Annotated in this window: 60 protein-coding genes and 2 pseudogenes (1 of these 62 running past the window's edge); 33 read left to right on the forward strand and 29 right to left on the reverse strand. The window is 68.1% G+C overall.

The genetic code is table 11. The features are described from left to right. Positions 1–37 precede the first annotated feature (37 nt). Together LCL61_RS29555 and LCL61_RS29560 are read right to left on the reverse strand one after the other, a co-directional pair. A complete protein-coding gene (locus LCL61_RS29555) occupies positions 38–271 on the reverse strand; it encodes a CDGSH iron-sulfur domain-containing protein (RefSeq protein WP_340682788.1) in 234 nt (77 codons plus the stop codon). A gap of 5 nt (positions 272–276) precedes the next feature. Next, complete coding sequence (locus LCL61_RS29560) at positions 277–483, reverse strand: heavy-metal-associated domain-containing protein (protein ID WP_125690215.1); 207 nt, start codon at positions 481–483, stop codon at positions 277–279. A gap of 455 nt (positions 484–938) precedes the next feature. Here LCL61_RS29560 and LCL61_RS29565 point away from each other — a divergent pair, with 455 nt between their 5' ends. The 15 genes and pseudogenes from LCL61_RS29565 (at position 939) to LCL61_RS29630 (ending at position 20893) form a co-directional block, all read left to right on the forward strand. Continuing rightward, on the forward strand, positions 939–1334 hold the full coding sequence (locus LCL61_RS29565; RefSeq protein ID WP_340682789.1) for a hypothetical protein: 396 nt from the start codon (positions 939–941) through the stop codon (positions 1332–1334). Positions 1335–3129: 1795 nt separating this feature from the next. Beyond that, positions 3130–9669, forward strand: coding sequence for a LamG domain-containing protein (locus LCL61_RS29570; RefSeq protein ID WP_340682790.1), 6540 nt, complete (start codon positions 3130–3132; stop codon positions 9667–9669). Next, positions 9666–9746 (forward strand): annotated as a pseudogene (locus LCL61_RS42710) (AMP-binding protein); the annotation flags it as partial. The gene LCL61_RS29570 and the pseudogene LCL61_RS42710, both read left to right, overlap by 4 nt. A 112-nt stretch (positions 9747–9858) precedes the next feature. Next, a complete protein-coding gene (locus tag LCL61_RS42715) occupies positions 9859–10161 on the forward strand; it encodes an AMP-binding protein (protein WP_425342069.1) in 303 nt (100 codons plus the stop codon). Further along, positions 10092–10391: a hypothetical protein gene (locus LCL61_RS29580; RefSeq protein ID WP_340682792.1), complete on the forward strand. Its 300-nt coding sequence runs from the start codon at positions 10092–10094 to the stop codon at positions 10389–10391. Before LCL61_RS42715 ends, LCL61_RS29580 begins: the two co-directional genes overlap by 70 nt. A gap of 66 nt (positions 10392–10457) precedes the next feature. Next, entirely contained in the window at positions 10458–10937 is a 480-nt protein-coding gene (locus LCL61_RS29585) for an N-acetyltransferase (RefSeq protein ID WP_340682793.1), read from the forward strand. A gap of 849 nt (positions 10938–11786) precedes the next feature. Further along, entirely contained in the window at positions 11787–11957 is a 171-nt protein-coding gene (locus LCL61_RS29590; RefSeq protein WP_340682794.1) for a hypothetical protein, read from the forward strand. 142 nt (positions 11958–12099) lie between these two features. Continuing rightward, the gene (locus LCL61_RS29595) at positions 12100–13215 is read left to right on the forward strand and encodes an iron ABC transporter permease (RefSeq protein ID WP_340682795.1); all 1116 of its coding nucleotides are present in this window, start codon (positions 12100–12102) and stop codon (positions 13213–13215) included. Continuing rightward, entirely contained in the window at positions 13212–14024 is an 813-nt protein-coding gene (locus LCL61_RS29600; protein ID WP_340682796.1) for an ABC transporter ATP-binding protein, read from the forward strand. Before LCL61_RS29595 ends, LCL61_RS29600 begins: the two co-directional genes overlap by 4 nt. Continuing rightward, a complete protein-coding gene (locus LCL61_RS29605; protein ID WP_340682797.1) occupies positions 14017–15015 on the forward strand; it encodes an ABC transporter substrate-binding protein in 999 nt (332 codons plus the stop codon). Before LCL61_RS29600 ends, LCL61_RS29605 begins: the two co-directional genes overlap by 8 nt. Next, entirely contained in the window at positions 15012–16670 is a 1659-nt protein-coding gene (locus tag LCL61_RS29610; protein WP_340682798.1) for an ABC transporter ATP-binding protein/permease, read from the forward strand. The genes LCL61_RS29605 and LCL61_RS29610 overlap by 4 nt, the downstream gene beginning before the upstream one ends. After that, the gene (locus LCL61_RS29615; RefSeq protein WP_340682799.1) at positions 16667–18325 is read left to right on the forward strand and encodes an ABC transporter ATP-binding protein; all 1659 of its coding nucleotides are present in this window, start codon (positions 16667–16669) and stop codon (positions 18323–18325) included. The genes LCL61_RS29610 and LCL61_RS29615 overlap by 4 nt, the downstream gene beginning before the upstream one ends. Before the next feature lie 82 nt (positions 18326–18407). After that, the gene (locus tag LCL61_RS29620) at positions 18408–19271 is read left to right on the forward strand and encodes a hypothetical protein (protein WP_340682800.1); all 864 of its coding nucleotides are present in this window, start codon (positions 18408–18410) and stop codon (positions 19269–19271) included. Beyond that, positions 19268–19795 (forward strand): NUDIX hydrolase, encoded by a 528-nt coding sequence (locus tag LCL61_RS29625; protein ID WP_340682801.1) that lies wholly within the window; start codon positions 19268–19270, stop codon positions 19793–19795. The genes LCL61_RS29620 and LCL61_RS29625 overlap by 4 nt, the downstream gene beginning before the upstream one ends. Positions 19796–19927: 132 nt before the next feature. Beyond that, complete coding sequence (locus LCL61_RS29630; RefSeq protein WP_340682802.1) at positions 19928–20893, forward strand: NAD-dependent epimerase/dehydratase family protein; 966 nt, start codon at positions 19928–19930, stop codon at positions 20891–20893. A gap of 149 nt (positions 20894–21042) precedes the next feature. On the opposite strand, the gene LCL61_RS29635 is transcribed toward LCL61_RS29630, so the two are convergent. The 3 genes from LCL61_RS29635 to LCL61_RS29645 all read right to left on the reverse strand — a co-directional run bounded on the left by LCL61_RS29635 (position 21043) and on the right by LCL61_RS29645 (position 22516). Beyond that, positions 21043–21258, reverse strand: coding sequence for a hypothetical protein (locus LCL61_RS29635; protein ID WP_340682803.1), 216 nt, complete (start codon positions 21256–21258; stop codon positions 21043–21045). A gap of 87 nt (positions 21259–21345) precedes the next feature. Further along, positions 21346–21555, reverse strand: a complete 210-nt coding sequence (locus LCL61_RS29640) for a hypothetical protein (RefSeq protein ID WP_340682804.1) — start codon at positions 21553–21555, stop codon at positions 21346–21348. A gap of 175 nt (positions 21556–21730) precedes the next feature. Continuing rightward, positions 21731–22516 carry a serine protease gene (locus LCL61_RS29645; RefSeq protein WP_340682805.1) on the reverse strand — a complete coding sequence of 262 codons (786 nt, stop codon included), beginning with the start codon at positions 22514–22516 and terminating at the stop codon, positions 21731–21733. Positions 22517–22543: 27 nt separating this feature from the next. Between LCL61_RS29645 and LCL61_RS29650 the strand changes: the two genes are divergently transcribed. After that, positions 22544–22999, forward strand: a complete 456-nt coding sequence (locus LCL61_RS29650) for a hypothetical protein (RefSeq protein WP_340682806.1) — start codon at positions 22544–22546, stop codon at positions 22997–22999. A 61-nt stretch (positions 23000–23060) separates the two neighbouring features. Here LCL61_RS29650 and LCL61_RS29655 read toward each other — a convergent pair whose 3' ends face one another. Further along, positions 23061–23618 carry an SMI1/KNR4 family protein gene (locus LCL61_RS29655; protein WP_340682807.1) on the reverse strand — a complete coding sequence of 186 codons (558 nt, stop codon included), beginning with the start codon at positions 23616–23618 and terminating at the stop codon, positions 23061–23063. Positions 23619–23731: 113 nt separating this feature from the next. Between LCL61_RS29655 and LCL61_RS29660 the strand changes: the two genes are divergently transcribed. Next, a complete protein-coding gene (locus LCL61_RS29660) occupies positions 23732–24514 on the forward strand; it encodes a hypothetical protein (protein ID WP_340682808.1) in 783 nt (260 codons plus the stop codon). Between the two features lie 16 nt (positions 24515–24530). Here LCL61_RS29660 and LCL61_RS29665 read toward each other — a convergent pair whose 3' ends face one another. Next, positions 24531–25052, reverse strand: a complete 522-nt coding sequence (locus LCL61_RS29665; protein WP_340682809.1) for a CGNR zinc finger domain-containing protein — start codon at positions 25050–25052, stop codon at positions 24531–24533. A gap of 104 nt (positions 25053–25156) precedes the next feature. On the opposite strand from LCL61_RS29665, the gene LCL61_RS29670 reads away from it, so the two are divergent. Together LCL61_RS29670 and LCL61_RS29675 are read left to right on the forward strand one after the other, a co-directional pair. Next, the gene (locus tag LCL61_RS29670; protein ID WP_340682810.1) at positions 25157–26044 is read left to right on the forward strand and encodes an alpha/beta hydrolase; all 888 of its coding nucleotides are present in this window, start codon (positions 25157–25159) and stop codon (positions 26042–26044) included. Positions 26045–26088: 44 nt separating this feature from the next. Continuing rightward, positions 26089–26319, forward strand: coding sequence for a hypothetical protein (locus LCL61_RS29675; protein WP_340682811.1), 231 nt, complete (start codon positions 26089–26091; stop codon positions 26317–26319). Positions 26320–26327: 8 nt separating this feature from the next. On the opposite strand, the gene LCL61_RS29680 is transcribed toward LCL61_RS29675, so the two are convergent. From LCL61_RS29680 to LCL61_RS29705, 6 genes are all read right to left on the reverse strand, one after another. After that, positions 26328–27089, reverse strand: a complete 762-nt coding sequence (locus tag LCL61_RS29680; protein ID WP_340682812.1) for an ABC transporter permease — start codon at positions 27087–27089, stop codon at positions 26328–26330. An 11-nt stretch (positions 27090–27100) separates the two neighbouring features. Continuing rightward, a complete protein-coding gene (locus LCL61_RS29685) occupies positions 27101–27865 on the reverse strand; it encodes an ABC transporter ATP-binding protein (protein WP_340688705.1) in 765 nt (254 codons plus the stop codon). A gap of 121 nt (positions 27866–27986) precedes the next feature. After that, positions 27987–28313, reverse strand: a complete 327-nt coding sequence (locus LCL61_RS29690; RefSeq protein ID WP_340682813.1) for a DUF1048 domain-containing protein — start codon at positions 28311–28313, stop codon at positions 27987–27989. Between the two features lies 1 nt (position 28314). After that, on the reverse strand, positions 28315–28671 hold the full coding sequence (locus LCL61_RS29695) for a DUF1048 domain-containing protein (protein ID WP_340682814.1): 357 nt from the start codon (positions 28669–28671) through the stop codon (positions 28315–28317). Next, entirely contained in the window at positions 28668–28994 is a 327-nt protein-coding gene (locus tag LCL61_RS29700; RefSeq protein WP_340682815.1) for a PadR family transcriptional regulator, read from the reverse strand. Before LCL61_RS29700 ends, LCL61_RS29695 begins: the two co-directional genes overlap by 4 nt. A gap of 54 nt (positions 28995–29048) precedes the next feature. After that, positions 29049–30020 carry a GlxA family transcriptional regulator gene (locus LCL61_RS29705; protein ID WP_340682816.1) on the reverse strand — a complete coding sequence of 324 codons (972 nt, stop codon included), beginning with the start codon at positions 30018–30020 and terminating at the stop codon, positions 29049–29051. Between the two features lie 72 nt (positions 30021–30092). Here LCL61_RS29705 and LCL61_RS29710 point away from each other — a divergent pair, with 72 nt between their 5' ends. Beyond that, the gene (locus LCL61_RS29710) at positions 30093–30905 is read left to right on the forward strand and encodes a dienelactone hydrolase family protein (RefSeq protein ID WP_340682817.1); all 813 of its coding nucleotides are present in this window, start codon (positions 30093–30095) and stop codon (positions 30903–30905) included. A gap of 38 nt (positions 30906–30943) precedes the next feature. After that, positions 30944–31441 (forward strand): GNAT family N-acetyltransferase, encoded by a 498-nt coding sequence (locus LCL61_RS29715; RefSeq protein WP_340682818.1) that lies wholly within the window; start codon positions 30944–30946, stop codon positions 31439–31441. Between the two features lie 21 nt (positions 31442–31462). Here the strand turns inward: LCL61_RS29715 and LCL61_RS29720 are convergent, their stop codons facing one another. Next, positions 31463–32239, reverse strand: a complete 777-nt coding sequence (locus tag LCL61_RS29720; protein WP_340682819.1) for an endonuclease I family protein — start codon at positions 32237–32239, stop codon at positions 31463–31465. A gap of 176 nt (positions 32240–32415) precedes the next feature. On the opposite strand from LCL61_RS29720, the gene LCL61_RS29725 reads away from it, so the two are divergent. From LCL61_RS29725 to LCL61_RS29735, 3 genes are all read left to right on the forward strand, one after another. After that, positions 32416–32847, forward strand: a complete 432-nt coding sequence (locus tag LCL61_RS29725; RefSeq protein WP_340682820.1) for a PPOX class F420-dependent oxidoreductase — start codon at positions 32416–32418, stop codon at positions 32845–32847. A 269-nt stretch (positions 32848–33116) separates the two neighbouring features. Continuing rightward, the gene (locus LCL61_RS29730) at positions 33117–33506 is read left to right on the forward strand and encodes a hypothetical protein (RefSeq protein ID WP_340682821.1); all 390 of its coding nucleotides are present in this window, start codon (positions 33117–33119) and stop codon (positions 33504–33506) included. A gap of 306 nt (positions 33507–33812) precedes the next feature. Next, positions 33813–34889, forward strand: coding sequence for a hypothetical protein (locus LCL61_RS29735; RefSeq protein WP_340682822.1), 1077 nt, complete (start codon positions 33813–33815; stop codon positions 34887–34889). 8 nt (positions 34890–34897) lie between these two features. On the opposite strand, the gene LCL61_RS29740 is transcribed toward LCL61_RS29735, so the two are convergent. The 3 genes from LCL61_RS29740 to LCL61_RS29750 all read right to left on the reverse strand — a co-directional run bounded on the left by LCL61_RS29740 (position 34898) and on the right by LCL61_RS29750 (position 36936). Continuing rightward, on the reverse strand, positions 34898–35332 hold the full coding sequence (locus tag LCL61_RS29740) for a VOC family protein (RefSeq protein WP_340682823.1): 435 nt from the start codon (positions 35330–35332) through the stop codon (positions 34898–34900). Next, positions 35332–36318 (reverse strand): aldo/keto reductase, encoded by a 987-nt coding sequence (locus LCL61_RS29745; RefSeq protein WP_340682824.1) that lies wholly within the window; start codon positions 36316–36318, stop codon positions 35332–35334. Before LCL61_RS29745 ends, LCL61_RS29740 begins: the two co-directional genes overlap by 1 nt. A 63-nt stretch (positions 36319–36381) precedes the next feature. Continuing rightward, on the reverse strand, positions 36382–36936 hold the full coding sequence (locus tag LCL61_RS29750; RefSeq protein ID WP_340682825.1) for an isochorismatase family cysteine hydrolase: 555 nt from the start codon (positions 36934–36936) through the stop codon (positions 36382–36384). Positions 36937–36997: 61 nt separating this feature from the next. Here LCL61_RS29750 and LCL61_RS29755 point away from each other — a divergent pair, with 61 nt between their 5' ends. Continuing rightward, positions 36998–38839: a glycoside hydrolase family 5 protein gene (locus LCL61_RS29755; protein ID WP_340682826.1), complete on the forward strand. Its 1842-nt coding sequence runs from the start codon at positions 36998–37000 to the stop codon at positions 38837–38839. Positions 38840–38844: 5 nt separating this feature from the next. Here the strand turns inward: LCL61_RS29755 and LCL61_RS29760 are convergent. Both LCL61_RS29760 and LCL61_RS29765 read right to left on the reverse strand, forming a co-directional pair. Further along, a pseudogene (locus LCL61_RS29760) lies at positions 38845–39248 on the reverse strand (VOC family protein). 5 nt (positions 39249–39253) lie between these two features. Further along, a complete protein-coding gene (locus tag LCL61_RS29765) occupies positions 39254–39823 on the reverse strand; it encodes a PadR family transcriptional regulator (RefSeq protein ID WP_340682827.1) in 570 nt (189 codons plus the stop codon). Positions 39824–39946: 123 nt separating this feature from the next. Here LCL61_RS29765 and LCL61_RS29770 point away from each other — a divergent pair, with 123 nt between their 5' ends. After that, positions 39947–40330 (forward strand): nuclear transport factor 2 family protein, encoded by a 384-nt coding sequence (locus LCL61_RS29770; RefSeq protein WP_340682828.1) that lies wholly within the window; start codon positions 39947–39949, stop codon positions 40328–40330. Between the two features lie 579 nt (positions 40331–40909). Here LCL61_RS29770 and LCL61_RS29775 read toward each other — a convergent pair. Further along, positions 40910–41566: a DNA alkylation repair protein gene (locus LCL61_RS29775; protein ID WP_340682829.1), complete on the reverse strand. Its 657-nt coding sequence runs from the start codon at positions 41564–41566 to the stop codon at positions 40910–40912. 227 nt (positions 41567–41793) lie between these two features. Between LCL61_RS29775 and LCL61_RS29780 the strand changes: the two genes are divergently transcribed. Beyond that, positions 41794–42195, forward strand: a complete 402-nt coding sequence (locus LCL61_RS29780; RefSeq protein WP_340682830.1) for an STAS domain-containing protein — start codon at positions 41794–41796, stop codon at positions 42193–42195. A 22-nt stretch (positions 42196–42217) separates the two neighbouring features. Then, positions 42218–43462, forward strand: coding sequence for a helix-turn-helix domain-containing protein (locus tag LCL61_RS29785; protein WP_340682831.1), 1245 nt, complete (start codon positions 42218–42220; stop codon positions 43460–43462). Positions 43463–43489: 27 nt separating this feature from the next. On the opposite strand, the gene LCL61_RS29790 is transcribed toward LCL61_RS29785, so the two are convergent. Further along, entirely contained in the window at positions 43490–43783 is a 294-nt protein-coding gene (locus LCL61_RS29790) for an STAS domain-containing protein (RefSeq protein ID WP_340682832.1), read from the reverse strand. 144 nt (positions 43784–43927) lie between these two features. Further along, a complete protein-coding gene (locus LCL61_RS29795; RefSeq protein ID WP_340682833.1) occupies positions 43928–44119 on the reverse strand; it encodes a DUF2795 domain-containing protein in 192 nt (63 codons plus the stop codon). A 118-nt stretch (positions 44120–44237) separates the two neighbouring features. Here LCL61_RS29795 and LCL61_RS29800 point away from each other — a divergent pair, with 118 nt between their 5' ends. Next, on the forward strand, positions 44238–45176 hold the full coding sequence (locus LCL61_RS29800; RefSeq protein ID WP_340682834.1) for a universal stress protein: 939 nt from the start codon (positions 44238–44240) through the stop codon (positions 45174–45176). A 10-nt stretch (positions 45177–45186) separates the two neighbouring features. Here LCL61_RS29800 and LCL61_RS29805 read toward each other — a convergent pair whose 3' ends face one another. After that, positions 45187–45546 (reverse strand): hypothetical protein, encoded by a 360-nt coding sequence (locus LCL61_RS29805; protein ID WP_340682835.1) that lies wholly within the window; start codon positions 45544–45546, stop codon positions 45187–45189. A 70-nt stretch (positions 45547–45616) separates the two neighbouring features. Here LCL61_RS29805 and LCL61_RS29810 point away from each other — a divergent pair, with 70 nt between their 5' ends. Beyond that, a complete protein-coding gene (locus tag LCL61_RS29810) occupies positions 45617–46705 on the forward strand; it encodes a glutamate--cysteine ligase (RefSeq protein ID WP_340682836.1) in 1089 nt (362 codons plus the stop codon). A 49-nt stretch (positions 46706–46754) separates the two neighbouring features. On the opposite strand, the gene LCL61_RS29815 is transcribed toward LCL61_RS29810, so the two are convergent. The 4 genes from LCL61_RS29815 to LCL61_RS29830 all read right to left on the reverse strand — a co-directional run bounded on the left by LCL61_RS29815 (position 46755) and on the right by LCL61_RS29830 (position 51589). Then, positions 46755–47201, reverse strand: coding sequence for a DUF6098 family protein (locus LCL61_RS29815; protein WP_340682837.1), 447 nt, complete (start codon positions 47199–47201; stop codon positions 46755–46757). A gap of 151 nt (positions 47202–47352) precedes the next feature. Next, complete coding sequence (locus LCL61_RS29820) at positions 47353–48276, reverse strand: alpha/beta hydrolase (RefSeq protein WP_340682838.1); 924 nt, start codon at positions 48274–48276, stop codon at positions 47353–47355. Beyond that, positions 48263–50287, reverse strand: coding sequence for a CocE/NonD family hydrolase (locus LCL61_RS29825; RefSeq protein ID WP_340682839.1), 2025 nt, complete (start codon positions 50285–50287; stop codon positions 48263–48265). The genes LCL61_RS29820 and LCL61_RS29825 overlap by 14 nt, the downstream gene beginning before the upstream one ends. A 3-nt stretch (positions 50288–50290) precedes the next feature. Beyond that, a complete protein-coding gene (locus tag LCL61_RS29830) occupies positions 50291–51589 on the reverse strand; it encodes an ATP-grasp domain-containing protein (protein WP_340682840.1) in 1299 nt (432 codons plus the stop codon). Between the two features lie 74 nt (positions 51590–51663). Between LCL61_RS29830 and LCL61_RS29835 the strand changes: the two genes are divergently transcribed. From LCL61_RS29835 to LCL61_RS29845, 3 genes are read left to right on the forward strand one after another with little or no spacing between them, the layout of a single operon-like run. Beyond that, entirely contained in the window at positions 51664–53178 is a 1515-nt protein-coding gene (locus tag LCL61_RS29835) for an FAD-dependent oxidoreductase (RefSeq protein WP_340682841.1), read from the forward strand. Next, positions 53178–54275, forward strand: coding sequence for a glutamate--cysteine ligase (locus LCL61_RS29840; protein ID WP_340682842.1), 1098 nt, complete (start codon positions 53178–53180; stop codon positions 54273–54275). The genes LCL61_RS29835 and LCL61_RS29840 overlap by 1 nt, the downstream gene beginning before the upstream one ends. A 17-nt stretch (positions 54276–54292) precedes the next feature. Next, positions 54293–55303 carry an iron-containing redox enzyme family protein gene (locus tag LCL61_RS29845; protein WP_340682843.1) on the forward strand — a complete coding sequence of 337 codons (1011 nt, stop codon included), beginning with the start codon at positions 54293–54295 and terminating at the stop codon, positions 55301–55303. On the opposite strand, the gene LCL61_RS29850 is transcribed toward LCL61_RS29845, so the two are convergent. Further along, complete coding sequence (locus tag LCL61_RS29850; protein WP_034322975.1) at positions 55271–55486, reverse strand: CDGSH iron-sulfur domain-containing protein; 216 nt, start codon at positions 55484–55486, stop codon at positions 55271–55273. The genes LCL61_RS29845 and LCL61_RS29850 overlap by 33 nt on opposite strands. Then, a protein-coding gene (locus LCL61_RS29855) for a methyltransferase (protein WP_340682844.1) crosses the window boundary here: on the reverse strand, positions 55470–55996 show its 3' portion. The gene runs 166 nt beyond the window's last position; 527 of the gene's 693 nt are visible here — the last part of the coding sequence; the start codon falls outside the window, past its right edge; the stop codon is at positions 55470–55472. Before LCL61_RS29855 ends, LCL61_RS29850 begins: the two co-directional genes overlap by 17 nt.

The following is a 55996-nucleotide window of genomic DNA, read 5'->3' on the forward strand; positions in this document are numbered from 1 at the left end:
TTCCGATCTGGGTGACCTTCACGTCACCCGCCCGCTTCTATTCCACCTCAACAACTGCCCTGGTCGCTGTGAATCCGGTCCGGACATGGGCGCCGTCGCAGAACGGCTTCTTCGCCGAATTCCCGCACCGGCACAGCAAGTAGGTGCGTCCGGTCAGTTCGTATTCCTCGCCGTCGTGGTCGACCAGCCGGACGGGCCCTTTCACCTGATACGGCCCGTTGTTCACAACCTTGATGACGACAGCTGGTTCAGTTCCGGTCTCCTCGGTCATCGACGTCAGCCGACCACCTCGTAGCCAGCCTCTTTGACCGCGGACCGCACCAGCTGCGCGTCGACCGGCCCCTCGCTCACGACGGTCACCTCGCCGGTCGCGATATCCGCGTCCACCTCGCTGACCCCGGCGACACCGTTCACCGCCGTCGTCACCTTGTTCATGCATCCCGAGCAGGTCATGCCCTTGACCGTGTACACGGTGGTGTCCATCAGCTCTCACCCTTCGGTTCGACAACTCGTTTCGCGGCGATCCCTTCGCCGTCACGCCACCACACTAACATTACCCCCGTAGGGTATGTAAAGAAGCTGTCGTCCCTGTCCCCCAACAAAGATCGGCCTCCCGAGCCGCGCGGGGGCGTACTACCTCCGCAGGCCCAGCAACAACAACCGCGGCCGCTCGGACAGGTTCACCGACCACGAGAACGCTCTCTACCTTCGAGAAGACGCCCTGCTCGACGCCGTCGCCAAGTTCTTCGCCGACCGCGTCTTCGGTCCTGACCGGCGCACGGTCCTCGAAGCCGACCTGGCAGGCCCCGACGATCGCGCCCAACCGAACGCAGGGAACGAGCGCGGATCCAGCGACAGCTCGCCGAGATCGCCAAGACGCAGGCATCGATCCTGAAGCAAGCACAACAAGGGGACCCGGACGACCCTTTACGGCCGCTTTGCGAGGCAGCTACAACGAACTGGCCAAGGACGAGAAACATCTCCAGGTGAAGATCGCCGCTCTCGACGAGGTGGATTCGGCAACGCCTCAGGGGATGACAGCCGATGAAGTGCCTCTGATCGACGCGCTTCCCTATCTCGCGACAAACCTCGCAAAGGCGCCAGAACCGTACCTGCGGGCGCTGTTCGAAGCCGTCCAGCTCGCCATCGTGGTCCACGACGACGGCGAACATGCGACGATCACGATCAAGCTCCCGGAGATCGCTCAGGTAGCGGAAAAGGATCACCGAACCCATGAACCCTCAGACCTCCCGGCGCAGCGCACCGGCTCGGCTTGTGAGGTTCCTGTTGGCGCCCCCGGACAGGCTCCTCCAGCCGGAAGGGCCTGCCGTTGAAGCTGGCTACGCCCCGACTTCTGCCGCTGCTCAGTTCAGCGGAGCGAGAAACGTACGCCTGCTAATGAATCCCGCCTTGACTGGTCACCGACGGATCGAACAGGAACGCCTGCCACTCGACCTCGCCGTTCACTCAATCGCGCACGGTGGTGGACAGTCCGATCGTCCAGCATCCGACGAGGGGTCGCATTCGGGTGCGAAGGTCACTCCCCCGCTGTCACAGACCACTATCGACCCGGTCGCCCGGAGTTCCGCGGCGACAAACACGGGCGCGTGCGTGGCTCCGGGCATCGTGATCGTCCAGGTCGCCGAAGTGCGCGGCGACGCGGTCGATCAGATGGTCTTCTCGACGGTAGATGATCGTCTTCGGACGTCCGGCGGTGGACTGTCGGGCGCTGGAGTGGCCGTGGCGGCAGCGAAAGCCGGGGCGGTCGTGCACCCAGTGCGAGTCCATCCGCCGCGTGCACACCCCACACCGCACCAACCCAGCGAGAGCGTAACTCCGGATCGCGCCGTCCTGCGCGGCCCGTGCTGAACGTATCTGCTGGGCAGCAAAAAAAGTCCTCCTCGCCGACCAACGCAGGATGTGCAGGTCTCGGGACACCGCGGGACCGTGCGCCGAGTCTGCGCCAGCCGGACGGCGACCCCACACCAGCCGGCCGGTGTAGCGAGGGTTGGCCAGAATCACAGCGACTGTCCGATGCCGGTTACGGCCAGGATCAACCCGCGACGGGCACGGCACACCCCTGACGGCGACACGTCCCCAGACGACCAGAAGGAGCATGGGGCGAGAAGAGCGACATCGATGCGCCCTGGGAGCGGATCACGACATAGCTGCGCATCCATACGCCCGTCACCACCGCCACACTCCGCCCCCGGCACCCGCCGAGGACATTCGCGTGCCCCAGATCGCGGTACGACAGGTACTCCAGGACGAACTGCGCAGTGGTGGAGCCAGATGGACGGGGTCGATGTCGACGCGACTACCGCACCGCTTTCACCTTTCCTGAGGCACATATGCCACTTCCGGAGGCACGTGTACGAGAGGAATGGGCCAGCCTGAACGCCCATACCGACGTGGGCTGCTGCCACCTCAACGGGAACCACCTACGCTCCGCAGGCGCCGCCACCGCCCGACGCCTCGATCAGCACAACACCGGACCGGAATACCGACCGGTGCCAGGAGAGACGTTGATCTGCGACAACGGCGCTCTAACCTGGTCATGACCCATATCACGACACAGGCCACACTGATTCACCGAGTTATCCGGTCAACGACATGTTCACCCTCGGCTGCGGCGGCCCCGAACTCGGCAGCCACCTTCCGGCGCCGGTGGCACTGCACCCGGGAACACCCGCGGTGAAACCGCTACTCCGCTGATCGGGAACACGTTCCTGAGCGGTGGCCTCCTTCGGTGGCGCCCGGGCCAACTGTGTCCTGGCCGTCGACCGGAACGATCTCGTCATCGGCGGCGGCCTCATCGGCTTGCCGGGTTCGACGGGAAGACCCCCGCACCGGAAGACATGGCCTGGCAGGCGGTCGCACCGCCCAGCGGCCATCGGCGCCGTCCTCGTCGTTCACGGCGGCACGGTCTACCGGCTTCAGGAGAACTCGACCTCCGCGCTGATACCCCGAGAAACACACTGTCGGAAAGCCATCGTCCCGAACAGGCTCACCAACCGCCGTCCGGAAAAACGGTGCGTCACCTTCTTTCACTATTCCAGGGGGCTGTCCGCGTGCTCCTGCCTCAATAACATGAAAGATCGCCGACATTTCCCCGAGTGAGGAATGGCTATGACGACCTCGGAACAGACCTGGCCCTCGACCGACTGCAACGGTATTACGCTGGTCGATCCCGTCGGTCTCACCCTCGCGGGAACAGTGGTGCTACTCGCCCGAAAAGCCGCCACGACGGTCAATTCGCTGTACTACAACGTACGTGTCTCCGGGACGGATCCCGGCGTTCCCCAGGAATGGGCGGGCTGGAACGAACTGCGGCTCACCGGGAGAACCGCCGGGTCGGCGGACGACCGTCCACTGTTGCGGATCGCCGGCATGGACCTGATCACCGTCGATTCGGCCGCCGCCGCTCCGAAGCCCGCGGACGCGCCTTTCCGGGCCGTCACCGACGGCAGGTACATCTCGTGCTTCCGCCAGTCCGCCACCGGCACTCTCTACGTGGATCGCTTCGCGCTCGTGCGGACTCCGCCACAGCACACCAGCGGCTCGCGTGACGGTGAGAACCAAGGCGACTGGCGGATGGAGCGGGTGTGGGAGGTGCGGTACCGGCGCAGTGAGCGCCGCGACGCGCCAGCGGGCCCCGGCGACGAACTCGGCTTCCGCAACATGATCGACGAGCCGTTCCCGGAGCCCACCATCGAACTGTCGGCGCTGTCCGGTATCACCGGCGGCCGTTTCGACGTCGTTCTCGCGCCCACTTCGGACGCCGATGTCCGCCGCTGGCACATCATCGCCGTCACCGGCGAAGTCCTCACCTTCGTCTCGTATCCGCAGAACAGCACGGGCGGCATCGAGGTCGATCCGGCGCTGGCACGTACCTTCACGATCACCCCCACGCTCTGGAATTCGGGAAAGAGCACCCCGTTGACCCCGACCGCCGGTGTCGGCGCGAGCCTGTACGCCGAGCAGGAAAGGACCGGCGCGGAGCCGAGTCTGCCGTCGAGCCTGCGCCGGGCCGTCCGGCTGGGCGTCACCGTCCCGGTCGCCAACGCCGGGGCCGGACTGCCGGGAGCGCTGGCCGTCTACGACTTCGGCGTGCTGCCGGACGGGACCATTCCGATGTTCCCGGCGGGGATCGGCTGTGTGCTGATCGACGGCACGCTGAACGGCGGCGGTTTCACCCCGGGCACCGGCGACCACCCCGTCCCCGCCAAGGCGGTGCGCTCGGCCGGTGCCGGCACGGTGAGCGCGGTCCTGCTGGGCACGCCGAGACCGGCCGCCGCACCCGCCGTCCTCGACAGTGCCGACGGCCTCGTGCACTGCTACTTCCCCCAGCCGTCCAGCCCGGCGGGCACCGAAGCGTTCGCGGTCGCCCAGTACGACCCCACGGTGACCAGGACCCGGCTCACGATGCCCTGGAACGCCGACGACCAGAGCGGCACGTTCACACTGATCGCCCGGCGCAGTGGCAGCACGTTCGACGACGTCGTGGCGACCGTGGCGCCCTGCGTCCGTGACGGCGTCACCGCGTCCGACCTCTGCGACGTGACGATCGACTACGGCACCGCCGCCGGCGTGCCGCACGAGAACTGGGGCGGTGTCCCGCGAGACGTCCGGACCATGGTCTCGGTCCTCAACGGAGCGTTCTCCGACGACCCCGCCGACAAGGCGGTCCTGTCCGGAGCCCGGCCGTTCTACGACTTCCTGGGCCACCAACCGTCAGTACGGTTGCCCCTGGCCTCCGCGGGCAGGCTCGTGCTGATCTCCCACCGTCCCGACATGCCGCTCTCCCGGGTCGAGGTCACCGCTGCCGCGAACGGGACCGTGGATCTGATCATGCGCTACACCTCCGACACCGGTGTCACCGCGGTGCAGACCTGGCAGGCGGTGCCGGCAGGCACCGTCAACGCGGCGCCGGTCCTCAACGGTGACGCGGATCCGGCGACCTACCCCTATCACCGGGCCGCGGCCGACACACCCGTCTACGCGTTGAGCACCGGCGGTGGCAGCATCCTGCTCTTCGGCAAGACGACCGGGAACCCGTCGCTGACGATCTCACCGGCGGACGGCGATCCGGCGCACTGCACCATTTCCCTCGTCACCGGCGGACGGCCCGCCGTGAAACTCGAGAACGTTCCCCGTGACCAGGCGGGTTTCGTCGCACGGTTGCGTGCCTGGAGCGCGGCCGACGCGGTGTTCAGCTACATCTCCGCCGATCCGAAACCCGGGCCTGTCGCCGACCAGACCTTCACCATTCCCCTGGATCTGCGCGGCGGCTCGGTGCTGTTCGACGTGCTCCAACCGGCCGACGTGGGAGACCTCACCGCCGGGCAGGTCGACGCGGCGAGCTGGCAAGGACGTTCGCTGACCCCGGCACCACCGGACGGCACCGTCGGCCGGGCGATGATCGCGATGACCGCGCTCGCGCCGGAAGGCCCGCTGTTCGGCCAGGCACCGCGGGCGGTGGACGGCACGAGTACCCGGACGGTGACCGGCGACAACGGCAAGTGGCTGGCCGCCCACCAGGCGAAAGCCCTCACGCTGAACGGCCGCCAGGCGATGAGCGTCGCGCTCACCAACACCCAGCTGGCGCCGCGACCGGCTTGGACCATGGAATCCTGGATCCGGCCGGAAGACAGCGACCCGGCCACGGTGATCACCTACGACAACGGGCCGGCGAAGGGGCTGGGCGAACTCACGCCGTCCTACTATCTCGGCGTCGCCGGCCTGCCCACGGTGCGCTTCGGTGCCTTCACCCAAAAGAACAACGCCAAAAGCTCCTACCTCGCGGTGCCGTCGAACTCGGCGTTCACGCCCGGCCCCACCGGGTTCACCTGGGAGGCGTGGATCAAACCGGACCAGAAGCCGTGTCCCAAGGCGAACCGGCTCGGCAGCGTCCTGCAGGTCTGCGACGCGAAGAGTAAAAGCAAGCCGCTGCTCAATCTCGGTCTCGACGTCGGGCGCCACCTGTCGCTGGGCTACCGGCCGCAAAGCCACGAGCCGAAGTCGAGCTACCTCACGGCCGGGAATCCCCTGCCCGCCGGTGTTTGGTCGCATGTCGCGGCGACGGGGGCATGGCAGAACGGGACCTGGACGCTGAAGATCTACGTCGGCGCCGTGCTGGTCAACACCGTGCGGAACGTCAAGCTGCAACCACCGTCGAAGTCGACCTCGCCGTCGCTGGCGATCGGCGCGGCGATCGGCCCGCACGTCAGCATGTTCGGCGCGCTGTCGGATGTGCGTCTCTGGTCCTTCGCCAGGACGGCCGCGGAACTGCGCCAGACGAACACCGCCGCGCTGACCGGAAACGAACCGGGGCTGGAGGGCGCCTGGTCCTTGGCCGAGGGGCACACCACCGCCAAGTCGGTCTTCGCCAACCACGCGACCGCGACCGGGTCCGCGCTCGACGCGCAACTGAAGCTCGCCAAAACCCAAACGGTCGGCTCCAGCGATGACGACCCGTTCCTCGGCATCGTCGCCGGCGTCGGCGGGACGGCGCCAGTGCGAGCCCGGGCACGCCTGCGTTCCGGCGAGTGGAACCATGTGGCTGTCAGCTATCAGGCGGCCGGTGCACTGAAACTGAACCTCGCGGGCGCGGCCTCGGCTCCGCCTGCCTACGGCGTCTGCCCCGAACCCGGCGACCTCGCGTTCGACGGCCAGTTCAGCATCGACTGCTGGGTGCAGGGGGCGGGCTCCATCGGTCTGCAACAGACGATCCTCGCGCAGTGGGGAGAATCCGGAAAGGACCAGTCGTTCCGGCTCGCGCTGGACTCCGACGGGAATCCGTTCTGCACGGCCGGATTCGCCGACCCGGCGAGTGGTGACCGGACCCGGCTGACCGTGCGGAGCAGCGCATCCGTCCTGACCGGCCCGGCCGTCCACATCGCCGTGACGCTGACTTCGGCTCAGGTCAAGGCGGGCCTGCGGTGCACGCTCACGATCTACGTCAACGGTTTCGAGAACGGAACGGCGCAGACGACACTGACTGGCGCGAAAACCGTGACGTCCGTCGATTCCTCGGCACCACTGACACTCGGCATCGGCACTCCGCCGTCGAAGGCGGGCCGGGTGGCCTTGGAAGCGCAAGCGCGCTTCACCGGTGCCTTGGGCGGGCTGCGATTCTGGTCGACAGGCTTGTCGGCGGCCCAGGTGCGGTCGGTGCTGCGGCGCAATCAAGCCGCCGACACCGACCACGGCGTGGTTTCGGCGTGGTGGTTCGCCGAAGGTTCCGGCAATGTCGCCGCGGATTCGGTGAACGACAACGACTTCCTGCTCACCGACACGGATCTGTGGGGTGTGCTCCAGAACATCGGCCGGTACCGGTGCTACCACGACGGCCTGCCGATCGGGTCTGTGCTGCCCGCGGGCGAAGTCGACGGCTATCTCGGGTACGACCAATGCACCTTCGGCGCCTACCAGCAGAGTGCGGGAAAGTTCCAGGACACCCTCACCGGTTCGCTGGCCGAGGTACGGATCTGGCGCTCCGCGCGCACCCGCTCCCAGATCACGTCCACCCTGTTCCGGAAGCTGAAGGGCGACGAGACCGACCTGGCGGGCTACTGGTCACTGGACAAGACCAGCGCGGACCTGACCGGCCGGGGCGCGAACGGGCGTCTCATCGGCGCACCCGGCTATGTCGCCTCCACCGCGCCTGTCGCGAACGAGGGTCCTCAGCTCACCAACGTCTACCAAGGTCCGCGAACCCGGTTCCAGCGCCCGCTTTCCGGCAGGGCCGCAGTCGTCGAATACCCGGAGATGGAGACCCACGGGGACGGCACGCCCTACGCGGTGATGCGTCGTGCCTATTTCTTCGAAGACACCGCGCTCACGTTGTCCACCGGCTACGGCATGGGCGAGACGGATCTGGTGTACCTGGGCCAGGTCCAGACCCGGCCCACGCTGATCGGGTACATCGAGGGCGCGCCGCCGGTGCCCAGCGAGAACCTGTCCCGCCCGCTCTACGACAGCCCGTTCGGCTACAACTCCTATCAGGACGCGTCCACGGTCACCGTCCGGTCCGAGGAGAGCACGTCGGTCAAGTTCACGTCGTCGGACTACAAAACCGCGTTGAAAATGGAGATCGACACGAAAGCCGGGGTCGCCGCGAAATGGGCGGACAGCGCGTCCGTGCCGGCATGGACGCATCTGCTCACCGCCGGTACCGGGAAGATCGGCGCCCGGCACAAGTCGAACCTGGAAATCGCCCGCCAGCGGGACGAAACGTACCTCTCCGCGTGGACCCGCACCACGACGGACACCTTGGGGCTGCGAGGAATGTGGGAACAGGCGCGGACGGACCGGTCGGACTACCTCAACCCGGTGGTCGGCCGCCGCTACCAGCCGCTGAACCTCGGGTACGCCCTCGTCGAGTCGATGACGGCCGATCTGTACGCGATGCGGCTGCGCTCCACCGGGGCGATGGTCGGCAAGATGGTGCTGCCCGATCTGGACATCCCGCCGGACCGCAATATCATCACCTTCCAGATCGACCCGCGCTATGTGAAGAACGGGACGCTGGACGGGAAGGTCGGCCTGGTCAACGACCCCGACTTCCCGCGCGCCGACGTCGCCAGAGGCAGCTACTTCAAACCGGACGAGGCCTACCGGCTGGCCGCGAGAATAGCGAAGTCCGACGCGGCCATGCGGAGCAGGTACAACCAGTTCAAGGCGGCGAGCCTCGGCGAGAAAGGCAGCGCCGATCTGGACGGGATCAAGGACGAGCAGTTCTACGACTTCGGCAGGGACGTCCCGACCCGCGGCATCGCCAACCGGTACGTCTGGACGGCGTCCGGCGGCCTGCACACCGAAACCGAGCAGTTCTCCGCCGCCCACGAACGCGTCTACACGGGATTCAGCGACTACACGCATCTGACCGGCCTCACCGGCGAGATCACCTTCACCGCCCAATACGGTCTGTACGGCGCGATCGACGCGTTGTTCGGCGGACACGTCAAAGTCCAGGTCGGCAAGTCGGAGAACGAGTCGCGAGGCTTCTCACTGGCGGTGACCTGCCCTGGCGATCCGATGCTGCAGGGCTACCACGCGGAGACCGGCTACACCCCGGATTACTGCCCCGGCAAGGTCGACGCCTACCGGTTCATGTCGATCTACCTGCCGCCTTCGGCGGACAATGGCGACACGTTCCACGATCAGGTGATCGACAAGGAATGGCTGAACTCCAGTAGCGACCCGGACGCGGTGGCCCTGCGCAACGTCCAGCTGACCGGGCAGGGCGCGTGGCGGCTGCTGCACCGGGTCACCTACGTCAGCCGGGTACCGCCGCAGTTCGACACCAATCCGGACCAGACGGTCTCCGACGAGCCCGCGCAGGTGATCGACCTGGCCGACAACCCGCTGCTGATCGAACTGGTCGAGGACGAGGTGCCGGCCGAGCACCCCTCCCCCGTAGACATCGGGAACGGGGTGGCGAACGTTCTGGCGCCGCTGGACGGCCACACCGCATCGAAACTCGGCGATCTCGTACCGTGGTGGGCGGCGTTCCTCGCCGCGACCCGGCTCGCGAAGCCGGATCCCGCGAAAGTGGCGCTGTTGAACCGGATCCTGACCGACACGGTGGCGTACTTCCAAGCCGGATACGCCTCCGGTCTGCTGCCGCGGCCGGAAAAGGGTGCCGCGGGCACCTCGTTCCGGTGACCGCGGACGATCAGGCCTACCTGATCTACACGTCGGGCTCGACCGGGCGTCCCAAGGGCACCCGGATCGACCACCGCGCGCTGGCGAACCTGATCACCCGCTTCGCCGAAGCACTCGACGCCCGCGAGAGGTCGATGCTGTGGGTGACGGCGTTCAGCACTGTTCCTGCCACTGGCCACCGGCGGCACGCTGGTCGTCGCACCGGACGAGGCGCGCACCCACGGCGCGACGCTCCGGCACGACGTTTCGATCCTTTCGGCGACGCCGACCACCTGGCGTCTCGTCCTCGACGAGGTGGCCGATCGGCTGACCGACCGCATGGTGATCATCGGCGACGAACCACTGCCCTCGCCGCTCGCCAGGAAGCTGACCGCTACCGGGTGCACGTTGCTCAACCTGTACGGACCGACCGAGGCCACCGTGTGGTCGAGCGGAGGCGTGATCAAGGCAGCGCCTGCCTGTCGTCCGGCTACCGCGGAAAGCCGGAGCTGACCGCGGAACGGTTCGGCGAGCATCCCGAGTTCGGCCGGTTCTACCGGACCGGCGACCTGGCCCGCTGGACGCACGACGGGCAACTGGAGATCTGCGGCCATCGCGAAGTGCGAACCGGGCGAATACGCGATCCGGAAGTCCGTGGCCGCATAGCCGCGCAGGGGGTGTTCGTCATCACGGACCTCGTCGAGGCGAACACCCTCCCAGACGCGCGGCGAACCCTGGCCTGATCGCCCGCGGAACCCTGTCCGGAAACTCAGGTGCAAGAAGGCCGGACGGCCGCTACGGTCCCGGCTATGATCTCGGAAGAGTTCGTGCCGGCAGGTTTCGTCCCTCCGACCTCACTCGTGACGGAACGGTTCCGCCTGGAACCGCTGGGACCGCAGCACAATTCGGCCGACCACACCGCATGGATGTCGAGTATCGAGCACATTCGCTCCACTCCCGGCTATCCCGACGGCGACTGGCCGCCTCGCTACGGCATGACTCCCGAAGAGAACCTCACCGATCTTCACCGCCACGCCTCGGACTTCGCGCGACGCACCGGGTTCACCTTCACCGTCCTCGGCCCGGCCGACGACGTCGTCATCGGTTGTGTGTACCTGTACCCCCCGGACTCCGAAGAGTGGGATGTCACGGTGCAATCCTGGGTACGGGCCGACAAAGCGGAACTCGACGCGGCACTCGCCGACGCCGTCGCGCGCTGGCTCGCCTCGGAATGGCCGTGGAAACGCGTGGACCGCTGCGGTCGCGAGACCGGCGATCACCGCTTCTGAGCTGGTACCCGTCTCGCTTCCATCGTGCCGCTGTTGCCGCGATGACTTCTCAGCTCCAGGCGAACAGGTCCGGCGCCTTGTCATCGACCGCCTCACGCCTGAAGAACTCGACCAGTTCGCCGACCTCGCCGCAAGATCCTCGAGAACCTGCAAGCGGACCAGCCGCCCGAGCGGGGCGCGAGGTGAGCGATGAACGACGACGATTCCCTCCGGCACCACCGGGAGCTGCTCGCCTCGCGCCCTCACTCGCGAACGCGCTCTGCGTGACCGCCGTGGCGGAGCCCGACACGGACGGCGTGACGGCGCGTTTCGGGGCCGAATCAGCGCCGGACGGATTCCACGGTTCCCTGCCGAAGGTTTCGCAAAGCCGTCAGCCGTGGTTCGAGGGCGTTCAGCGTCTATTGGAATGTCGATGACGACTCGTCTTTCGGCTTCGCCGAGGACGGCAGGCTGCTGGCGGGCTTCGCTCTGAACGAACCCTGGCGATCGCTTCGGTCAGGAGCCCACCTCCCTGGACACAAGACTCGGAGATCTGCCTTTCGGGGGTCCGATTGGAAAGCCGCCGGTCTCGCCGCGATGGAACTGCTCAGCGGGATATGGCTCGGCGAGCACTGGCTCACGGCGTCGCACCGGGTGCCTGAAAGTCAGGCCGATCGGCACGGAACTGGTGCCCGAGGATCTTGCCGGGGATCCAGCCCTGGCCGACCCGGAACTTCAAGGGATCCTCGCCGGCCCGCGGCCTGACAAGTCATCGCCGAGGCACTCTCCGCTCTGCGCGGACCGCGCGATGAGCGCGCCGCGCACGCCGCCCGTCTCGAGCGGGAATGGAACTCGGCGGGCCAGGACCCCGTGCGAGCCAACGTCTCGCGCGTCTTGCTCGGCGCGTTCGACGACGACCCCGTCGAAGCCGCGCGTAAAGCCCACTGGGCAGCGGGGTACGTCATCCGCCGCGACCGGGCCGCACAGCTCCGTCTCGAAGTGCTCGACCGTTGCCGGCGCGCGGCGTCTCTCGAGGGCTGAGAACGGAAAGCGACCGCACGATGTCGTGACCGACTCGACCCGCCAAGCTGTGATGATAATCATTACCGATTATCTGTTGATAACGATTATCGGGTGCGGTTAGGCTCCGGTGTCCTTCCACCACAGATCGATCGGCGTCCCCATGGTTGTTCGTTCGCGGCCGTCCGCGTCGCCCTCGGGCGTTCGCGACCGGCAGGCGGCACTTGCCCGGTCCCGGCTTCTGCACCGGGGGACGGTCACGGTCCTCGCTGTCGCGATCCTCGTGATGCTGGTCGTATCCGGTTCGGTGGGGACGGTCGAGGTCGGGCTCGCGGACGCGGCCCGGATCGTGGTCGGTCATCTGGTGCCGAACGTGCCGTGGATGTCGGACGGCAGCCTGACCGTGTTGCAGGACCAGGCGGTATGGCAGTTCCGGCTCCCTCGCGCGCTGCTGGCGGGGCTCGCCGGGGCGGGACTGGCGCTGGCCGGGGCGATCATGCAGGTGATCGTGCGCAACCCGCTCGCGGAGCCGTACCTGCTCGGTGTGTCGTCCGGCGCGGGTGTCGGCGCGGTTCTCGTGATCACCTTCGGTTCGGCCGCCGTGGGCGGGCTTCCCCTGGGCGCGGCGGCCTTCGCCGGGGCCTTGGTGGCCAGTGTGTGCGTCGCGCTGGTCGCCCGGCATCGCGGCATCCTGTCGCCGACCAGGATGATCCTTTCCGGTGTCGCCCTCGGTTCCCTGTTCAGCGCGATCACGAGCTATCTGACGCTGACCACTGAGGCGCAGAACGTCTTCAGCGTGCTGTTCTTCTTGCTCGGCAGCGTTTCCGCCGCCTCGATGGCTTCCTTGGCCGTGCCGGCGGTGGCGTTCACGGCCGCCTGTGTCGTCGTCGGACTGCGGACCAGGGCCATGAACGCGCTGCTGAGCGGCGACGAATCCGCGACCGCGCTGGGAGTCGACGTGAACCGGCTCCGTGCCGTGCTTCTCGTGACCGCCGCCCTCCTGACCGGGTCGATCGTGTCGGTCAGCGGCGGCATCGGTTTCGTCGGTCTCGTGATCCCGCATGTGGCGCGGATCCTCGTCGGCTCGGACCATCGCCGGATGCTGCCGGTCACGGTACTCGGCGGCGCCCTGTTCCTCATGGTCGCCGACCTGCTCTCGCGCACGGTCGCGGCGCCTGGCGAAATACCGATCGGGATCCTCACCGCGGTCGTGGGCGCGCCGTTCTTCCTGTGGCTGATGCGCCGGGACACGGCCGCGCGGGCGGGGTTCGGCCGGTGAAGGTCCATTTCCACGACGTCAGCGCCACGCTGGGCGGTAACCAGGTGCTGCGGAATGTGGACATCGAGGTCCGCTCCGGCCGTTTCCTCGGGCTCGTCGGCCCGAACGGCAGCGGCAAGTCGACCTTGCTGCGCACGCTTTACCGCGCCGTCGCGCCGTCATCGGGCCGCGTGCTGCTGGGCGAGCACGACGTGTGGCGCACCGACCGGCGGACCGTCGCCAGGGCGGTGGCGGTGATGACTCAGGAGACGTCGTCCGAGTTCGACCTGACGGTCCTCGACGTCGTGCTCCTGGGCCGGGTGCCCTTCCAGCGCGGATTCGGCCGCGACACCGAAGCCGACCTCGATCTCGCGTGGACCGCGCTCGACCGGGTCGGCGCCACCGACATCGCCGACCGGCCCATCGGACGGCTCTCGGGCGGGCAGCGGCAGCGGGTGATGCTGGCCCGCGCGCTGGCGGCGGACTCCCCCGTCCTCGTCCTCGACGAACCGACCAACCACCTCGACATCGCCTTTCAGCTGGAGCTCATGCGGATCGCGGCCGGGCTCGATCGCACCATCGTCGCCGCCCTGCACGACCTCAACCTCGCGGCCACCTACTGCGACGACATCGCGGTGCTCGACGCCGGCCGCGTCGTCGCCACCGGAACACCGGACGAAGCGCTCGCCCCACGCGTCGTGGAAGACGTGTTCGGAGTCGCCGTCGACCAGCTCACCCATCCACGCGACGGCAGGCCGGTGCTGGTCTTCGGCCGTCATGCGGAGCCCCGTTCACCTCTCAGCACACCCGGAAATGAGACCCATGCGTAAAACCCTGTCCTTTGCCGCGTTCGGTGTCAGCATGTCGCTGATGGCGGGTTGCGGCTCTTCGGTCACTCCGGCCGCGCCGTCGAACAACGCGAGCACGGCGGTCACCGTCTCCAACTGCGGCCGGGACGTCACCGTCAACGCCGTTCCCCGCGCCGCGGTCGGGCTCAGCCCGTCGCAGACGGAACTGTTGCTGCGGCTGGGTCTCGCGGGCTCGCTGGTCGGCCAAGCACAGACCGCCACCGCACCGCTCCCGGAAGACGTGGCCGGACAGGCCGCCGCCATCCCGGTGCTGAGCGAGTCGGGACCGCCGAGCCGGGAGAAGCTCCTGTCCGCGAAGCCGGACTTCGTCTTCTCCCCCACCACCTACGAGTTCACCGCCGAGAAGGGCTTCGCGAGCCTGGAGCAGCTGCGGCAAAGCGGCGTCGCCGCCTATGTCGCCGCGGGCGGATGCGCCGAACGCCGCATGAACGGCACGGTCGAGGATCTCTTCACCGATCTGGAGAACCTCGGCAGGATCTTCGCCGTGCCGGACAAGGCGAAGGCACTGGTCGACCAAGGCCGGGCGGATCTGGCCGCCGTGGACAAGGCCGTCACGGGCCGCCCCAAACCCACCGTCGCCCAGGTGTTCCTGGAAGGCGCCACCGTCACCGCGATCGGCGCGGGCATCGAGTACGACATCATCCGCAGGGCGGGCGGCGACAACGTGTTCTCACCGAAGGACCCGCAGTTCGCCAAGTTCTTCGCCGCGCAGATCACCCCCGAGGCGCTCGCCGAGAAGAATCCCGACGCGATCGTGTTCGCCGTCAACGGGGCCGCGCAGAAGCAGGCGAGCATCGATTACCTCACCCGTACTTTCCCCGCCATGACCGCCGTCCGCGAACAGCGCTTGATCGCGATCGACGCCGCCGACACCTATCCGGGCACCCTCGGGAACATCTCGGTGGTGCGGGAGATCGCGCAACGGCTCCACGCGGACGCGTTCACCCGGTGATCCATCGCAGGCTCCTGCGGCTGGCGGGTGTCGTCCTCGCTCCCGTCCTGCTGCTCGCGGTGCTGTCGATACTCGTGTCGGCCTGCTACGTCGGCGGAGCCGTCCTGACGGCGTCCGTCCTCACCGATCTCACTCGCGGCGGGGGCTTCGCGACCGTGACACCCGCGATCGCGGCGTTGACCGGCGTCGTCGTGGTGCGCGCGATCCTGCTGTGGGCACGGGAGGTCGCCGCGGCCCGGTTCGGCATCGCCATCCGCACCAGGCTGCGCGGCGAGCTTCTGCGCCGCATCACCCTGCTGGGACCGGCCTGGACGCGGGGAGAGCGCGCGGGGGCGATCACGCACACGGTCGTCGACGGGGTCGAAGCCCTCGACGCCTACTACAGCCGTTATCTGCCGCAGCTGCTCGTGACCTGTCTGGTTCCGGCCGCCGTCGCCGGGTGGCTGTTCACCGTGTCCGTCCCCGCCGCCGCGATCCTCGCGACAGCGGTCCTGTGCGCCGTGGCCGTCCCCCGCTTCTGGGATGCCCGGCTGCTCCGGACGGGACGAACCCGGTGGAGCGCCTACGAAAAGCTGGCGGCCGACTATCTGGAGGCGACCCAGTCGATCGCCGTCCTCCGGCTCTTCGGTGCGGGCCGCCGGGCGGGCGAGGCACTCTCCCACCGCGGCGACCGCCTGCACCGGGTCACGATGGCCCAGCTGCGTGTCTCGCTGGTGGAAGCGGGAGTCAGCGCCCTGGCACTGCACCTCGGCCTCGCGGCCACGGTCGTCGTCGCGTGCGCCGGGGTCGTCGGCGGTCAGGCGCCCGCGGCGTCGGTGTTCCTGTTCTTGTTGTGCGCCAGGGAATGCTTCCGCCCGGTGCTCGATCTGTCCGCCCACTGGCACGTCGGCTACCAAGGGCTGGGCGCGGTCGAGGGCATCGACGAGATCATGACGGCGCGTCCGCAGGTCGCCGACACCGGCACCCGCACCGAACCCGCTCGGCACGGGGCTCGGCTGCGGCTGCGGGACGTCGGATACCGCTACCCGAACGGCGCGGGCGTTTCCGGCATCAGCTTCGAATGCGCGCCGGGGAACACGACCGGGATCGTGGGCCCGTCGGGCGCCGGGAAGAGCACGATCGCCCGGCTTCTCGTCCGCGAGGCCGACCCGCAGCAGGGGACGATCGAACTCGACGGAACCCCGATCACCGGGTACACCCTCGCCGCTCTCCGCGCGAGCATCGGCGTCGTCGGCCAGCACACCTATCTTTTCCATGGCACCGTGGAAGAAAACCTCCGGCTCGCCCGGCCGGACGCCACGCACGACGAGATCCGCGCCGCCGCCCACGTCGCGGACGCGATCGAGTTCGTCGAAGCACTCCCCCGCGGCTTCGCGACGGTCCTCACCGAGAACGGGACCCAGTTGTCCGGCGGCCAGCGGCAACGCCTCGCCATCGCCAGGGCCGTGCTCGCCGCGCCTCCGGTGCTGCTGCTCGACGAAGCGACCTCGGCCTTGGACGTCGACACCGAGAAACGCGTCCTCACCCGGCTGGCGGAACACTGCGATGGCACCACCCGCGTCGTGATCGCCCACCGCGAGACCGCCCTGCGTGACGCCGGCGCGATCGTCACGATCGAGTCCGGCCGCGTCACCGGGCAGGCGGTCCACTCGTGAGCGGACCGCTCCGGCGGCTGCTGCCGGTCGTCGGCGAGCGGCGGGCCACCTTCGTCTGGACGGTCGCGAGCAACGCGGCCGTCCAGCTCGGTGCGCTGACGACGACCGTGCTCGGCACGTGGCTGGCCGGGCGGGCCGCGGCGACCAGTACCGCGCCACTGGCCATCGTCGCAACCGCCCTGTGCGGCCTGGCCGTGGTGACCGCGGCGATGACCTGGCGCGAGTCCTGGGTCTCCCACGATCTGGCCTACCGGCTGATCGGCACCTTGCGTGCCCGGGTGTTCGACCGGCTCCGCGTGAGCCTGCCCGACCGCCGGAAGCCACGCAGGAGCGGTGATCTCGTGTCCGTCGCCTTCGCCGACATCGACCGTCTCGAATGGCTCTACGCCCACACCGCGGCCCAAGCACTCACCTCGGCCATGATGGTCGCCGCCACCGCGACCCTGTCGCTCCTCGTCACGCCGTGGCTGCTGCTGGCGTGGGTACCGTTCGTCGTCGTGACCGCGGCGCTGCCGTGGCTGTCCGGCCGAGCGGGAACGCGGCAGGGCACCGAACTCACCGAGGCCGCCGCGACCCTCAACGCCGAACTCGTCGACACCGTCCGGGGACTCGGCGAACTCAGCAGTGCGGGAGCCCTGCACCGTCGCACCGCCGCCCTGGAGAAACGGACGAGTGCGCTGACCGCCGTGCAAACGAGGATCGGCTCCCGGGTCGGCTGGGAGCGCGCTGTCACGGACGCGGCTCTGGCGCTCAGCGCGATCGGCGCGCTCGCGGTCTGCGCGGCGAACCTCGACACGATCGACCGCGCGCTCGCACCGGTCGCCATGGTGCTGGCCACCGCGGCACTCGGCCCGATCGCGCAGATTTCGGATCTGCTGCGCAACGTCGGCACGTTGCGCGCCGCCGGTACCAGGATCACCGAAATCCTCGACCGGGCACCGGCGGTCCAGGAGCCCCGCGCGCCCCGGCCCCTGCCGTCCCGTGATCGCGCGACCGGGCTCGTCTTCGATCACGTGTCCTTCGGTTACCGCGACGACGCTCCGCCGGTCCTGCGCGACGTGTCGTTCACCGTCCGCCCGGGCGAAAGGGTCGCCCTCACCGGGCCGTCCGGGGCGGGCAAGACCACGTGCGCGCTGCTCGCGACCCGGATGTGGGACCCCGACGCCGGCCGCGTCACCCTGGACGGCGTCGACCTCACCGAGCTGACCGACGACGACCTCCGCCGCGCGATCAGCGCCGTTCCCCAGGAACCCGGCCTGCTCACCGGGACGATCGCCACCAACATCCGGCTCGGAAACCCGGATGCCGACGACATCGAAGTCGAACGAGCCGCGCGGCGGGCGGGGATCCTCGACCCGGGAGCCGGATTCCCCGCCGGACTCGCCACCGTCGTCGGCGAATCCGGTGACGGGCTGTCCGGTGGCCAGCGAGCACGAGTCGCCGTCGCAAGGGCGCTGCTGGTGAATCCCAGGATCCTCATCCTCGACGAGGCCACCGCCAACCTCGACCCCGAAGCCGACGAAGCCATCACCGCGGCCCTCGCGTCTGCCGGGAACGACATCGGTGTCCTCGTCATCGCCCACCGCCCCGCCACACTGGCCGGCTGCCACCGGGTAATCGCCTTGCGAGAAGGCGGACGTGCCGGCCGATCGTGAGACGTCACGCGGATCCCGCCTCCGGCCGTCGCGAGATCATGGCTAATCTCGTTCGCGATCGGTCAAAGGCGGAAGGCTTCCTGTGGCAGGTTCAGCTCGGCGCGGCACTGGCTGGCTCAGCGTCATCGCGATCGCGACCATCCTCCTCGTCGGGTTGATGCTGTTCTTCGGAGGTCCGGCGACCAGCGTCGCGGGGAAGGACGTCGGCTACATCTCCGGTGACGAGGCGAACGTCCGGCGATGCCCGTCAGTCGAATGCGAGTCGACCGCGACATACCACCGGGACCAGCAGCTGATCATCCTCAAGGCCGATGTCACCGGTGGCGAGTCGCATGGTTCGCGACGATGGCTGGAGATCCGATACGGCGACGAAGTCCGTTACGTGCACTCGTATTTCGTCACCGAAAAGTCGGACTCGCGGGCAGAGACGCTCGAACTCCTGGTTTCCGCGGCGGCCGTGCTGGTCGGTATCGCGATACTCGGTCTCACCGGCTGGCGACGAGGCCAGACCTGGGCGGCCATGAAAGAGAAAACGGCGAACTCCCTACTCGCGGCAGGAACTTTCGCGGCAGGGCTGGTCGTCGGGATCGTCGCCTTTCTCGTCGCCAGTGCCGACGGCCAGTCCAGGGCGGCCTTTCTGTCGAGCGCGCTCGCCAACGTCGGCGCCGGGCTGGTCGGTGCGGCGGTGACCTTCGTTCTTTTCCAGGTCTTTCTCAGCCGCCGAGCGCCTTCACGAGAACAGGTGGTGGAACTGCAGGCACAGTTCTCCGAACTGAGGCATACCCTCGAAGGAACCCGCGCGGCGGCCGCGCCACCTACCGTGCCCGCCCGGCCCGCCGAGGAACAGCTTGGCAGTTCCCGGATCTTGCGCTTGGCTCTCCTGGCGACCGCGGTCGCGTGGATCGTGCGGCAGGCGCGAACCTCCGGCAACTCCTTCCGCCGATGATCGGCTCACACCCAAGGGAGACGGCTGTACTGTCACTACCGAACTCCGGGACAGTTCTCCCGAACCCGAGAATCCGTGTCGCCGCCTACGTCATCCGCCCGAGACCACAGCCTGAACTCCTGATCTTCGAGCACATCGACGTCCCCGAAGCCGGGCAACAAGTCCCTGCCGGAGGAGTGAACTCCAACGAAGACCTCCCGAAGGCAGTGCTGCGGGAAGTCCTTGAGGAAACAGGGTTGGCCGGCGTCACTGTCGTCCAGGCGCTGACGACCGAGGACAGACCCCATCCAGAGACCGGACAACCCCGTCGCACCACGTACTTTCACCTGCTGGCGCCCACCGACACAGCCGATGACTGGATACACCGTGCCGGGGGAACCGGCAGCGACGCCGGAATGAGGTTCGCCTGCCGGTTCCAGCCGCTTCCCCTTCCGCGTCCGCTGACCGACGACCAGGACATCTGGCTCCGGCTGATCGATCCAGCACTGGCCACGCGGCCGCAATCAGGACTGCACCCAAGATGATCTACACCTGCCGGCTGGGCCGAAGCCTGCTGCGCCGGCGCCGACACGCCCAAAAGACTCGACGGCGCATTCAGTCAAGCGGTGCTCGGCAAGACGACAGGCACTTACAGCCCCCGATGAAAGGACAGGCCTGTGAAGGTCCTGGTAGTAGGCGGAACCGGGTTCATCGGACATCACATCGTGCGCGAACTACTGGCACGCGGGCACGACGTCACGGTCCTGGTCCGCACGCCACCCACGAATCTCCCCGCCGCGGTAACGGTCCGACTCGGCGACCTCACCGATCTGTCCGACGATCGACTCGACACGATCGTCGCCGGCCACACGGGCATCGTCATCGCATCGGCCGCCGCCGTCGCCGCACCGCGCGGCACCGACATCGCCGCGTTCTTCCACGACACCAACGTCGCCCCCGTCGTCAGATTGCTCGCCGCCGGATGCCGGGCACAATGCGACCGCGCTGTCATCCTCGGCAGTTTCTACGCCACCCTCCAGCGCGAACAGCCGGCACTCCGCCTGGCCGAACTCAACCCGTACATCGCCAGCAGAATCGAACAAGCCGAGCACGCACGCGCCGCGGTCAACACGGAAACCTCCGTGGCCGTTCTGGAACTCCCCTACGTCGCGGGCACGACCCCCGGCCGGCAATCACCTCTCGCGCCCATGCTGCACAGCCTGTCCATCGGTGACGCAGGCATCTTCGCCTACTCCGGCGCCACCGCCGTGGTCACCGTCACCCAAGTCGCGCGAGCCGCCGTCGCGGCACTGGACCGTCGCGCCAATGGCGACTATCCGATCGTCACCGCGAACCTCGCTTGGGCCGATCTCTTCACCCGCCTCGCAACCGCGAGCGGCCGCCCTCCCCAACGCGTCTGGAAGCTTCACTCACGCGCCATCGAACTCCTGATCCGCTTCGAAGGCGTCCGCCAGCGCCGCCAAGGATTGACCATCGGCTTCCATCCGGCACAGTGGAGCAAACTGCACGCCACCGCCATGATCCTCGACCCGGAAATCGCGCGAGCCGAACTCGGCGTCGAGCCCGACGACCTCCACAACGCGCTCCAAGACTCCGCTCCGGACACTTCACCACAAGGTTGACCGCGGGACATCAGCTCATGCCGACGTCAGGACGGCCGGACGCGTCACCCCTGCCGGCGAACCTCGGCCGTACCGCGGAGGGCGGATCAACTGGAAGTGCCGCTGCAACCGGCGGTCGAATGACCGGTGACCATGGCCTCCGGACAGCGTCAACCCGTCGCCAGCGCCCGCTGCGACACACTGCCGGCGTGCACCGGGGCGATGAACACGCTGCGAGGCGGCGCCGGTCTCTCGTCATCCGGCAGGTCAAGGGCTTCCAAGCCGTCCTGCCATCGCACCCAGTCCTGGACGCACAAGCCCAGCCAGAACTCCACATCGTCGCAGTCGCGGCGGCGGCAACGGTTTCTGCTGCTATCGATCGTCATAGCCCCAAGGAACCCTCCTCCCCCCATTCAGCTCCACACAGTACTGCGACGCCCTGGCCACCCGTTTCACGACATGCCAACGGGTTGCTATCGAACGACGTCGTCCGGCCGAGGTCCCGGAGTTCCCGAACGCGCGTCCAGGGGCACCGTGAGATAGGTGAGATCCGGTTCGACCTGCTCGGCTTGGGCGCCGGCTCGCCGCATCGCGCGAATCATCGCCGTATTCGCTTCCTGGGCGATCGCGACGAGTGCCACGCTGTCGTCGGCGCGCGCGAGGGTGATCAGCCGGTCGAGCAAAGCCGTGCCGATGCGGGTACGCCCGGCTGCCCCTACAGGCGACGCGCGACGCACCCGACGAGCTGACCGCTCGACGCCGTTCTTTGGAAGAGAAGACCACCGACATCGCTCGTCAGGTGTGTCGCGAAAGCCACTTCCGCGGTGCCGAAGGTGGCTTTCGCGACACGCCCCGACATCACGCCACGGTCTGCGTTCGGCTCGTTCGCTCGGCGATCCAGTCCCGGTACACGGTCACATCGGTCCAGATGCCCAGACCGCTGGCGCATTTCGGATCCGCGTCACCATCGCGGCTGGTGGCGCCGACCAGTTCCCACTCACCGGGCCTGCCCTTGATCTGCGGACCGCCGGAGTCGCCGTAGCAGCCCATCGCGTCCGGAGTGTCGGAACCGGTGCAGATCTCCTTGCCCGCGGCGATGGTGCGACAGTCCTCCGCCGGCCTGACCTTGGTGTCCAGTTCCTGGAGGATCTCCGGCGCGCCGCAGTTCTGGTCGGCGCAGTGCTCACCCCAGCCGAGGATCCGGGTCGCCGTTCCCGCGTCGCCCACGGCCTCGGCGATCTTGATCGGCTGCTCGGTCACCGGTTTGTCCAGCCGCACCAACGCGATGTCCTGGCCCAGCGGCTCCTTCCCGGTGAAGTCCGGATGCACGATGATCCGGCTGACCCCGGTCTCGGTGCCCCCGCTGGCGTGCTGCCGCGCCCCGATCCTGGTCCTGATCTGCCCTGGCTGCGCTCCCTGCACGCAGTGCGCCGCGGTCACCACCCAGTCCTCACTGATCAGCGAGCCGCCGCAGAAGTGCCTCCCACCCTGCTGCAACGACACCATGAAGGAGTAATCCTCGGTGGCGTCGTGCCCGCCGATGACGTAGGGCGTCGGCCCGTCAGCCGCCGCGGCGATCCCCGGTACCAGCACCGCTCCCGCCGCGGCCACCCCGATCATCAGTACGCCTGTTTTGCGAAGCATTATCGTGAACTCCCCGTAGACGACGAATTGCTGACAGTCGTCACGCTATGGGGTGATGATCACGGCTGGATCGGCTCATCGGCCGGGTGCACATCAGCCGAATGGCCGACCCAGCGTGACGCCGCATCCGAACAGCGACCCGATCAGCGGACACCTGTCGGCGAACTCGCCGATCGCCGCGGCGAGGCCGACGCACCGGCCGACCTCGGTCTTTTCCACGCGCGCCAGAGGACGACGGCGTGGAGTACGCCGTCTTCACCCTGTACCTCTTCTTCACTCTTCGGCTTGTCCTTCAGCTACGTGGCGGATCTGTACAGGATCACCTTGGCCGCGGGCGAATCGACCCGGGAACTGACGGCCGAAGAAGCGCATACTTGTTCCGAGTCCGCAGTCGCCGGTGCTGGCGTCGCGAAGATCGCCGTCGAGATCGCTGAGACCTCGCTCATCGACGAAATCGTCCAGCATCTCAGTGAACGAGGATGACGAACAGCGCCGAACTGGCTCCGACGACACCGAGGAGCACCTCGGCGCCCGGCTCACCCGTTCAGCAAAGATCGGGGATGACGAGCGTGCCCTCTTCGACCTTGACGTGCCCGGCTTCGACGAGGTCGGCGGCACGGGCGAGAAACGCGGTGAGCGACGGCGCTTTCGGCTCGTCGAGCTCAGGGACGTTGGGGCGGAAAACGACCTGACCGCGGGTGCCACGTTCGCCGGGATCGAGGTCCAGGAAGTGGCAATCGCCCTGGAACGCGAGGAACGGCGGCCAGGATTCCGACCACACCGTCCACCGGTAGCAGGAAGGTTGCTCGACGGGTGTGGCCATGTCGCCGACCACGTCGGTCAGCATCCGGTGCATCTCGACGATCTCGTCGATGGTCGGGAAATGCTCGAAGTTGAGCGGGCCGTTCAACTCGTCGGGGTCGTCCTGGCCCGCCGACACGCTCAGCAGGGCGCACAGATCGGGCGGCAGGTCAAGCCCGGTCTCGGTGGCGAGCCGGTCGAGGTCGCGTTCGGTCGCGCCGGGCAGGAACGGCGCGGCGCCGGGTAGTTCCCGCTCGATCAGACTTTGTAACCGTGCGAACTCGCGGGCGGTCTGGTTCATGACGGCCAGATATTACGCAAGCGCCGGTCTCTGCGGCCGCACGAAAACCCTGGATGACCTTGTTCGGGCCCGCCCAGTAGTCTCCAGCGGACAGTGCGACAGGGGGAGTTATCGTGGCCAGCCATTTCGAGGCGATCGGGATCGGCGTCACCAGTCAGGACGAATTCGGGGAATTGGTGGTCTCCTTGATCAGCGCGGGCACGGCCCGGCAGATCGACAAGAAGACCAGCGAACATGTCTGGACCGACCCTTCCGGCGCCCGGCTGGTCGCGCAGGTTCGCAAGGGCGAGATCGACTTCCTTCTGCCCTGCCTGGCCGGCACGACGACGGCGGTACCGGTGCGCGACGTTCGCCTCGTCGACGCCGAGACCGCGATGCTCGACCTCCTCGACGGCGTCGCCGGGGAGATGATCTGCCCCATCGCGGTCGAACTGGAAGACCGGGCGGTCCTCGCCAACGCCGGCGGGCGGCTCGAGTCCGGCTCCCTGGTGCTGACGGCTCTCGCCGAAGACGTCACCGTGCACGCCGACGCCGATGCCTACGCGGCCTCCCAGGACGACGACGGACTGAAATTCGCAGCCGACCACTTCATCCCGTCCGGCACCTTCGCGCTCGAGGAGCCCTCGCCCGACTGGACGCCGTCCGCCCACGCGCTGTTCGCCGGCGAGGTCGTCGAGGCCGAAACTCCCGTGAATACGGTCACTGGCAAGGTATTCCATCGGATCCGGGTCCGCACCATCGCCGCGATCGAGCTCGACGTCGCCATCGCGGCCACCGAACTGGAGCAGCCGCCCGCGCGCGGCAACATCGTGACGGGGACCTTCTTCCTGACCGGAAGGTTGGGACTACAGCCTGCCGACACCGAGGAGAAACGGCGCCGCTGGTTCCGGCGGTAGCCCTCGAAGGCGGGCGCTAGGCCGACCGTTCGCGGCGATAGTGACGAGCGGCCTTCGCCCGGTTGCCACAGGTTTCCATGGAGCACCATCGCCTGGTGCCGTTGCGGGTCGTGTCGTCGAAGTACAGCGTGCACACCGGATACGCCGAGCATCGCTTGATCCGTTCCGGGCGCGTGCGAAGCAGGGTCAAGTAGCCGTATGCCGCGAGCCATGCCGGTCGCCAGGCCGCTTCCTCGACCTCGACCACTTCTTCGGGGCCGCCTTGCCGCAGCTCCGGCCGCAAACGTCCGCGCGCCAGGACCTCGTTCAGCGCGCGTTCGGCGGAAACGCCGGGGCTTTCGAGCACCTCGCGCAGGACGGAACGCGTGTGACGCAACGGTTCCTCCGCTCCCGGCGCATCCGGGAGGCCTCGCTCGGCCAGCCAGGCGCCCACCCCGCCGGGTTCGTCGAAGACGTCCCGCTGCTCACCACGGTCGGGCCACGTGGTGTTCAGCAGGTCCAGGGCGATCGGCTCGCCGACCAGGGGGCGTTGGAGCACAGCGTCATCCTACCCTCCGTCAGCCGCTTGACAGGTTAGGTCGCCCCATGCTTACCTCTAACCGTTCAAACTAATTTAGACAGTTAGAGCAAGGAGCACCTGGCATGCCTGAAGCAACCCGGTCCGCCGACGAGGTCTTTCACCGCACGGCGACCATCGACGGCCGCAGCGTGTTCTACCGGGAAGCCGGCGACCCCACCGCGCCCACCGTGCTGCTGCTGCACGGTTTCCCCACGTCGTCGCACATGTTCCGCACGTTGATCCCCGCGCTGGCCGACCGCTATCACGTCATCGCCCCCGACCACGTCGGCTTCGGGTACTCGGACGCCCCGCCCGTCGATCGGTTCGACTATTCGTTCGAGAACCTGACAGCGATCACCATGGGGCTCATCGACGCGCTCGGCCTGGACCGTTTCGCCCTCTACATCCAGGACTACGGGGCACCCATCGGGCTCCGCATCGCGAGCCGCCACCCGGAGCGGGTCAGCGCGCTGCTGGTGCAGTCCGGCAACGCCTACGTCGACGGCTTCACACCGTTCTGGGATGTGCTGTTCGCGCACGCCAAGGACCGCGAAACCCACGAAGAAGCCGTGCGCGAACTCCTGGAGCCCGCGGCGACCCGCTGGCAGTACACCCACGGCGTCCCCGCCGACCGGCTGGACCGGCTCACCCCGGACACCTGGACCCTCGACCAGGCCCTGCTCGACCGCCCCGGCAACAAGGAGGTGCAACTGCAGCTGTTCTGGGACTACCAGTTCAATCTCGACGTCTACCCGGCCTTCCAGCAGTACTTCCGCGACCACCGTCCGCCGACGCTCATCACCTGGGGCGAGCACGACGAGATCTTCGGCGCCGACGGAGCCCGCGCGTTCCTTCGAGACCTGCCCGACGCCGAACTGCACCTTCTCGACGCCGGGCATTTCGCCCTCGAAACGCACGGCCCGGAGATCGCCACCCTGATCCGGGACTTCCTCGACCGCACCTCGCGCTGACCGCCCGGCACCGCCGTATCCTCGAGGCGAGGCGGAGGTGGGAAGTGACGGACGAACAGCTGCTCATCGAATTCGCGCTGACCCGCATGGACCATCCCGAACTCGACCTCGAGGAAGTGGCGACGCTGACCGTCCGGCGCCTTGGTGAGGACCGGATGCTGGACTTCGCCGGACGCACCCTCGTCAGCCGCGGCGAACTACGCGGAGCCGCGTTCCCGGCCGCGGTCGAACACGTGCTCCGCGTGGTCCTCACCTTGCGCGGCCCGGACGACTGACCGGCAGGTCAGGAGATCTTGCGCCGGTAGGTGATCGTGGCGAAGAAGTACGCGACGACGAGAAGGCCGGCACACCAGGCCAGGGCGATCCAGATGTCGTCGCCGACCGGTTGCCGGCCGAACAGGGCACGGATGGCGTTGACGATCGACGTCACCGGCTGATGTTCCGCGAAGGCGCGCACGGGGCCCGGCATGGTGGCGGTGGGCACGAACGCCGAGCTGAGGAAGGGCAGGAAGATGAGCGGGTAGGAGAACGCGCTCGCCCCGTCGACGGATTTCGCGGACAGGCCGGGAATGACGGCCAGCCACGTCAGCGCCAGGGTGAACAGCAGCAGGATGCCGGCGACCGCGAGCCAGGTCAACACACCCGCCCCCGAACGGAAGCCCATGAGCAAGGCGACGCCCACGACGATGACCAGCGAGAGCAGATTGGCGGCCAGCGAGGTCAGGACGTGCGCCCACAACACGCCCGAGCGCGCGATGGGCAGCGATTGGAATCGCTCGAAGATCCCGCTCTTCATATCGGTGAAGAGCCGGAGCGCGGTGTAGGCGACACCCGACGCGACCGTGATCAGCAGGATGCCGGGCAGCATGTAGTTCACATACGAATCCGTCCCCGTTTCGATCGCGCCGCCGAAGACGTAGACGAACATCAGCATCATGGCGACCGGCATCATCGCGGTCGTGATGATGGTGTCCATGCTGCGCGTGACATGTTTCATCGAGCGTCCCAACAGGACGGTCGTTTCACCGAAGAAATGTTCGCTCATCGTCTTCTCCCCTACTTGCCCGCGCCGACGATGGCCAGGAAGACGTCCTCGAGAGACGGCTGTTTCTCGACGTATTCGACCTCGGCGGGCGGGAGCAGCCGCTTCAGTTCGGCGAGCGTGCCGTTCACGATGATCTGTCCTTTGTGGAGGATCGCGATCCGGTCGGCGAGCTGTTCGGCCTCGTCCAGGTACTGCGTCGTCAGCAGTACCGTCGTTCCGCGGGCGGCGAGTTCCTTGACCGCGGCCCACACCTCGACCCGCGCCTCGGGGTCGAGCCCGGTGGTCGGCTCGTCCAGGAAGATCACCGGCGGATTCCCGATGAGGCTCATGGCGATGTCCAGCCGACGGCGCATCCCGCCCGAATACGTCGACACCTTCCGCGTGCCCGCGTCGGTCAGCGAAAACCGGGCCAGCAGATCGTCCGCGATCTTGCCCGGCCGCTTCACCTGCCGCAGCCGGGCGACCAGCACGAGGTTCTCGCGCCCGCTGAGGATCTCGTCCACGGCGGCGAACTGTCCGGTGAGGCTGATGCTTTCCCGCACGTTCGCCGGTCGCGTGGCGACATCCCAGCCATCCACACTCGCCGTCCCCGCGTCCGCCTTGAGCAACGTGGACAGGATTCTCACGACGGTGGTCTTGCCGGCCCCATTGGAGCCGAGAAGGGCGAAGATGCTACCCCTCGCCACCTCGAAATCCACGCCCCGTAGGACATGCAGGGCCTTGTACGACTTCTCCAGGCCCCGCACCCGGATCGCCTCGGTTTGCCGCGCAGCCATCATCAAGCCCTTCTCGTAGCAGTACTTAGTGACACTGACTAGTGGTGGCGCAAGGGTGCCAGTTCGCCGTCACCACTGACGGCATGACCACACCGAACCGCCCCGAGAGCGGTACTGGGCCTTACTTCCCGGCCGTGCCGGATCGCCCGTCGAGGGACTCCTGATAGACGTCCGCGTAAGTGGGTGTGTCCTTGATCAGCTCGTCACAGAAGGCGGCGACGTCTTCACCGATGACCTCCAGCACCCCCTTTCCGGACGCGGCTCCTTCCTCGAAGAAGTCCACGATCCCGGACAGCAGGGGCCCGTCGGCCAGATCGACCGGCCCCACCTTGAAAAGGTACTTCTGCATCTCCTTGTAGACGATCCGATAGTCCGGCGGGAGCGCCTTGACCCGCGCCACGTGCGCACGCCACTGCTTCTTGCCCTCGATGATGTCCTGGATGCCCACGTCAGCCTCCCAGCTGCTTCAGTTTCCTGGCGACGTTCCTGTTCAGCTGCTGACGCCAGCGGTCGCGATAGCCACGGCCACGCTCCCCGCCGGCCAGCGCCGCACAGAAGCCCTCGATGTCGTCACCCAGCACCTCGCGGGCACTCTGCGCGTCCGCCGCCGTTTCCTCGAGCAACCCCAACGCGCCGTCGAGGATCGGCATCAGATTCCGGCCGGTGAAGTCCGAATAGGACGAAAGATGCCCGGTGATCTGTTCCCACGCCGCCCGATGGTCGGCGGGCAAGGCCCCGACCCGGACCTCGAAGGCCTTCCATTCCCTGGTGAGATCGCTGCCCGTGATGGTGTCCCAGAACTTCATTTCCCGCCCTCCTTGAGCTTGTCGATCCGCGACGTGACGTACTCCCACTTCGCCCAGAACCTCGCGAGCTCCTCGCGCCCCGCGTCGTTGAGCGCGTAGAACTTACGCGGCGGCCCCTGCTCGGACGGCCGTTTCGTCACCTGGACCAGTCCGTTCTTCTCCAGCCGCAACAGGATCGCGTACACCGTCCCCTCGACCACTTCCGCGAAACCGAGCTCGTTCAACCGGCGCGTGATGGCGTACCCGTAGGTCTCCTCACCACCGACGATCTCCAGCACACAACCCTCGAGCGTGCCCTTCAGCATCTCGGTCAGACCGTCCATCGCGCCCCTCTTCGACTCCCGGTAGTCAGTGTCACTGACTACCACTACAAAGTATCACAGAGTACTGGGGTCGCGGCGGAAGGCGGCCCGATAGTCACCAGGCCGCCTTCCTGTGTGCTTCGCGAAAAGCGCCGCGAACGTCCCCGGATCCCGATACCCGACGGCGGCGCAGATTCCGGCGACCGTCCGATCCGTCGTTTCGAGGAGATGCCGGGCGCGCCGGACACGTGAGGAATGCAGGTATTCGAGCGGCGTCTGTCCGGCCTCCTCCGCGAAGCGCCGCAGCAACGTCCGGGTGCTGACGTTGAAACGTCCGGCCAAGGCGGCGAGGTCGTAACGAACGGTCAGGTTCTGGTCCAGCCATCGCATGACCCGACGGGAAAACGCGTTGCCGGGCTGCGGCAGGAGGCGCGTGTCGACGTACGGCGTCTGCGACGACCGCGCGTCGTCGACCAGTGCCACCCGTGCCGTCGTCCGTGCCACTTCGGCGCCGCTGTGCTCACGGATCAGTTCGAGCGCGAAGTCGTACATGGCGCTGAACGCCGCCGTCGTCGTGACTCCCCTGTCGGTCACGACGAGACGCTCGGGCCGGACTTCGGTTTCGGGGCACCGCTGAGCCAGTTCGTCCGCGAAGAGCCATGAGGTGGTGGCGCGGCGATGGTCGAGCAGGCCGGCCGCGGCCAGCAGGAACGCGCCGACGCAGAGCGAGACGACGACGTCGCCCGCGGCGGCGTGCGACCGGATCGCTTCGATCTCCGGTGCGAGGTTCGCGATCTTCGCGTCGATGTCCTGTCCCGGCGTGAGCTCGAACCCCGGGACGACGAGGACGTCGACTTCACGCAGCGGCGAGACGGTCACCACGACACCGCCCGACGCCGAGACCCTGCGACGAGGGGAAACGACGAAAACCTCATATCCGGCGTGGTCCGGACCCGCGACGTGCGTGGCCATCGTCAGGAGATCGGGAACACCGAACACCTCGGACGCGAAGCAGCCAGGGTAGGCGAGGACTCCCACTCGCAGCATGTGGCGAGATTACCCCGATATCCGGCGATCTGGCCTCTCCCTCCGCAGACCGCGCCGGTCGAAGCTTTCGTCATGCGTGGACACCTGGACGATGCCATCACCGACTTCTCACACCGGCTCGTGGAGGTGGACGGCGTGACGAAGACGGTTCACGTCGCGGGATCCGGGCCCGGAGTGGTACTGATGCCGGAAATGCCCGGCATCAGTCCTGACGTCCTTCGGTTCGCGCGGTGGGCGCGAGACGCCGGCTTCACCGTCTACGTTCCCTCGCTCTTCGGGCGCGACGGCGCCTATCCCACCGCGGAGGCAGGCGAGGAGGTGGTCCGCCGCGCTTGTGTCAGCGCCGAATTCCGCGCGTTCGCCGGAGGCGGCACCAGCCCCGTCACGCGGTGGCTGCGGGGGCTCGCGCGGATCGCCCACGCCGAATGCGGCGGCCCCGGGGTCGGCGCGATCGGCCTGTGCTTCACCGGCAACTTCGCCCTCACCATGGCGCTCGAACCCGCCGTCATCGCCCCCGTGGTCAACCACCCTTCGCTACCCCTGGACGACCCGGGCGCGCTCGAACTCGCCGAAGAGGACGCGATCGAGGTCCGGGACCGGATCGCGCGCGACGGCCTGAAGGTGCTCGCCTATCGCTTCGACGGCGACCGCTGGTGCACCGGACAGCGGTTCGCCGCCTACCGGGCACTCCTCGGTGACGCTTTCGACGGACGGGTGCTGCCGGACAGCGCCGCGAACACCGACCCTCCCCCGTTTTTCCGTGACCTGGTGGGCACGCCGCACAGCGTCGTCACCGCCCATCTCGTCGACTCCGCCGGGAATCCCACACTGCGCGCGAGGGACGAGATCCTCGCCTTCCTCGCCGACCGGCTGACGACCCGGTAGAACGGTGAGGCGACGAGATCGGCCGAGAGGAGAACGCCATGTCCGAGCCGCGCCGAGCCCACGTCTCCGACCACAGCGCGATCGTCGACCGGGTCCAGCGGTGGTGGGGCGACTCGCGCACCCCCGCCCAGGCCCGCGAACTTTCCCTGCTGCTCCCCAGGCTGTTCCTGCAGTTCTTCTCCGGCACGAGCCTGGTCCTGGAGGACGAAACCGGAATCAGGGCGTTCCTCGTCGGCTTCCACTCCCCCGACGACGACGCCGGGGCGTACATCCATTTCGTGGGTGTGGACCCCGAACTTCGTGGGCAGGGGACGGCCCGCCGCCTCTACACGACATTCTTCCAGCGCGCCGCCGAGGCGGGCCGCACGGAAGTCCGTGCGATCACCTCGCCGGGGAACGCCGGATCCATCGCCTTTCATCGCGCCATGGGGTTCGCCCTCGAACCAGGGGATCGAGAGGTCGGCGGTCTCCCCGTGCACAACGACTACGACGGTCCCGGCCAGGACAGGGTTTGCTTCTTCAGGAGAATCGCCTAGAACAGACTTACAGGACAGCGTCTAGCCGTAGATGGAGGCCGCCCATTCCGGATGGTCGATGAACGGGTTGCGGTTGTGCTGGAACTGGTCGTAGATGACCTGGTTACGGCGCTGCTCGGTGGCGTCGGGCGGGTCCTGGGTGTGCCAGCTCAGCAGGACCGAGATCCGGCCGATGTGGGGTTTGGACCCGTTGTCGACGGCGTCGTTGGGTTCGAGGTCGGGGAAACCGTCGGTGCCGTCGTACCGGACGCCCATGTACAGGATCATGCGGGCCACGTCGCCCTTGACCGCGTCGCGCGGCTCGAACGAGTCGTCATCGGTCAGGCTCCCGGGCGCTTCCTCGACCGGAGAACCACCGGCGTCGAAGTCCTTGCTCCCGCGCGTGCTGTTGACCGACGCGTCTTCCGCGCGCAGGTGGTGCAAGTCGGTACCGGGCCCGACCGCCGTGCCGAAGTCACCGTGCGACTTGGCCCAGACGTGTTCCCGGTTCCAGTCGTCGACTCCCCCGCCGTTGGCCGTCTTCGCCTGCGAGCGGCCGCTGTAGAGCAGTACGACGTTCGCCTTGTTGGCCGGATCCTCGTCGGTGGCCCTGATCCCGTCCCACACCTGTTCGTACGTCAGCTTGGTGTTGGTACTGATGATCTTGTGCAACGCCGCCTTGAGCTCGGGGCCGGTCTTGCCGAGTGCGTCCTGGTAGTAGTCGTCACCGGACGGACCCGCGAGGGTCGGCGACGCGAAGGCGATCCCCGCCCCGACGCCGAGCGCGAGTACGACAGAGATTCGGCGGGCTGGCCGCATGGACAGTTCCTCTCCCCAGAGGCGCCGGCCCGGATCGTCGTCTGCTCCGCCACAACCCCGGCAACGCACTAGTCGTACAGTTGGAAAAATACTGTCATAAGTGTCAAGGGGCGGCACCAGGTGACATCCGCGGTCGGTCACGCGACAATCGTCGTCCTGACTCACTGGAGGGCCTTGTGGCTGAGCTGAGCGAGCAGATCCGCGACTGGGTCGCGGCACCGAGGTTCTGGCACCTGGCCACGGTGAACCTGGACGGTTCTCCCCAGGTTTCCGCCATGTGGATCGACCTCGAAGGCGACCACATCGTGTTCAACACCGCCGTCGGCCGGGTGAAGGAGGAGAACCTGCGCCGCGAGCCTCGGGTGTCGTTGTCCTGCCTGGACAACGAGAATCCCTACGACCGGGTCGTGATCCACGGCCGGGTCGTCGAGTTCGTCGAAGGCGACGAGGCGGATCGGTGCATGGACCGGCTGGCGAAGAAGTACGTCGGAACCGACCGTTTCGAATGGCGGATCCCGGAAGAACGGCGGGTCAAGGTCCTCGTCGAGCCGACCCGCGCTCGCCATGTCGTCGGCGTCGAACCTTTCCGGCGCGGACATCAGCCGTAGGACACCCGGTCACGACGCAGTTCTGTCCATTTCGGACACACAGTAGCCCGAACTCCGCGAACGAAACGGTGCTCTCGCGAGTGACGTCGTTCTCGATCGTCACGGTAGCCGTGGTCGCGTCGAGCAGGACACTGAGGTCATGGTCGGCCTCCGGCCGGAAAGATATCGCTTCGAGACCCGAACGGCGCAACCGAGGGAATGGCTCACTACGTCCACGTCACATGAAATGGATCGCGGTGTGCCTTCTACTGGTCGTGGCGGGATGCGGCGTGGGCACGGGCAAAGGGCAGGTGGAGCTCGAGACCTTCACGGCACTCGGCTCAGCCCGCGGGCTGGCGGGCTTGGAACCCGCGGAGCTGGGAACGGCCGACGCACAGGATCTCCAGCGAACCCTGGAGCGCGCCAAGATCTCGAACCTGGACGAAGCCCGTGCCGCCTTGTCGTTCGCGTCGCCGGCCGACCGGCGCGGTTTCGCCTTCGTCATGCCCGGTTGCGCCGAGGACGGCGCGGAACTGACCGTCGAAGGCGATACGTTGAACGTCAACCTCACCGGCGGGGAAAACGTCAACTGCGCTACGGCGAACTACTTCCTCACCGTTTTTTCCGTCGAACGTGACTCGATCCCGGCGACACCGAAGTTGTCGACGATGCGCCGTTGACCCGTGTCCTGTGAGTCTGTTCGAGGATGATGACGCGATGGCGAGTTCGGCCTGGGAGCAGGCGGCGCTTCTGGCGTAGGCCTCGGCATCGAATTCGGGCTGTCCGGTCGTCGCGTTCTGGGCTGACGCAGCCGATCGACCAATCACCGCACCGGAAACCCGGCTCGGCCACTTACAGAACAAGCTCTCGTTGCTTTTAGCGTAGTCGCCGCTTCGCGCTCAACTCACCCGTCAGCGGTAAATGCACTCGTTCATCGTGACTTAAAATTACGAACACTTGTTCGATTGTTCAGGTATTATGGAGAGGTGTCCGAGACCTTCCTTCCCGAGTTGCCGCAGGAACTGTGGCGTGCCGGCAAGCTGGAGCTTGCCCATGGCGTGCAACAGTCTTTGCAGGTGATTCGGATGGCGACCGCCGGATTGGGGCAATTCCTGGCGGAGATCGAGTCTCGTGGTGCGAAAGACTTGTACGGCTATGGCCGCACGGCCAACTGGTTCGCCGATATGGCGGGGTTGTCGATCGGTGAAGCGCGTGCGGTGGTGAACCGGGCCATCGCGCTGAACCCCACCCGCGCGTTGGACGGCACCGAGGTTCCGCCTGTGGCTCCCGCGACCGCCGTGGTGGCGGCAGAGGAGTTGGTCGGTGATGAGCGGATCGAACCCGCCAAAGCACGCTTTCCTCTGTCGCGGAACACCTTTCACGACAACCGTAAGATCCTCGAAAGGGTCGGAACCCACTCCGGAAACACCTCGTCGGATCGCCGATCCAGATCCGTACGAAAGGTGAATCCGATGACCTGTCCAGGCCTGCCCGACCAGCAGAACACCCAGTCTTCGACCGTCAAGCCCGGAGTGGCCATCGGGATCCTGGTCGCGGTGATCGCGCTGGTCGCCTTCTGCGTCACCGGTTTCGCCGCGCCCGGTTTCCTGCTCCGCAAAGGGCCCGGGATCTCGTTGCCCGCCCCGCTCAGCAGCCCGACGACCAGCTCTTCACCCACGAGCACCATGGAAAGCCCGACCAGCACCAGGGTCAGCCGTCCGAGCCGCCCGCGGATCACCATCACCAGGCGCCCGGCGCGGCCGCCCGAGAAGGGTATTCAGGTGATCGCGGACTTCCTCGCCAAGATCGCCGCCGGGGACAAGCCGTCGGCGATCACGCTCGCTTGCGAGGCGCAGAAGAGGTTCATGGACGACAAGATCGATTCTCTTCTCCCGCTGGGTTCACACGTTCAAATAACGACCACCGGCGGGACGGCCAAGTTCGTCTTGGCCGACGTCGCCGGAGTCGTCAAAGGACGGTCCGCCAAGGGCACCGTGATCGCGGACCGCACGGAGGACGGCGGCTTCTGCATCACGACGTTCAGCATTCGCGACGCGCGCTGAACGTGACCTCAGTCGAGACAGAACTCATTGCCCTCGATGTCCTGCATCACGATGCAGGACTCGTTCTCCCCGTCGGCGAGCATGACCCGCTCGCAGACCGCACCGAGCGCCTCCAAGCGGGTGCGTTCGGCCTGGAGGGCGGCGAGACGCTCTTCCCCCACGAGCCCGGTGCCCGCCCGCACGCAGAGATGCACCCGGTTCTTGACGACCTTGCCTTCGGGGACACGCTGGAAGTACAGCCGCGGGCCCACCCCGGTGGGGTCACTGCAGACGAAGCTGGCGTCCTGTTTCTCGGGCGGCAGCGTGCGGGTGTGGTCGTCCCAGGTGGCGAACCCCTCCGGCGGCGACGGCACGACGTACCCCAGCACCTCGCACCAGAAACGGGCGAGACGCTCGGGTTTCGCGCAGTCGAAAGTGACCTGGACCTGTTTCACCGACACCATCAGACCACCCTAGTCGCTGTCGAACCGATCAAACCCGCGGCGCGCAGATCGGCCCAGACCTGTGCGGGCACCTCCGCGGCGAAGGACTCCACGTTGCGTCGTACCTCTTCGGCGGACCGCATCCCGACCGCGATGCCGGCGACGGCCGGGTGCTGGAGCGGGAAGGCCATGGCCGCTTGGGGAAGCGTCACGCCGTGCGCCTCGCACACGTCGGCGATCCGGTTCGCCCGCTCCACGACTTCCGGTGATGCGGTCTCGTAGTCGAAGTGCGCTCCCGCAACAGGCCTCGGCACGGCGAGCAGCCCGGAGTTGAAGACCGACGCCGCGATCACCGAGACACCGCGTTCCTCGCACGCGGGCAGGAAGGTGTCGAGCGCGCTGTGCTCGAGCAGCGTGTGGCGGCCGGACTGCATGATCACGTCGACATCGGTCTCCTCGACCAAAGTGGTCAGCATGGCCGTGTCGTACATACCGGCGCCGATCGCGCCGACGATCCCTTCCGACCGCAGTTCCGCGAGGGCCGGGTAGCCGTCGCGCATCGCGTCGTCGAAGTACTCCTCGGCGTCGTGCAGGTACAGCACGTCGATCCGGTCCAGGCCCATCCGCTCCAGGGAATCCTCGACGCTGCGCCGGATCCCGTCGCGCGTGAAGTCGCGTACCCGGCGATGCGTCGCGGGGACGTGGAAGCCCGCCGGATCCCTTTGCCCGTCCGCATCCTGGGGTACCAGCAAGCGGCCGACCTTCGTCGACAGGACGAAGGAATCACGCGGCAGCGAGCGCAGAAACTCGCCGATGCGGCGTTCGGAATGCCCGATCCCGTAATGCGGTGACGTGTCGTAGTACCGGATCCCGCCGTCCCAGGCCGCGGCCAGCGCCCCCGCCGCGGTCTCGTCGTCCAGTGGCGCGAACAACCCGCCGAGCGGCCCACCGCCGAAACCCAGCCGCGTCACCTCGACATCGGTGCGCCCGAGTCGCCTCGTCTCCATAACCGGCCCCCTTGATCAGGTCAGCGACCACGGTGCCACATCCGGGCGATCCGGTCCCGCGATTTATTCGCCGCCGGCGAGCCACTCCGCACACGAGACGACCTCGAAGCCGCGACTCGGGAACACCTTGTCGACGAAGAAGCCGTGCATCGCCGGATCGCCGTCGGCGCAACCGTCGCGCAGCACGGTCACGTGATAGCCGCGGTCCGCCGCGTCGTAGGCCGTCGCGGCGACCATGGCGCTGGTCGCGACTCCGGCGATCGCGACCGTGTCGACCCCCCTGGCGCGGAGCACCAGATCGAGATCCGTGCCGGCGAACGCGCCGGCACGGCGTTTCAGCACGACCACGTCCTCGTCGGCGACCGGCAGATCGATCTCCGTCCCGGCCGAACCCTCGTGGAAGGTGTCCCCCGCGCCGTGGAACGACTCGAACAGCGCGTTCCCGGGCGGCAGGTCCGCCCCGTTGCCGCGGAGTGCGAAGTGGACGAACACGATGAGCGCCCCGGCCGCACGCGCACGCGGCAGCAAGCTCTTGATCGGCGGCAAGACTGTTCCGGTGAACGGGTAGGTGCCCGTGATACCTCGCTGGAGGTCACCGATGATCAGCGCGGTGGTCATGCACGGAAGCTACCCGATCGTCCGTATACAACCGGCCGCGCGACTGGCTAGCCTCCGGCGGGTGAGGATCAAGAGTGTGCTGCTCGCCGTCCTGGTGACCGCCGGAATCGTGATTCCCCCGCCCGCCGTCGCCACGGCGGACCCGTCGGATTGGGTGGCGCCGCTGAGCACGCGCGGCCGCTACATCGTCGACGCGGCGGGCGACCGGTTCAAGCTGAAGGCCGCCAACTGGCACGGCGCGAGCGGTACGTGGACCGGCTCGGGCGACGTGAACGATCCGGCCGCGCACCACGCCGGTGAGATCGCCTACCAGACTCCGCTCGGGCTGGACCGGGCCTCGATCGACACGATCATCGACGGGCTGGCGGAGCTGGGCCTGAACAGCGTCCGGCTTCCCTTCTCCAACGCGATGATCCACGACACCAGGCCGGTCCCCGACCTCCCGGCGAACCCGGAGCTGCGCGGCCTCACTCCGCTGCGGGTCTACGACCGCGTCGTCGCGCGGCTGACCGCGCGCGGGTTCGCGGTGATCCTCAACAACCACACCACGACCTCCCGCTGGTGCTGTGGCCTCGACGGCAACGAGCGCTGGAACACCGCGCAGACCGAACAGCAGTGGCAGGACGACTGGCTGTTCATGGCGCGCCGCTACGCCGCGAACAAACGGGTGGCCGGCGCCGATCTGTACAACGAGGTCCGCCGCAACGTCTTCGACGATCCCAATTGGGGCTGGGGAAACGGCACGGACTGGCAGCGCGCGAGCCAGCGGGTGGCCGACCGCATCCTGACCGAGGCCAATCCCGACCTGCTGCTCATCGTCGAGGGCATCAACTGGACCGGCCTGCCCGTGGACGGCCTTCCCCACGGAAGGCCGACGCTGGAGCCGGCCCGCACGCTCTCGCATACGCTCGTGGACTCCGGGAAACTGGTCTACTCCGCACACTTCTACGGGTACACCGGTCCGAACCATTCCGGGGCGACCGGCACCGGCGAGACCCACGACCCGCGCTACCGCGAACTCTCGCCGCAAGAACTGCGTGATGTCCTTTACCGGCAGGCGTTCTTCGTCTCGGCGGAGACCGGCAAGCACTACACCGCGCCGCTCTGGATCAGTGAGTTCGGCGAAGGACGTCACACCACCGACGCGGCGAGCCGAGCCTGGTTCGAAAACTTCGTCGGCTACCTCGCGGAGACCGACACCGACTTCGCCTACTGGCCCGCTGTCGGATTCCACGAAGGCAGCACGGGCAACGGCTGGTCCTTGCTCTCGTGGGACGCGTCTGGCCGACGCGTCGACGTGCTCGACGGCACGGACTGGCGTGGCCCCGCGTGGCGACGGCTGGTGAACGCGCCATCCCGCACCGGATGGATCCCCGAGACCGAACGCTGGTCGATGCTGAACCTCGACTACGCGGATTTCCAGGCCTCGCGCAAGGTTCGCGCGATGACGGACTGGAATCCGGGCGCGCGCAAGGGAGCATGTCCCGACGGCCAGCGCCTCACCGGTCTTTCCCATACCGGGAACCGGGGCCTCTGCACCGGCAGGCTCGCCGCCCCGGCGGGCTACGCCGTGGTCCGCGGGGAGACCTATGTGGACACCGACTGGGCGTCCGGCTACACCAAGGTGCAGTGCCCGCCCGATCACGCCGCGGTCGGCTACAGCGTCACCGGCTCGGCGTTCTCCGCACTCCTGTGCGGCAGATCCACCACTCCACTCGGTCGGACCGGCCGGACCGTCTGGTTCGACCGCGGCGACAACCGGCCGTCCGGGAGCCCCGGCGGTGACTTCGCGTCGGGCCACTACAAGGGCCAATGCGCTCCGGGCGAATACGTCGCCGGTGTCGCGTACACCGGGCGCCTCGGCTCGAATCGCACTCCCGACGCGCTGCTCTGCCGCGCCTGACGCGTTCAGGCTACGAAGACGCAGAACGGATGCCCCGCCGGATCCGCGTAGACGCGCATGGGTTCTTCCGGGTCTTCGCTGCGGTCGTACCGGAGCCGCCCGCCGAGTTCGAGGACGCGGGTGTGCTGCGCCTCGAGCTCCTCGACCGAGTCCACGGTCAGGTCCAGGTGCAGTTGCCGGGGCACCGGTTCTGCGTCCGGCCAGCTCGCTTCTTCCAGCCGGTCGCCCTGCTGGAACGCGAGTTGCGCCCCGCCGTCCGGGTTTCGCAGGACCAGCCAGTCCTTGTCCTCGGTGCCGGGCGGGGGCGCTTCGTCACCAGCAGGCGCCGGTAGAACTCCGCCAGCCCACGGGCGTCCGTGCAGTCCAAGACCACCTGACGGAACTTCGGACCCGTCTTCCGCTCGACCAAACCGATCACCTCTCCTCACTCGCGGCCGCGCGCCGGTCGAGCACCGCGAGAACCTGTTCACACCAACGAACGTTCTCCTGTTCGAACGCGATCCCGCGGGCGAGGGTCAGATACGGCCCGACACGGGGAGCGGTGGCGAGGAACTCCGCTTCGGCGGACTCGCCGAGCAGACGCTCACGAAGGCGCTCGAAGCGTTTGAGCTTCGTCTCGGCGATGGACATCCTGTCCGCGACGGCGCGCCGGACCTCCTTGTCGTCGCCTGCCTCGAGGGCTTGGACCTGGACCAGCAGCTCGTCGCGGATCGCGGTCGGCTTCGGTACCCGGGTGGTGAACGCGGCGAGCTCGGCCGCGCCCGCGTCGGTCAAGGAGAAGAGTCGCTTGTTGGGACGCCGTCGCTGTTCGACGACTCGCGCCGCCACCAGGCCCTGCGACTCCATTTTGTCCAGTTCGCGGTAGAGCTGCTGTGGTGTCGCGGTCCAGAAGTTGGAGACCGACGCGTTGAAGCTCTTCGCCAGGTCGTAGCCCGAGGACTCGCCGTCCAGGAGCGTCGCGAGGATCGCGTTCCGCAGCGCCATGGCGCGATGATAGTGCCACGCGGATTAGTCGCAAAGTTGATTATTCACCTTGATGGACAGTGGCGCGATGATCGCCTACGCTCGGCGGCATCTACTCAACAAGTTGACTATGAGGAGATCGCCATGCCCACGTTCCGTGAAGCAGTCGAAGCGAAGGACGCCGCCGCGCTCGAGGCATTGCTCGCCGACGACGTGGTCTTCACCAGTCCGGTGGCGTTCAAGCCCTACCAGGGGAAGGCGATCACCGCGGCGATCCTGCGCGGCGTGCTGCGCGTGTTCGAGGACTTCCGCTACGTCCGCGAGATCCACGACGGCGCGCACCATGTTTACGAGTTCGAAGCGACGGTCGACGGGTTGAAGATCAACGGCTGCGACCTCCTGACCTTCGGCGCCGACGGCAAGATCACCGACTTCAAGGTGATGGTCCGGCCGCTGCGCGCGGCCGAGGCGCTCGCGGCACGGATGGGCGCCCAGTTCGAGGCCATCAAGGCGGACGCGCTCGGCTGAGGCTTCCCGTACTTGAGCCAAGAGCGGCGATCACGCGCGGGTTCTGCCGTCGCACCGCCCAGCCACCACTTCTCAACTGTCCGCAAAGGACACTTTCGCGCTATGAGCGCCCGATTGGAGTACTTTGCGGGGATAGCGGCGGGGTCGCGAGTGATAAAGAGGGTCAGAACGCAATGCCACGTAGCTTAAGTTGATCTTGGGCGGGGTTGACAGGTGGGGTGAAGGCTCCCTTCGCTGCGCCTGATGCGACGAAGAGGCACCTTCGGTCCCGGTCGCGGGTCGGGTTGGTCGGGAAATCGCCCATCTGGGCATCAATCAGACATTGAGTCAGCGAAAGGTGTCCTTAGTGGACACTCAGTGGCGTAGTCGGCTCCTGTCGGCCAGGGCAACCGAGCGCTTGACCTGCGGCGACCCTCACCGCTTACGATCAAGACCGCCATCCAAGATCAACTTAAGCTAGGTGGCAAGAGGGTTAGAACGATCTTTACCGCTCACGACCCCGCACACATTCGCCTGAATCGCCCAGATTGCACACTTCGCCTCGAACGTGCGTCCCTTGTGGAGGTCAAGAGAACCGCGTCACGACTGCCGTCGCACCATCTCGGCTATCCAGACGGGAGCGAACGGCGAGGTGCAGTTCGGCGGGGTCGGATAGTCCTTGAGCACTTCGAGGCGCTCCCCGATGCCGATCGCCCGGGCACGATGCTCCGCGTGCTCGATCCCGATCTGCGCCAGGCAGTGGTTCATCGCCCACTGCAGGCGATCCGGCGCGGTCTTCATCTCCGCTTCGATGACGTCGAGCAGCCCGGTGAGGTCGAGGCCCTCGGGCTTCTTCGCCACGCGTTCGGTCGTCAGGGCCCAGCCGGCGCTCGCGACCACGGGGTCCGGATCGGCCGACCACGTCAGGCGCAGCTCTTCGGCGTGCGGGCTCTTCTTGACCACATAGTTCACGAGCCAGTCGTGCACCTTCGGGGTACGCGCCTCACGCACCATGCGGTCCAGCTCGTCGCGGTCGAACGCCTTCGGGCGGCAGATCAGGAGCGCGAGCAGTTTCGCCGCCGTGTCGTCCGTTTCCCACAGCTCGCGCGCGAGCTCCTGCTGGGTTTTCAGCCGCTTCGCGAGCGCACGCAGCTTGCCGAGGTTCACCCCGTGGTCGTCGCCGTGCTTCTCGTTCACCTGCCGTGCGCGCGGGTCCTCGAGCGCGGCCAGTTCGGCCATCACTTCGGCTGTCGTCATCTCGGCCTCCCGACGTTCAGCCTACGAGGCGTGCCGGGTGGAGGAGCCGGCCGGGAACGGGGAAGCCGCTCGTGACGGCCTGCCGGGCACCGCTCACCCGGCGTACCGAGTCACGGGGCTGCTACGGTTGACCCGTCGCGGTTCAGACACCAGCCGCCGGATCCCTTCTTCCGGGTTCGGCCTGTCCACCGGACAGCGGCCGGCCCCCGTACCGGCAAGGAGTCAACTTGACCGACTACCGCGCTCCCGCTTCTTATCCAGCACCTTCGACGCGGAGATTCGTTTCCTCACTCGACATTTCGATCACCGCTTCCGCCGATGACACGGTGGTCACCGTATCCGGTGAGATCGACCTCGGTGTCTCGGACGACCTGCGACGGGCGCTGGACGAGGAACTCCGATTCCAGCCGTCGGCGCTGATCGCCGATCTGTCCGCGGTCAGCTTCTGCGATTCGTCCGGCTTCACCGTTCTCGTCCAGATCCGGGCGAAGGCCGAGGAAGCAGGCATCCCGTTCATCATGGTCACCCAGGAACGGGCCTTGCTGCGTCCGATGGCGCTGCTCGGCCTCGACGCCGTCTTCACCGTGCACCCGACCCTCGATTCGGCACGGAACATGCTCACTCGCTGACCGGCTGCCATGATGGGCGGTTGTGACGAGTGACAAGGGTTCGGGCTTCCGTATCGGCGGCCGTCCACTGGCGGAACGGCTGACCGAAGTCCTGCCATCGCTCGCGAAGACGGTGCTGGCCGAGATCGTCTCCCGGATCCCGGAGTACGGCCTGCTCCCCGCCGAGGAACTCAGCGGCGACATCACGCAGGTGATCGAGCAGAACCTGCGCTCGTTCATCGACACTCTGCGCACCGGGTCCACACCGGCGCGCGAGGAGCTCGACTTCCTCCGCGAGTCGGCGGCCCGGCGCGCGGAGGAAGGCATCCCGCTCGACGTCGTGCTCACCGCGTACCACATCGGCATCCAGGTGGTCTGGGCGTCACTGACGCCGGACGCGCGTCCGGAGGAGGTCGCCGACGTCCTGGCCGTCAACGCGCTGACCCTGCGTTACCTGGAGGTGGTCACGCCCGCGGTCGGCGCCGGGTACCTCGATGAGCGACAGACGATGTTCGACGACGAGCGGTCGGCGCGGCACACCGTGCTTTCCGCGCTGCTCGACGGCGAACCCGCGGAGGTCGCGGCGGGACAGGCCGGACTGCGGCTGCCGCCGTGCTACCTCGTCCTCGCGGCGTCGGTCGGGGCGCATCCGGACGAGGAGATCGACGGGGTCGACCCGCTGGTCGCCGGGCGACGAAAGCTCCGGCGGCTGCGGGTCGAACTCGAGCGCCAGATCCGGGGCACCGTCCTGACCTCGCTCACTCCCGAAGGCGGCATCGCCTTGCTATCGCACGAAACCCCGGCCGGCGAACTGTCCACTCGCGACTGGGCCCGGCTGGAGCGTGTCCTCGTCGACGTCGCCAGGACGGCGGGTGCCGAGGTCACCGCCGGGGTGGCCGCCGCTAAACCGTCCGAGGTGCCCGACGCGGCGAAGCTCGCGCAGGACGTGCTCGCGGTCGCCATCGGAGCCGGTCGGCCGCCGGGCCTGTACCGCCTCGACGACGTCCTGCTCGAATACCAGCTTTCCCGTCCCGGACCCGCACTCGACCGGCTGGCCTCCAGGCTGGCGCCGCTCGACGGCAACGAGGAGCTCCTGCTGACGCTGGAGACCTTCCTCCGCCGGGGAGGGCGACGGCAGACCGCCGCGGCCCTGCACGTCCACCCCAACACGGTCGATTACCGGCTGCGCCGGATCGCAGACCTCACCGGGCTGGATCCCACGAGGCTCGAACACGTCGCCCTGGTGAGCGCGGCGCTCGCCGCTCGCGCGACCCGAGGCCGTTCTTGAGCCTCTTGTGACACGTCACCAACGGCCCTACAAAACGTGAAGGTCCTCGCTGTCGCGGAGGTCGAGCAGCCGACGGGCGGAACGGCACTCACCAGGGAAGATGAAGAGGAGCGTGTGCGTTTCCTCGGCGAGCAAATGCGCTCGTTCGAGCACCCGCATGCCGGTCGTGCCGAAGAACTCGAGCTCGGACAGGTTGAGGATCACCTTGGTACCGCAGCCGTTGAGCCGCTGGCTCAGCATGTCCCACAGCCTCGGCGCGGTGCCGAGATCGACCTCGCCGTTCGCCTTGACCACGGCGGTTCCCCTGGTCGGCCTGCTCACGTGGAGCCGGAGACGTCCCCGACATTCCTCGAGCGCCCGCGGAGCGCGGGAGGCTGAGACTGCGCGCTTGCGGTCAAGCGCACGGGGCGTCGACAGGAAAGTCATATATGGAAGTACCCAGGCGCGTCACGAGGTGAAACCGGCCTACCCCTTCGCGATCTCCTTGTTCACGCCGCTCGGGCCTTCGTACTCCCGGTCGGGAAGCTTCCGCAGCAGGTCGAGCGTCCGGGCGTCGGCGCCGTTGCCCTCGGCGGCCCGGACGAGATCGTCCCTGCCCGCCGGGTAGTCGACGCCCGAGAGGCACTTCTGGATTTCGATCGGATTCGCGTCGCTCACGGTTTCTCCTCGTTTCCGATGGATTGTCCACTCTGCGTACCCGGCGAGCGACCGGGGAAACCCCGCGCTTGAAGGCCGGGGAAAGCGGGTATCACCAGCGCGTCGGAGGTGATGTTCCATGTCCGCTGCACAGACTGGCACCGGGCCGGTCGTGACCGGTTTCGACGGGTCACCCGAAGCACGCCGCGCCGTCCGCTGGGCGGTCGCCGAGGCGAAGACCCGCGGCCTCGGCCTGGTCCTCGCGTACTGCACCCATGACCGGCTTCCCCCACCCGGCTCGGACCCTGTCGCGACGCCGCTGAACGAAGCGCTTCCCCAGGCCGCCGACGAAGCGGCCGAGGTGGAACCTGCCCGTCGGCAACTCGCTTCGATGGCTGAAGCCCTTAAGCGCTCCGACCCCGGCCTCGACGTCCGCACGGTCGTCCGCGGCGGCATTCCGGAGGAGGTCCTGACCTCGGTCGCGGACGAGGTGGACGCGGCGATGATCGTTCTGGGTGAATCCCACACCGGGTTGTTCACCAGGGCGGTCCTCGGCTCGACCGAATCCGCCGTGACCAAGACCGCCGGCCGTCCCGTCGTGGTGGTGCGCGGCGACGAGCCGCCGCCGGGCGGACCGGTGATCCTCGGTACCGACGGCTCTGCACAGAGCACTCAGGCGGCGGGGTTCGCGTTCGACTTCGCGGCCCGTCACGGGCTCACCGTGCACGCCGTCCACGTCGCGCGGATGCCGATCTGGGGGCCCGCGAGCGAGCCCCTGCTCGGCGGTCCGGTACTGGACCCCGCGCCCGGTCTTCCCCAGGAGGTCGCCGACGAACTCGTCGCCCGGCAGCTCGAACCGTGGCGGGAGCGCCATCCGGACGTCGCCGTGGAGATGGTCCACGGCGTCGGTCCCGCCGCGCAGGCGCTGACCGTGCAGTCCAGTGAAGCCGCGCTGCTGGTGCTCGGCCGGAGCGATCACGGCGATCTCCGGCGCCTGCTGCTGGGCTCGGTCAGTGACGACGCGTTGCACCACGCGCACTGCCCGGTGGCGGTGGTCCGCGCCCAGTCGGTCGGCTGAGCACCGAGTGTCACGAAGAGGTCAGTTCTCCGAGTGTTCGCTGCGAAACTCGCAGTTCAGCGGCCAGCAAGAGGCCGCCCGTACGAGCCTGCGCGAGCGCGTAGCCGACCTCGGAGACCTTGTCCCAAGCCTGCCGCGGCGTGTCACCCGCACCCACCTGGCCGTCCAGCAGGCTCTCTTCGAGCTGTTCCTGCAAGCCCGGCAGGACGTTGGCGAGGTCGTCGGCGAGCCGCTGTAACGCCCCGATGGTGCGGCAGAGGTCGGCGGGCGAGGCGGGCTCGTCGTCTCGCAGCCTGTTGTACAGGCGGCGCACGACCGTCCCGGCCTGTGCGGCCAGCAGGTACGGCGGCTCCTCCGACTTCGGACTCATGCCCTGAAGTACCCCGTCCACGACCTGCGAAAACAAGTTTGTGCCGAACGAGCCGGGGGTATCAGCGGCTGTGAACAAGGACGTACTCACCTTCGGAATCGAGGAAGAATTCTTCGTGGTGGACCGGGCCGGTCACCTTTCCCCGGCAGGCGGCGCCGTCGTCGACGCCGCGGACGAAGAACAGGGCGAACTCCAGCAGGAGCTCACCCGCTCCCAGGCCGAATCGGCCACCGGCATCTGCACGACCCATGACGAGGCGGAGCGACAGCTGTCGACGATGCGGGCGGAACTGGCCGAGGCCGCCGCCCGGCGGAGCTGCCGCCTGCTGCCCAGCGGCAGCGCACCGCTCGCGGAGACGGCCTTGCCCGCCATCACCCCGAATCCGCGTTACGAACGGATGTCCGAACATTTCGGGGCGACCGCCCGGACGTCACACACCTGCGGCTGTCACGTCCACATCGCCGTCCCCGACCGGGAAACCGGGATCCGGGTGATCAACCGGGTCCGGCCCTTCCTGCCCGCGCTGCTGACCTTGACCGCCAATTCCGCGATCTGCGACGGGTACGACACCGGGTACGCCAGCTGGCGGTATCAGCAGTGGAACCGCTGGCCCTCGGCAGGCTCGCCGCCGCTGTTCACCTCGCTGGACCACTACGAAAGCGTCGTCGACGCCTGGCTCCGGGCGGGCGCCATCCTCGATCGCGCGATGGTCTATTGGGACGTGCGGCTTTCCGAGAAGCAGCCGACCGTGGAGTTCCGGCTCGGCGACGTCGCGGCCACGGCCGGCGAAGCGGTCCTGTTCGGGGTGCTGATCCGCGGGCTGGTCGGCACGATCCTCGCGACGGAGGAGCACCCGCCGAATCTGTCCAACGAGGTCCTTCGGGCGCAGATCTGGCGCGCGTCCCGGGAAGGACTCTCCGGCCGCTGCCCGCATTTCCGGACCGGCGACCTCGCCCCGGCGAGCGACGTGCTCGACGAGGTCGTCACCTTCGCGGCCGGTGCCCTCGAAGAGACGGGTGACCTCGATTTCGTCCGCGACGGCTGCGCCCGGCTCACCGCCGAAGGCAGCGGGGCGGACCGGCAACGGGCCCGGTTCGAGAAGCGGCAACGCGCGGAGGACGTCGTGGACCTGCTGGCGGTCCGCCCCGAACTCGCGTGATTGGAGGCGGAACTCACGAGTTACGGCTGTACGCACGCGAGTTACGGCGTCAGGTCCGGCCCAGTTCCGGCGGGCGGCGCAAGGGGCCCCAGTCCGCATCGTGCCGGGCCCTGTCCCGCAACAGATCGCGAGCTTCGCCGAGGACGGCGGTGGAGATCCGGCCGGCCGGTTCGGGATCGGTCAGCAGCGGCTCGTTGTCCGGACCGGAGCCCACGATCCGGCCCGCCAGTACCCAGGGCTTGGTCTCGCGACGGCGTTCGTGCCGGAGGTGGCAGTAGTCGTAAAGCCGCCTGGCCAGCCAGAGTTCGAGCGGCTGATCGCGCCACCATGGTTCGGGATCGAGGGGGTTCACCGAGAGTCCCGGCAGTTCCGCGCCGGTGAGTTCGTCCCGGCTCGTGCCGGGACGATGTTCGGGAGTCGGCGCCCACCGGACGTACAGGCCTTGCCGCCGCCGGACCAGCGCGGCGAGTTCCCCCAGTGACTCCAACTGCTGCATCGCACGCTCCCAAGCGAAGGATGGACACGGTGACCGGCGCGCCGGCGTCCCTGCCCCGCCGGGGTTGCCCACGCCGGTCCACCTCACGGCCTGCGGACGTACAACCTCGCTACGCCGGCCGTTGCCTTCCGGTTACCCGCTCTTCACGCGGCTACACCGATTTCACCAGAGCCCGGTCCACGAGATGCGCGATCCCCTCCAGAGCCAGCCTCGCTTCCGGGATCGAGGCCAGCATCCACGCGTGGATCATGCCCTCGTACTCGTGGTAGCTCAGCGGTACACCTTGCTCGGTGCACAACGTGTGGAGGCGCCGGGCGTCGGAAAGAAGGACGTCCTTGGTTCCGATGTAGACGGTCAGCGACCCGAGCCCCGAAAGGTCGCCGAACACCGGGCTGAGCCGGGGATCGGTACGCGGCAACTGGCCACTGTAGAGCCTGGCGGCCTCGGTGAGGCCGGTGAGCGCGAGATACGGGTCGCGCTCGTCCAGCGCGGGTTGCGCCGGATGGCTCATCGTCAGGTCCAGCCACGGCGACAACAGGACCGTCTCCTTGGGCACCGGCCTGCCTTCGTCCCGCAGCGCCTTGGTGAGAGCGAGCGCGACCCCCGCACCGGCGGAGTCCCCCATCACGATCTGCTCCTCCGGGTCGACTCCCGTGGAGAACTCGTCGTACGCGCGACGGACGAACGCGGTGGTCTCGGGGCACTGGTGCTCCGGGGCCAGCGGGTAGATCGGCACGGTGACCGAGCAGCCGGTGCGGTCGATCAGCCGTCCGAAGAACCGCCAGTGATCGTGCTGGATCTGGTGCACATAGGCACCACCGTGGAAGTACAGCACCTTCCTGCCGTCCCCGCGGCCGCGCGGCTTGATGGTGTAGCAGGGTCGTCCGTCCACTTCGGACCGGCTGACGTCGAACCGGCGCCTGATCGAGCGGATCGGCCCCCGATCTCCCTTCGCCTGGCTGCTTTCGATGCTCCGCCGGAAGCGGTCGAGGTCGGCGTAGGTGCGCTTCCGGCCAGTGAGGCGCAGCCACGCGAGCAGCGACTTCGCCGGAAGACTCAGCTTAGACTTGATCACGGGGAACCGTCCGATACCAGTTGCGGGAGAACGTCCTTCGCTCCCCTTCGTAGGCGTCGAGCTGTGCGTCGATCACGAACTCGGTGGGAGTGCAGGACACCCGGGTGCGGGTCTCGGACCTCGCTTCCCAGTCACCGCGGGCGAAGGTCATCGACCAGGCCGTCTCCGCCACCGGGGAACAGAAGTCGTCGGCCACCCACGAGTAGCGTTCGAAGACGTTCCTGGTGACGTCGAGATCGATGTCGTCGAACCGGACCTTGCCCTCGTTCTTGACGATGTCGAGCGCGGACCGGTAGTCGATCAGGTCCCGGGAGACGGTCCAGCGCTGTTCACCGGGCTCGATTTGGGTCGCGGGCAACGGTTCGGTCCCTTCAGGTTCGCCGAACGGCCGTGCCGGGACCTCGTCCGCCTCCGCCATCGGCCGCACCGGCAGCGTGAGCGCGCTCTGTCCCGTGTGGACGGTCACCATCGCCGGTTCCGGCGGCGGCCACGCCAGCGGCCAGTACGACGACGAGATCGACAGCCGGATGCGGTGCCCGGCGGGGAACGCCTGTGCGACGGCGTTGAGCTCGACGCGCACCCGGTACCGCTTGCCCGGTTCGAGCGGCTTCGGCTCGTCGTGCCCGTCCCGGTGGGTCAGGTTCAGCAGCCCGTAGGTCACGCGCGTGGCCCTGCCGTCCGGGGCGACGTCGGACAGCCGGACGGCGACCTGTGCCACCGGTTTGTCCGCGGAGACCTCCAGGTCCACCACCGGTGAGCCGAGGACTTCACACGGCTCGGTGAGTTCGTCGGTGTCGAAGACGAGCGAGCCGCCGTCCTCCTCCCGCTGGTCGTACGGAAGGTCGGGTGGAGCGCTGTAGGAAGCCCACTTCCCGGCGAACTGGCCGACCGAAAGCGGCGACTCCACCGACAGGTTCTCCACCGGGACCTCCTCGCCAGGACGGGCGATCCGGTGCCGGGCGAGCCGGTGCTCGGACGGGCGCACATGCGGCGAAGGCCAGGTCGGCTCGCCCACCCAGCGGCCGGGACGGTCCTCGTACGAAGTCGACGGCGGCACGCTGTCCTGCATCCAGGTCTGGAGCATCGGCCCGTCCATGACGCCGTTCTCGACGTCCTTCAGCCAGTGGTCCCACCAGCGGACCAGTTCCTGCAGATACCCGATGGCGGGGCCGGGCCGTCCGAGATGCGGGTACTTGTGGGACCACGGACCGATCAGCCCGCGCCGCGGCACGTCGAGATTGGCCAGCAGCCGCGAGACCGCGTTCGAGTACCCGTCCGCCCAGCCGCTGGAGGCGAGGACCGGCACCCGTACGTCGCTGTAGTTCTCGCAGACCGACGCGTGCCGCCAGTAGTCGTCCCGGCGCTGATGACTCAGCCATTCACCGGCCCAGAGACTGCAATTCTCCAGCCGTTCGTGCCACAGCTCGCGCCACCGCTCACCCGCCAACGCGGGGTCGGGCGGCAACGTGGCGTAGGCGAACATCGTGGACGCTTCGGCGACGTTGTCCGAGAGCAGGCAACCGCCCATGTAGTGCATGTCGTCGGAGTAGCGATCGTCGGTGAACGACGAGATCGCGATCGCGGTCAGGCTCGGCGGCTTGCGCGCCGCCACCTGCAGCGCGGCGAACCCGCCCCACGAGATCCCCATCATGCCGGTCCGGCCGGAGCACCACGGCTGCGCGGCGATCCACTCCAGGACGTCCTCCGCGTCGAGTTGCTCCCGTTCGAGGTACTCGTCGGTGAGAACGCCCTCCGACTCCCCCGAGCCGCGGATGTCGACGCGGACGCAGGCGTAGCCATGCCCCGCGAGGTACGGGTGGTGCACCGAGTCCCGCACCGAGGTCAGGTCGCGGTGGCGGTACGGGATGTACTCCAGGATCGCTGGGACCGGCTCACCGTCCGAAGCGACCGGCCGCCAGATCCGGGCCGACAGCCGGACGCCGTCGGAGACCGGGATCCAGACGTGGTCCTCCTCGGTGATCTCGTACGGCAGCGAAGCCACCGTCCGCATGGGCTATCCCTCCTCGAAGTCGAACCGCAGCGCCTCGACGCACCGGCGGTACTTGCTCTCCATCTCCCGTTCGGTCTGCGCCGCCACGAAGACATGCGCGAGCTCGTAGCTGTAGCTGTCCTGTTCGGGCAGGTCGGAGAGCCGGATTCCCTTTTCGGCCACCGGCTCGATCTTCACCCCGGGGATCTCCGCCTCCAGGTCCGCGATCTCGCCGCGGGTGGGCACCCGGGTGACCAGCCCGTCGCGGAAGCGGCGGTAGTACCACTTGCCCGCGATCCGGTAGTCGCCCCGGTTCCGCCGCGTCCGGGGATCCTGGCCGAGGCCCAGCTGGACCATGATCTGGTGGTTCGCCACCCCGTCGACGTATTCGAACAGCTCCGCGTGGGACTGCGAATGCCGCGGATTGATCTCCAGCAGGCAGGCCTGCCCGGATTCGGGGTGGCAGAAGAACTCGATGCTGAACGTGGCGTTGTCGAAGCCGATCTGCTCCATCACGCGGACGGAGATCTCCTTCATCCGCTCGACGGCGTCCTCGGGCAGCTGCGACGGGTACTGATGCCGCTGGAACGAGGCGGTATCGGGGTAGTTGATCGAATCGAGGACACCGTAGACCGTGACCTGTCCTTTGTAGACATAGCCTTCGGTCGCGGCCTGCACGCCGTTGAGCTCGCCTTCCGCGAGGCAGGCCGCTCCCCCGGCGTCGGCCACCTCGGCGGGGAGGTCGACCGTGGCGAGCACACGCTCGAAGGGTTTGCCGACCCGGTCGACACCCGCCCGGATCTCGGCGACCGCCTTGTCGAACTCGTCCTCGTCGGCGACGTGGAAGGCCAGCTCCGACGAGAACGACTTCACCGGCTTGAGCCACATGGGGTAGTCGACGCCCTCCGGCGGCCGGGGATCGTCCTCGTCCAGGTCGACGATGCCGAACGCCGGCACCTCGTCGATCACCTTCGACTGTTCGAGGCGGCTCCAGTACTTGTGCTCGCACTTCAGCACGGCCTCGAGCGAAACACCGGGAAGGCCGTACTTTTCGCACAACATGGCCACCATCGTCGAAGACGGGAAATCCCAGTAGCTGACGATCGCGTCGATAGAGTCGTCGAAGGTGTCCAACTGCGCCACCGCCTTCTCCACGAGTTCCACGATCGGGATCTCGCCGTGCTGGAGTTCCTCGGGCGACAGCAAGGCATGGAAGCGATACCGGTCGGCACCGGGGATTCGTCTCAGCACCTCTTCGTTGCTGTCGTCGAGGCCGATGACGAAGATGTTCTTTTCCTCTGGGGGCCTGGAGGATGTGGTCATAAGGCAGTGCTACCCGCTCCGAAGACCCGGAAAACCCTGGTTTGCCCCGGTCGTCGCCCGGGAAACCGGGCGCTATGACGGAGTTGCCCGGAACGCGTTCACTGTGGCTCGACACCGCTCCCGCTCCCGACCGCACCGGAACGCCGTTGCCGTCGGAGGTCGACGTCGCCGTGCTCGGCGGCGGTATCGCCGGACTCACGACGGCGTACCGGCTGGCCAGGGCCGGGCGGGCGGTCCTGGTGCTGGAGGCCGGCCGTCTCGCGGCGGGGGTTTCCGGCCACACCACGGCGAAGATCAGCACCCAGCACGGGCTCAAGTACGCCACGCTGGCCAAGACCAAGGGCTCCGAAGCCGCCGCGACGTACGCGTACACGCAGGCGGCCGCGTTGGACTGGATCGCCGCGGCCACGGCCGAACTCGGCATCGACTGCGGGTTCACCCGCGCCGACAGTTTCGTCTACACGACTCACCCCGGAACCGTCGAAAGCCTCGAACGTGAGGCGGAAGCGGCCGCCGAGGCCGGTCTCCCGGCCTCCTATGTCACCGACGTCGATCTCGACGTACCCGCCCTCGGCGCGGTGAAGTTCTCGTCGCAGGCGCATTTCCACCCGCGCCAATGGTTGCTCGCCCTGGCAGGCGAGATCGAGCGCGCGGGAGGGACGATCATCGAGGGTGTTCGCGCGGAAGGCGTCGACGAGCTCGGCGGCACCACGGTGCGCACCAGTTCCGGCGACGTGCGGGCGGGCGAGGTCGTGGTGACGACCCATTACCCCGTGTTCGACCGCGGCCTGTTCTTCGCCCGGCTCGACCCGGTCCGCGATCTGGTGGTCGCCGGGCCGGTCGAAGGCAACCGGCCGCCGGAAGGGATGTACCTCGACGCCGACTCTCACCACTCCGTGCGGGGCTACCTCAAGGACGGTGTCCCGTACGCGGTCGTCGGCGGCGAGCACTACCATGTCGGCGACTCCGTCGACGTCGAAAGCCGCTACGAACGGCTGGCGAGCTGGGCGAGCGAGCACGCGGCCGTGCACCGGGTCACCCACCGGTGGTCCGCTCATGACCTGTCCACTTTGGACTCTGTGCCGTACGTCGGGCGTTATCACCCGGCGAGCCGCCATCTCTGGGTCGCCACCGGGTTCGGCCAGTGGGGTATGACCGGCGGCACCGCGGCCGGGCTGCTGCTCGCGGATCTCCTCACCGGACGCGAAAACCCGTCCGCGGCTCTGTACGACCCGAACCGCTTCGACCTCCGGTCCGCGATCTCGTCCGTGGAGAACAACGCCACCGTGGCGAAGTTCCTGGTCGGCGACCATCTCAGCGCGCTGCGCAAACCCGCCTCCGTGGACGAAATCCTGCCCGGTGAGGCGAAGGTGACCCGTGACGGCGGCGAACTCGTCGCCGCCTACCGCGATCCGGGCGGCGAGCTGCACGCGGTCGGCGCTCATTGCACCCATCTGGGCTGTCTCGTCGCGTTCAACAACGCGGAGAAGACCTGGGACTGCCCTTGCCACGGTTCGCGGTTCGGTCTGGACGGGTCGGTGATCCAGGGGCCGGCCGTGCGCGCGCTGCCGAAGAAGCGGGAGCGGTGATGACCGGAATCGGTATCGAAGAGGAGTTCCTGCTGGTCGATCCCAGGACCGGGGTGAGCTGTCCCCGGGCCGAGGCGGTGCTCGAACGGCACCGGATCTGCTGTCCGCTGCCGGATGGCGCCGCGGTCCACCGCGAGCTGCGGCCGACCCAGATCGAGGCCGCCACGGGTGTCTGCGAAACCGCCGACGAGCTGTACGAGCACCTGACCGCCGGGCGCCGCACGCTCGCCGAAGCGGCCGCGGGCGAGGATTGCGCCATCATCGCCGCCGGCACTCCCCCGCGTCCCTCACCCGAGCGCGACTACGGTGCCGACGACCGGTTCGGCAAGGTCGACGCGCTGTACGCGGGCGTGGTCAAGGCGTACGAGGCCTGTGGATGTCACGTGCACGTCGGCGTGCCCGACCGGGAGACCGCGGTCGCCGTCGTCAACCACCTGGGTGAATGGCTGCCCACGTTGCTGGCGCTGTCGGGCAACTCGCCCTTCGAGGACGGCCGCGACACCGGTTACGAGAGCTGGCGGATGGTCGAGCAGAGCCGGTTCCCCGGTTCCGGCGTCGCGCCGTACTTCGTGGACGCCGCCGCCTACGAGGAGCAGGTCGGACGGCTGGTGGACTGCGGTGTCCTGGTGGACGAGAGCCAGACCTTCTGGCTCGCGAGGCCGTCCGCGCGGTGGCCGACGGTCGAGGTCCGCGCCGCCGACACCGCGTCCACCGTGGACGAGGCCGTCTTGCAGGGGCTGCTGACCCGGGCGCTGGTGCGCACCGCTCTCACCGAGCTGGACCACGGGGTGGAGGCCGCGCCGCTGGATCCGCAGATCGCCGCCGCCGCGGTGTGGGCGGCCGCGCGTCATGGTCTTTCAGGGCCGGCCGTCGACCCGGTGGCGGGTAAGCCGGTCCCCGTGGGCGACCGGGTCGCCGCGCTGCTGGCGCATACCAAGCAGGCGCTGGAGGACACCGGCGACGCGGAACTCGTCCGTACCCTGCTCGGGCAACTGGAGCGGGAGGGCACGGGCGCCGAACGGCAGCGCCGGGCCGCCGCCGACGGAGAGGTCGCGGTCTTGCGGATGCTCACCGAAGAGACGGTTCCGCACGCCTAGATCGGGTACTCCCGGGCATGACGACGATCGACCGTGAGGTGGCCGCGAGGCTGCCCGAGATCCGCGGCCCGCTCTCGGCCGCCGTGGTGGACACCCTGGCGGGTGGACGCCGTGACGACTTCGACCTCGAGGCGGCGACCGCCGCCGACCCGTTCGGCGAGGACCTGCAATTGGCCCTGCACGTCTGCTACGAGCTGCACTATCAGGGCTTCGACGGTGTCGACTCCGAATGGGAATGGGACTCCCGCCTGCTGGGCTTCCGGTCCGTTCTGGAGCACGCGTTCCTCGACGGGCTCCGCGCCGCCGTACCCGGCGGAGACGACGTCGGCGGGCTGCTGGACGAGGTGCTCGTCGAACCGGTCGACGGCGGCGGCGTTTCGCACTTCCTGCGTGACGAGGGCGAATGGTGGCACGTCGAGGAGTACTTCGCGCATCGGTCGATCTACCACCTCAAAGAGGCGGACCCCCACGCCTGGGTGATTCCCCGGCTGCGGGGCAGGGCCAAGGCGGCGCTGGTCGCGGTGGAGTTCGACGAGTTCGGCGGCGGGCGGGCCGAGCAGGCGCATTCCCGCCTGTTCGCGGATCTGCTGACCGCGGCGGGCCTGTCCTCCGGGTACCTCGCCTACCTCGACCACGTCCCGGCCCAGATGCTCGCGACGGTGAACATGATGTCGCTGTTCGGCCTGCACCGAAGCCTGCGCGGTGCGCTCGTCGGGCACTTCGCCGCCGCCGAGATCACCACCGCGCCCGCCGCCAGGCGCATGGACCAGGCGCTCGAACGCCTCGGCGGGCCCGCCGAATGCCGGTACTTCTACACCGAGCACATCGAGGCCGACGCGGTGCACGAACAGGTGCTGCGGCACGACGTCGTCGGCGACCTGCTCGACCGGGCACCGGAACTGGCGGCGGACATCGCGCTCGGCATCCAGGCCACCGATCTCCTGGAGGGCCGGCTGACCAGGCACCTGCTCGACACATGGTCAGCCGGGGAGAGCTCACTCCTGAGGCCGCTGCACCCCTTGCCGTGAACGGCGGCGGTGGCTGGTGTCGCAGAACGGGTAGCGTTTGCTGCGGCGGCAGGCGCAGAGGGCGACCACAAAGCGATCCGAGGTCACGGTCTCGCCGTCTTCGGTGACGATCTCGACCGGCCCCTCCACCAGGAGGGGCCCGCCGGGTTCGATCCGGACCCTGGTCTCACGGCCGGTCGGCACGGATCACCACCAGTTCCTCGTGCCGCTGCTCGGCGCCGATCAGGCCCGCCGCTTCGAGGAAGGCCGCCCGTGCCCGCATGACGGGCCCGAAGGGGATCGACCGGGTGGCGACCACCGAAGGCGTCATTCCCGCCGCCCGCAGCTGCTCCAGCGACTTGTCGGGTCCGGCGACCGCGGAATGGACCATCATCAGGTAACCGCCCGGCGCCACCAGGGACGACGCCCCGGCGCACACCTGGTCGAGCACGATCCGGCCGTCCGGCCCGGCGTCCCACGCCCGCGCGGCCCCGGCCGCGGGCACCGGAGACGGGACATACGGCGGGTTCGCCAGCACGACGTCGAACGGCCCACCGCGCGCCGCTTCGGCCAGGCCGCCCCGACGCGGCCGGACCGGGAGCCGGCGCAGCCGCGCATTGACCCAGACCGCGGCCAGCGCCCGCCGGGAGATGTCCACCGCGGTCACGGACCCCGCGCCGTGCGCCGCGGCCGCCAGCGCGAGAGCGCCGGTCC

The organism is Amycolatopsis coloradensis (genome assembly GCF_037997115.1).
GTDB lineage: Bacteria > Actinomycetota > Actinomycetes > Mycobacteriales > Pseudonocardiaceae > Amycolatopsis > Amycolatopsis coloradensis_A.

Coding starts and splice junctions, on each gene's coding strand:
- LCL61_RS29555 (WP_340682788.1), bottom strand. CDS start 271: ATGACCGAGGAGACCGGAACTGAACCAGCTGTCGTCATCAAGGTTGTG.
- LCL61_RS29560 (WP_125690215.1), bottom strand. CDS start 483: ATGGACACCACCGTGTACACGGTCAAGGGCATGACCTGCTCGGGATGC.
- LCL61_RS29570 (WP_340682790.1), top strand. CDS start 3,130: ATGACGACCTCGGAACAGACCTGGCCCTCGACCGACTGCAACGGTATT.
- LCL61_RS29585 (WP_340682793.1), top strand. CDS start 10,458: ATGATCTCGGAAGAGTTCGTGCCGGCAGGTTTCGTCCCTCCGACCTCA.
- LCL61_RS29595 (WP_340682795.1), top strand. CDS start 12,100: ATGGTTGTTCGTTCGCGGCCGTCCGCGTCGCCCTCGGGCGTTCGCGAC.
- LCL61_RS29605 (WP_340682797.1), top strand. CDS start 14,017: ATGCGTAAAACCCTGTCCTTTGCCGCGTTCGGTGTCAGCATGTCGCTG.
- LCL61_RS29625 (WP_340682801.1), top strand. CDS start 19,268: ATGATCGGCTCACACCCAAGGGAGACGGCTGTACTGTCACTACCGAAC.
- LCL61_RS29635 (WP_340682803.1), bottom strand. CDS start 21,258: ATGACGATCGATAGCAGCAGAAACCGTTGCCGCCGCCGCGACTGCGAC.
- LCL61_RS29645 (WP_340682805.1), bottom strand. CDS start 22,516: ATGCTTCGCAAAACAGGCGTACTGATGATCGGGGTGGCCGCGGCGGGA.
- LCL61_RS29655 (WP_340682807.1), bottom strand. CDS start 23,618: ATGAACCAGACCGCCCGCGAGTTCGCACGGTTACAAAGTCTGATCGAG.
- LCL61_RS29670 (WP_340682810.1), top strand. CDS start 25,157: ATGCCTGAAGCAACCCGGTCCGCCGACGAGGTCTTTCACCGCACGGCG.
- LCL61_RS29680 (WP_340682812.1), bottom strand. CDS start 27,089: ATGAGCGAACATTTCTTCGGTGAAACGACCGTCCTGTTGGGACGCTCG.
- LCL61_RS29685 (WP_340688705.1), bottom strand. CDS start 27,865: ATGGCTGCGCGGCAAACCGAGGCGATCCGGGTGCGGGGCCTGGAGAAG.
- LCL61_RS29695 (WP_340682814.1), bottom strand. CDS start 28,671: ATGAAGTTCTGGGACACCATCACGGGCAGCGATCTCACCAGGGAATGG.
- LCL61_RS29700 (WP_340682815.1), bottom strand. CDS start 28,994: ATGGACGGTCTGACCGAGATGCTGAAGGGCACGCTCGAGGGTTGTGTG.
- LCL61_RS29705 (WP_340682816.1), bottom strand. CDS start 30,020: ATGCTGCGAGTGGGAGTCCTCGCCTACCCTGGCTGCTTCGCGTCCGAG.
- LCL61_RS29710 (WP_340682817.1), top strand. CDS start 30,093: ATGCGTGGACACCTGGACGATGCCATCACCGACTTCTCACACCGGCTC.
- LCL61_RS29715 (WP_340682818.1), top strand. CDS start 30,944: ATGTCCGAGCCGCGCCGAGCCCACGTCTCCGACCACAGCGCGATCGTC.
- LCL61_RS29720 (WP_340682819.1), bottom strand. CDS start 32,239: ATGCGGCCAGCCCGCCGAATCTCTGTCGTACTCGCGCTCGGCGTCGGG.
- LCL61_RS29740 (WP_340682823.1), bottom strand. CDS start 35,332: ATGGTGTCGGTGAAACAGGTCCAGGTCACTTTCGACTGCGCGAAACCC.
- LCL61_RS29745 (WP_340682824.1), bottom strand. CDS start 36,318: ATGGAGACGAGGCGACTCGGGCGCACCGATGTCGAGGTGACGCGGCTG.
- LCL61_RS29750 (WP_340682825.1), bottom strand. CDS start 36,936: ATGACCACCGCGCTGATCATCGGTGACCTCCAGCGAGGTATCACGGGC.
- LCL61_RS29765 (WP_340682827.1), bottom strand. CDS start 39,823: ATGGCGCTGCGGAACGCGATCCTCGCGACGCTCCTGGACGGCGAGTCC.
- LCL61_RS29770 (WP_340682828.1), top strand. CDS start 39,947: ATGCCCACGTTCCGTGAAGCAGTCGAAGCGAAGGACGCCGCCGCGCTC.
- LCL61_RS29775 (WP_340682829.1), bottom strand. CDS start 41,566: ATGACGACAGCCGAAGTGATGGCCGAACTGGCCGCGCTCGAGGACCCG.
- LCL61_RS29800 (WP_340682834.1), top strand. CDS start 44,238: ATGTCCGCTGCACAGACTGGCACCGGGCCGGTCGTGACCGGTTTCGAC.
- LCL61_RS29805 (WP_340682835.1), bottom strand. CDS start 45,546: ATGAGTCCGAAGTCGGAGGAGCCGCCGTACCTGCTGGCCGCACAGGCC.
- LCL61_RS29815 (WP_340682837.1), bottom strand. CDS start 47,201: ATGCAGCAGTTGGAGTCACTGGGGGAACTCGCCGCGCTGGTCCGGCGG.
- LCL61_RS29825 (WP_340682839.1), bottom strand. CDS start 50,287: ATGCGGACGGTGGCTTCGCTGCCGTACGAGATCACCGAGGAGGACCAC.
- LCL61_RS29830 (WP_340682840.1), bottom strand. CDS start 51,589: ATGACCACATCCTCCAGGCCCCCAGAGGAAAAGAACATCTTCGTCATC.
- LCL61_RS29835 (WP_340682841.1), top strand. CDS start 51,664: ATGACGGAGTTGCCCGGAACGCGTTCACTGTGGCTCGACACCGCTCCC.
- LCL61_RS29840 (WP_340682842.1), top strand. CDS start 53,178: ATGACCGGAATCGGTATCGAAGAGGAGTTCCTGCTGGTCGATCCCAGG.
- LCL61_RS29845 (WP_340682843.1), top strand. CDS start 54,293: ATGACGACGATCGACCGTGAGGTGGCCGCGAGGCTGCCCGAGATCCGC.